This is a genomic window from Actinoplanes sp. 13 (assembly GCF_056134165.1).
On sequence record NZ_JBVYOQ010000027.1, the window covers coordinates 1 to 57,671 of the forward strand.

General features: G+C 69.0%; 42 protein-coding genes (1 of these 42 running past the window's edge). 23 read left to right on the forward strand and 19 right to left on the reverse strand.

Translation table 11 applies throughout. The features are described 5' to 3' along the window. The coding region (locus AC0NH5_RS34345) for a transposase (protein ID WP_474411173.1) at nt 1-280 on the forward strand (280 nt) is incomplete at its 5' end. Between the two features lie 5 nt (nt 281-285). Here AC0NH5_RS34345 and AC0NH5_RS34350 read toward each other — a convergent pair. Continuing rightward, a complete protein-coding gene (locus AC0NH5_RS34350; protein ID WP_474411175.1) occupies nt 286-789 on the reverse strand; it encodes a cupin domain-containing protein in 504 nt (167 codons plus the stop codon). A 124-nt stretch (nt 790-913) separates the two neighbouring features. On the opposite strand from AC0NH5_RS34350, the gene AC0NH5_RS34355 reads away from it, so the two are divergent. The 7 genes from AC0NH5_RS34355 (at nt 914) to AC0NH5_RS34385 (ending at nt 16,309) form a co-directional block, all read left to right on the forward strand. Further along, entirely contained in the window at nt 914-1,846 is a 933-nt protein-coding gene (locus tag AC0NH5_RS34355; protein ID WP_474411177.1) for a pentapeptide repeat-containing protein, read from the forward strand. A 161-nt stretch (nt 1,847-2,007) separates the two neighbouring features. Next, nucleotides 2,008-5,097: a DISARM system SNF2-like helicase DrmD gene (drmD, locus tag AC0NH5_RS34360; RefSeq protein WP_474411311.1), complete on the forward strand. Its 3,090-nt coding sequence runs from the start codon at nt 2,008-2,010 to the stop codon at nt 5,095-5,097. 491 nt (nt 5,098-5,588) lie between these two features. Next, nucleotides 5,589-9,218, forward strand: coding sequence for an Eco57I restriction-modification methylase domain-containing protein (locus tag AC0NH5_RS34365; RefSeq protein WP_474411178.1), 3,630 nt, complete (start codon nt 5,589-5,591; stop codon nt 9,216-9,218). Continuing rightward, nucleotides 9,205-12,885 (forward strand): DISARM system helicase DrmA, encoded by a 3,681-nt coding sequence (drmA, locus tag AC0NH5_RS34370; protein ID WP_474411180.1) that lies wholly within the window; start codon nt 9,205-9,207, stop codon nt 12,883-12,885. Before AC0NH5_RS34365 ends, drmA begins: the two co-directional genes overlap by 14 nt. A gap of 4 nt (nt 12,886-12,889) precedes the next feature. After that, the gene (gene drmB / locus AC0NH5_RS34375) at nt 12,890-14,893 is read left to right on the forward strand and encodes a DrmB family protein (protein ID WP_474411182.1); all 2,004 of its coding nucleotides are present in this window, start codon (nt 12,890-12,892) and stop codon (nt 14,891-14,893) included. Then, entirely contained in the window at nt 14,883-15,626 is a 744-nt protein-coding gene (gene drmC / locus AC0NH5_RS34380) for a DISARM system phospholipase D-like protein DrmC (RefSeq protein WP_474411184.1), read from the forward strand. The genes drmB and drmC overlap by 11 nt, the downstream gene beginning before the upstream one ends. An 11-nt stretch (nt 15,627-15,637) precedes the next feature. Further along, the gene (locus tag AC0NH5_RS34385; RefSeq protein ID WP_474411186.1) at nt 15,638-16,309 is read left to right on the forward strand and encodes a TY-Chap2 family putative peptide chaperone; all 672 of its coding nucleotides are present in this window, start codon (nt 15,638-15,640) and stop codon (nt 16,307-16,309) included. 4 nt (nt 16,310-16,313) lie between these two features. Here AC0NH5_RS34385 and AC0NH5_RS34390 read toward each other — a convergent pair whose 3' ends face one another. From AC0NH5_RS34390 to AC0NH5_RS34400, 3 genes are read right to left on the reverse strand one after another with little or no spacing between them, the layout of a single operon-like run. Further along, complete coding sequence (locus tag AC0NH5_RS34390; RefSeq protein ID WP_474411188.1) at nt 16,314-16,973, reverse strand: TY-Chap2 family putative peptide chaperone; 660 nt, start codon at nt 16,971-16,973, stop codon at nt 16,314-16,316. A gap of 1 nt (nt 16,974) precedes the next feature. Next, nucleotides 16,975-17,439 carry a 3'-5' exonuclease gene (locus AC0NH5_RS34395; RefSeq protein ID WP_474411190.1) on the reverse strand — a complete coding sequence of 155 codons (465 nt, stop codon included), beginning with the start codon at nt 17,437-17,439 and terminating at the stop codon, nt 16,975-16,977. Then, complete coding sequence (locus AC0NH5_RS34400) at nt 17,436-19,112, reverse strand: UvrD-helicase domain-containing protein (protein ID WP_474411191.1); 1,677 nt, start codon at nt 19,110-19,112, stop codon at nt 17,436-17,438. Before AC0NH5_RS34400 ends, AC0NH5_RS34395 begins: the two co-directional genes overlap by 4 nt. A 341-nt stretch (nt 19,113-19,453) precedes the next feature. Between AC0NH5_RS34400 and AC0NH5_RS34405 the strand changes: the two genes are divergently transcribed. Further along, nucleotides 19,454-20,947, forward strand: a complete 1,494-nt coding sequence (locus tag AC0NH5_RS34405) for an endo-1,4-beta-xylanase (RefSeq protein ID WP_474411193.1) — start codon at nt 19,454-19,456, stop codon at nt 20,945-20,947. A gap of 47 nt (nt 20,948-20,994) precedes the next feature. Here the strand turns inward: AC0NH5_RS34405 and AC0NH5_RS34410 are convergent, their stop codons facing one another. Beyond that, on the reverse strand, nt 20,995-23,775 hold the full coding sequence (locus tag AC0NH5_RS34410) for a glycosyl hydrolase family 95 catalytic domain-containing protein (RefSeq protein ID WP_474411195.1): 2,781 nt from the start codon (nt 23,773-23,775) through the stop codon (nt 20,995-20,997). 347 nt (nt 23,776-24,122) lie between these two features. Between AC0NH5_RS34410 and AC0NH5_RS34415 the strand changes: the two genes are divergently transcribed. Beyond that, a complete protein-coding gene (locus AC0NH5_RS34415) occupies nt 24,123-26,522 on the forward strand; it encodes a ricin-type beta-trefoil lectin domain protein (protein WP_474411197.1) in 2,400 nt (799 codons plus the stop codon). Next, nucleotides 26,507-29,239 carry a ricin-type beta-trefoil lectin domain protein gene (locus AC0NH5_RS34420; RefSeq protein ID WP_474411199.1) on the forward strand — a complete coding sequence of 911 codons (2,733 nt, stop codon included), beginning with the start codon at nt 26,507-26,509 and terminating at the stop codon, nt 29,237-29,239. Before AC0NH5_RS34415 ends, AC0NH5_RS34420 begins: the two co-directional genes overlap by 16 nt. 89 nt (nt 29,240-29,328) lie before the next feature. Here the strand turns inward: AC0NH5_RS34420 and AC0NH5_RS34425 are convergent, their stop codons facing one another. Next, complete coding sequence (locus tag AC0NH5_RS34425; RefSeq protein ID WP_474411201.1) at nt 29,329-30,429, reverse strand: ricin-type beta-trefoil lectin domain protein; 1,101 nt, start codon at nt 30,427-30,429, stop codon at nt 29,329-29,331. Nucleotides 30,430-30,912: 483 nt separating this feature from the next. On the opposite strand from AC0NH5_RS34425, the gene AC0NH5_RS34430 reads away from it, so the two are divergent. After that, on the forward strand, nt 30,913-32,196 hold the full coding sequence (locus AC0NH5_RS34430) for a serpin family protein (RefSeq protein ID WP_474411203.1): 1,284 nt from the start codon (nt 30,913-30,915) through the stop codon (nt 32,194-32,196). Nucleotides 32,197-32,208: 12 nt separating this feature from the next. Here the strand turns inward: AC0NH5_RS34430 and AC0NH5_RS34435 are convergent, their stop codons facing one another. Continuing rightward, nucleotides 32,209-33,597 carry an FG-GAP repeat domain-containing protein gene (locus AC0NH5_RS34435; protein WP_474411204.1) on the reverse strand — a complete coding sequence of 463 codons (1,389 nt, stop codon included), beginning with the start codon at nt 33,595-33,597 and terminating at the stop codon, nt 32,209-32,211. 472 nt (nt 33,598-34,069) lie between these two features. Further along, complete coding sequence (locus tag AC0NH5_RS34440) at nt 34,070-34,414, reverse strand: hypothetical protein (RefSeq protein ID WP_474411206.1); 345 nt, start codon at nt 34,412-34,414, stop codon at nt 34,070-34,072. Between the two features lie 103 nt (nt 34,415-34,517). Between AC0NH5_RS34440 and AC0NH5_RS34445 the strand changes: the two genes are divergently transcribed. From AC0NH5_RS34445 to AC0NH5_RS34465, 5 genes are all read left to right on the forward strand, one after another. Beyond that, on the forward strand, nt 34,518-36,038 hold the full coding sequence (locus AC0NH5_RS34445) for a DUF2334 domain-containing protein (protein ID WP_474411208.1): 1,521 nt from the start codon (nt 34,518-34,520) through the stop codon (nt 36,036-36,038). Next, the gene (locus tag AC0NH5_RS34450) at nt 36,035-37,102 is read left to right on the forward strand and encodes a glycoside hydrolase family 113 (protein WP_474411210.1); all 1,068 of its coding nucleotides are present in this window, start codon (nt 36,035-36,037) and stop codon (nt 37,100-37,102) included. The genes AC0NH5_RS34445 and AC0NH5_RS34450 overlap by 4 nt, the downstream gene beginning before the upstream one ends. A gap of 37 nt (nt 37,103-37,139) precedes the next feature. After that, nucleotides 37,140-38,492, forward strand: coding sequence for a glycosyltransferase family 2 protein (locus AC0NH5_RS34455; protein WP_474411212.1), 1,353 nt, complete (start codon nt 37,140-37,142; stop codon nt 38,490-38,492). 45 nt (nt 38,493-38,537) lie between these two features. After that, on the forward strand, nt 38,538-39,776 hold the full coding sequence (gene wecB, locus AC0NH5_RS34460; protein ID WP_474411214.1) for a non-hydrolyzing UDP-N-acetylglucosamine 2-epimerase: 1,239 nt from the start codon (nt 38,538-38,540) through the stop codon (nt 39,774-39,776). 103 nt (nt 39,777-39,879) lie between these two features. Next, nucleotides 39,880-40,896 (forward strand): phosphatidylinositol-specific phospholipase C, encoded by a 1,017-nt coding sequence (locus AC0NH5_RS34465; RefSeq protein WP_474411216.1) that lies wholly within the window; start codon nt 39,880-39,882, stop codon nt 40,894-40,896. 199 nt (nt 40,897-41,095) lie between these two features. Here AC0NH5_RS34465 and AC0NH5_RS34470 read toward each other — a convergent pair whose 3' ends face one another. Then, nucleotides 41,096-41,599 (reverse strand): pyridoxamine 5'-phosphate oxidase family protein, encoded by a 504-nt coding sequence (locus AC0NH5_RS34470; protein ID WP_474411217.1) that lies wholly within the window; start codon nt 41,597-41,599, stop codon nt 41,096-41,098. A gap of 79 nt (nt 41,600-41,678) precedes the next feature. On the opposite strand from AC0NH5_RS34470, the gene AC0NH5_RS34475 reads away from it, so the two are divergent. Next, entirely contained in the window at nt 41,679-42,131 is a 453-nt protein-coding gene (locus tag AC0NH5_RS34475; protein WP_474411219.1) for a winged helix-turn-helix transcriptional regulator, read from the forward strand. Nucleotides 42,132-42,134: 3 nt separating this feature from the next. On the opposite strand, the gene AC0NH5_RS34480 is transcribed toward AC0NH5_RS34475, so the two are convergent. The 4 genes from AC0NH5_RS34480 to AC0NH5_RS34495 all read right to left on the reverse strand — a co-directional run bounded on the left by AC0NH5_RS34480 (nt 42,135) and on the right by AC0NH5_RS34495 (nt 47,286). Further along, nucleotides 42,135-42,626 (reverse strand): MarR family winged helix-turn-helix transcriptional regulator, encoded by a 492-nt coding sequence (locus AC0NH5_RS34480; RefSeq protein WP_474411220.1) that lies wholly within the window; start codon nt 42,624-42,626, stop codon nt 42,135-42,137. A gap of 59 nt (nt 42,627-42,685) precedes the next feature. Further along, complete coding sequence (locus tag AC0NH5_RS34485) at nt 42,686-43,942, reverse strand: amidohydrolase family protein (RefSeq protein ID WP_474411222.1); 1,257 nt, start codon at nt 43,940-43,942, stop codon at nt 42,686-42,688. A 212-nt stretch (nt 43,943-44,154) separates the two neighbouring features. After that, on the reverse strand, nt 44,155-46,269 hold the full coding sequence (locus AC0NH5_RS34490) for a PQQ-dependent sugar dehydrogenase (protein ID WP_474411224.1): 2,115 nt from the start codon (nt 46,267-46,269) through the stop codon (nt 44,155-44,157). Between the two features lie 51 nt (nt 46,270-46,320). Further along, nucleotides 46,321-47,286 carry a sugar phosphate isomerase/epimerase family protein gene (locus tag AC0NH5_RS34495; RefSeq protein WP_474411226.1) on the reverse strand — a complete coding sequence of 322 codons (966 nt, stop codon included), beginning with the start codon at nt 47,284-47,286 and terminating at the stop codon, nt 46,321-46,323. A 355-nt stretch (nt 47,287-47,641) separates the two neighbouring features. Between AC0NH5_RS34495 and AC0NH5_RS34500 the strand changes: the two genes are divergently transcribed. Together AC0NH5_RS34500 and AC0NH5_RS34505 are read left to right on the forward strand one after the other, a co-directional pair. Further along, nucleotides 47,642-48,724 carry a Gfo/Idh/MocA family protein gene (locus AC0NH5_RS34500; RefSeq protein ID WP_474411227.1) on the forward strand — a complete coding sequence of 361 codons (1,083 nt, stop codon included), beginning with the start codon at nt 47,642-47,644 and terminating at the stop codon, nt 48,722-48,724. 58 nt (nt 48,725-48,782) lie between these two features. Next, entirely contained in the window at nt 48,783-50,102 is a 1,320-nt protein-coding gene (locus AC0NH5_RS34505) for a nucleoside permease (protein WP_474411228.1), read from the forward strand. A gap of 290 nt (nt 50,103-50,392) precedes the next feature. Here AC0NH5_RS34505 and AC0NH5_RS34510 read toward each other — a convergent pair whose 3' ends face one another. The 5 genes from AC0NH5_RS34510 to AC0NH5_RS34530 all read right to left on the reverse strand — a co-directional run bounded on the left by AC0NH5_RS34510 (nt 50,393) and on the right by AC0NH5_RS34530 (nt 55,453). Beyond that, the gene (locus AC0NH5_RS34510) at nt 50,393-50,914 is read right to left on the reverse strand and encodes a hypothetical protein (RefSeq protein ID WP_474411230.1); all 522 of its coding nucleotides are present in this window, start codon (nt 50,912-50,914) and stop codon (nt 50,393-50,395) included. Between the two features lie 89 nt (nt 50,915-51,003). After that, nucleotides 51,004-51,489 (reverse strand): hypothetical protein, encoded by a 486-nt coding sequence (locus AC0NH5_RS34515; RefSeq protein ID WP_474411232.1) that lies wholly within the window; start codon nt 51,487-51,489, stop codon nt 51,004-51,006. Nucleotides 51,490-51,816: 327 nt separating this feature from the next. Further along, on the reverse strand, nt 51,817-52,314 hold the full coding sequence (locus tag AC0NH5_RS34520; RefSeq protein WP_474411233.1) for an NUDIX domain-containing protein: 498 nt from the start codon (nt 52,312-52,314) through the stop codon (nt 51,817-51,819). Nucleotides 52,315-52,932: 618 nt separating this feature from the next. Then, nucleotides 52,933-54,897, reverse strand: coding sequence for a putative bifunctional diguanylate cyclase/phosphodiesterase (locus AC0NH5_RS34525; RefSeq protein ID WP_474411234.1), 1,965 nt, complete (start codon nt 54,895-54,897; stop codon nt 52,933-52,935). A 118-nt stretch (nt 54,898-55,015) separates the two neighbouring features. Then, the gene (locus AC0NH5_RS34530; protein ID WP_474411235.1) at nt 55,016-55,453 is read right to left on the reverse strand and encodes a chemotaxis protein CheW; all 438 of its coding nucleotides are present in this window, start codon (nt 55,451-55,453) and stop codon (nt 55,016-55,018) included. 151 nt (nt 55,454-55,604) lie between these two features. Here AC0NH5_RS34530 and AC0NH5_RS34535 point away from each other — a divergent pair, with 151 nt between their 5' ends. Continuing rightward, nucleotides 55,605-56,102, forward strand: coding sequence for a hypothetical protein (locus AC0NH5_RS34535; RefSeq protein ID WP_474411236.1), 498 nt, complete (start codon nt 55,605-55,607; stop codon nt 56,100-56,102). A 21-nt stretch (nt 56,103-56,123) separates the two neighbouring features. Here AC0NH5_RS34535 and AC0NH5_RS34540 read toward each other — a convergent pair whose 3' ends face one another. Further along, nucleotides 56,124-57,305, reverse strand: coding sequence for a Gfo/Idh/MocA family protein (locus AC0NH5_RS34540; RefSeq protein ID WP_474411237.1), 1,182 nt, complete (start codon nt 57,303-57,305; stop codon nt 56,124-56,126). On the opposite strand from AC0NH5_RS34540, the gene AC0NH5_RS34545 reads away from it, so the two are divergent. Together AC0NH5_RS34545 and AC0NH5_RS34550 are read left to right on the forward strand one after the other, a co-directional pair. Next, nucleotides 57,214-57,549 (forward strand): hypothetical protein, encoded by a 336-nt coding sequence (locus AC0NH5_RS34545; RefSeq protein WP_474411313.1) that lies wholly within the window; start codon nt 57,214-57,216, stop codon nt 57,547-57,549. The two genes, AC0NH5_RS34540 and AC0NH5_RS34545, sit on opposite strands and share 92 nt — an antisense overlap. A gap of 30 nt (nt 57,550-57,579) precedes the next feature. Further along, nucleotides 57,580-57,671, forward strand: partial view of a MarR family winged helix-turn-helix transcriptional regulator gene (locus AC0NH5_RS34550; RefSeq protein ID WP_474411238.1) — the 5' end (the start) only. It continues 490 nt past the right edge of the window; 92 of the gene's 582 nt are visible here — the first part of the coding sequence; it begins with the start codon at nt 57,580-57,582; the stop codon falls past the right edge of the window.

Genomic DNA, 57,671 nt, shown 5'->3' on the forward strand with positions numbered 1-57,671 from the left:
CCGCGCTCCGAAGGTCTACGCCGACCGCGGCTACGACCACGACAAGTACCGCATCCTGGTGCGCGAGTTAGGCATCACACCGGTCATCGCCCGCCGCGGCACCGAACATGGTTCCGGGCTGGGCAAGATGCGCTGGGTCGTGGAGCAAACATTCGCGCTGCTGCACTGGTTCCGGCGGCTACGCATCCGCTGGGAGATCCGTGACGACATCCACGAAGCCCTGCTCAAACTCGGTTGCGCCCTGATCTGCTGGCGCCGTCTCCACCACTCAAAGAGTTAGGAGTTCTAAGTGGTCAGCCCGAACCGTTCGACGATCCCCGGAAGCCACTCCGGCTCGCCGAACTGCAGGCCGTAGCGCTCCGCGAGGTCGCCGCCCTGCCCGGCCGCCGCCGGGCCGGCCGCGATCAGCTCCGCCACCTCGCGGAAGAAGTGCTCGAAGCCGGCCGGGCTGATGATCTCGATCATCCGGGCCGGAACCGCGCCGGCGTTCCACATCGCGTGCAGTTCACCGCGCGGCTTGGCGATGTAGCCGCCCGGCCCGAGCACCACCTCCCGGTCGCCCGAGTGAAAGCCGATCTCACCCTCGATGACGATCGAGTACTCGTCCTCCCGGGTGTGCATGTGCGGTGCCACGAGTGCGCCGACCGGGAACGGGTGCTCGACGATCGCCAGCGCACCCCCGGTGTCCTCGCCCCAGAGTTTGAAGTGCACGCCGATGTCGCCGAGTTCGCCCACGCGCCCGCCGCCCGGCTGCACCACGGTCAACCGCGGCGGCTCCGATGTCGTCATGCGACGTGCTTACCGCAGCCGGACGCCGCAGGCCAGCGAATTCGGGGTACGCGGCGCGCCGTTCCGCTTCTTGGCCTCCTACCGGATCAGGGAAGCAACGTATTCAATGGGTTGAATGGCACGCATGCGTAATCAGGTCAGATTGCCGGGCATCAACCGGCGCCGCCGTCCCGATGCGGCGAACTCGGGGCCGGACTACTGGGAGCTCGGCACCGCTATCGCCGGCATCCTGTCCGTCCTGCTCGTCGGGGTGGGTCTGATCCTCACCAACGACTTCAACCGGGATCAGCTCGCACTGCAGCAGAAAACCGACCAGGAGCAGCAGGACCTGGCGCTCAAGGGTCAGCGGGCCGACCGATTCGTGCAGGCGGTGGACCAGCTGGGCCAGGAGGACGCGGACAAACTGGGGGTACGGCTCGGCGGCATCTACGCCCTCGAGGCGCTGATGAAGGAGTTCCGGGCGGACGAGAACATGGTGATCGAGGTGCTGTGCGCTTTCGTCCGCTCGCACGCGCCCTGGAATGACAACGACGAGCCCATCCCGGCGGCCACTCCTGATGTGCGTGCCGCGATGACGGTGCTGGGCCGGCGGCCGGATCCGGACGCGCACATCGCCTTGGACCTCAGCAACACCATGCTGGGGTTGACGCGCTTCAACCTTCCGGGCGCCAGCTTCCGTGGGGTGGATCTCTCGGTCGCGAACTTCTCCGAGGCGGTGCTGTCCCGCGCGGACCTGCGCAACACCAATCTCAAGAATTCCTACTTCGACCAGGCCGATCTCCGGGGGGCCAACCTGGAGGGTGTCGTGCTGGACGGGACAGACCTGCAAGGAGCAAATCTGTCCGGCGCGAACCTGCGGAGCGTCGACTTCACCGAAGCCGACCTGAAGGGCGCGGATCTCACCGGCGCGGACCTGACCGACGCCCGGGCGAACAGCCTGACCACCGCTCAGCTCAGCTGCGCGAGGGTGGACGCCACCACCCGGCTGCCGGCGGGGGTGCAACCACCGGCAGCCGACGCCTGGCAGCAGAAGAAATGCGCCGTGGACGCTGATTAGTGCCTTGCGGCCACCACCTCATCGGGCCGCGATCGTCGCACTATAACGGCTTCTGCAAGGCCGAGGACGCACTCCGCCAATCCGCTGCCCGCCCTTCGCCGGTTGGTGATGATGGCTGCGGTTCGCAGTGCTTCGGGGGTGGGCTCATGGCCGTACAGACGATGTCCGCTGCTGTGTCGGCGGTTCCGGCTCCCGGTCAGATCGTCGAGGTACGCGGTTCGACATGGGCTGTTGCACATGTGGCAGAGCAGGGCCTGCCTCGCAGCCCGGCTGACGAGTCGGCCGCTGTGCTCGATCACGCTGTGACGTTGCAGGCCCTGGACGAGGACCGGCTCGGTGAGGAGCTGACCGTCATCTGGGAGCTGGAGGTCGGCCACACGATCACGCCGGCTCAGGGTCTGCCGACCAGCCTGCTCGAGGAGGCGTTCGACGATCCGCACGACTTGGCCGGGTTCGTCGATGCGATGCGCTGGGGTGCGGTCACCTCTGCCGACGACCGGTCGTTCCAGTCACCGTTTCGCAGCGGTGTCTCCGTCGAGGCGTACCAGCTGGAACCCCTGCGGCGGGCGTTGGCCGCGCCGCGCACGAACCTTCTGCTCGCCGACGACGTCGGTCTGGGCAAGACGGTGGAGGCCGGGCTGGTGGTGCAGGAGCTGCTGCTGCGGCACCGGGCCCGGACCGCGATCATCGTGTGCCCGCCGAGCCTGTCGGTGAAATGGCAGGACGAGATGCGTGACAAGTTCGGGCTGGAGTTCGTCATCGTCAACAGTGAGATGATGCGCGAGGTGCGCCGGGCGCACGGGCTGGCGGCGAACCCGTTCCGGATCTTCCCGCGAGTGATCGTGAGCATGGCGTGGTTGCCCCAGCTCCGTGCCCAGCGGCTGCTCCGGGACATGTACGCACCGGCGTCACGGGGCTCGGGCCATCGGTATGCGTTCGACATCCTGGTGGTCGACGAGGCGCACCATGTGGCGCCGTCGAGCCCGTCGGTCGCGACGGGGGAGCGTGGCTACGCGATCGACACACTGCGGACGACAGCAGTGCGCGCGCTGGCGGACCGCTGCGAGCACCGGCTGTTCCTCTCGGCGACGCCGCACAACGGGCATCCGGAGTCGTTCACCGCGCTGCTGGAGATGGTTGATCCGCGCCGATTCCAGCGTGGCGCGAAACTCGATCCGAAGGCACTCGACGAGGTCACCGTCCGCAGGCTGAAAAGTGATCTGCCGGAGATGGGGTTCCCGCCGAGAACGGTGGAGACCATCCGCTTCGCGCCGTCCGAGGACGAGCAGGCCCGATTCGCCGAGCTGGATGCCCTGCTGCGTGCCGAGAAGGACCGCAGTGGTGGTGGTGACATCACGGCGATGCTGCTGAAGAAGCGGTTCATGTCGAGCCCATGGGCGTTCGGGACGACGCTGCACGCCTACTTGCAGAATCGGGACGGTGACACCGCCGCGATGCTCGCCGCCTACGACGAGATCCTGGGCGCTGACGCCGACGACGAGGAGGAGGGGCTGCCGGAGCAGGACGAAGCCACCGCGCTGCGGCAGGGTTCCCCGCTGGGAGACACACAGGCTCTGGAACGCCTGGCGCACTGGGGCCTGGAGTACGAGAACCGCGCCGATTCCCGCCTCGACGCCCTGATCGCCCGGCTCGACGAGGTCTGCCGGCCGGGCGGCTCCTTCAACGAGGAGCGGGTGGTGGTTTTCACCGAGTACGCCGACACCGCCGACTGGCTGCACCGGATCCTGGAACAACACGGCTACGGCAAGGTCCTCGCGGTCATCCAGGGATCGACCCCCAGCGAGGAACGGGAGCTCATCCGGACGTGGTTCTCGGCCGACCCGTCCCGTCACCCGGTGCGTGTGCTGCTGGCCACCGACGCGGCCGGTGAGGGCATCGACCTGCAACGCCGTTGCCACCGACTGATCAACTTCGACATCCCGTTCAACCCGTCGCGGCTGGAACAGCGCATCGGCCGGGTGGACCGCTACGGGCAGAAGCATTCACCGCAGGTGTTCCACTTCGTCCCGGAGACCACCTCCACCACGTACGCGGCGGACATGAGCTTCATGGCGCGGGTCGCCGACAAGGTCGCCAAGGTGGCCCGGGACCTCGGCTCGGTGAACCAGGTCATCGGCGCGGAGATCCAACAGCACTACGGCGCCCGCCGGTCCATGCCGGCGCCGTCCACCGGAGTGGACGCCACCGAGGTTGTCAACCGGGTGCTCAAGGGCAGCCGGGAACTCAACGCGCAACTCACCGACCTGGCCCAGGGTTACGCCGACAGCAAGGCCGGCCTGCACCTCAAGCCCGCCAACCTGCGCCGGGTCGTCGACACCGCCCTGCGGATCAATCACCAGCCGCAGTTGTCCCCGGCCGGCGAGGAAGGCGTCTTCGAGATCGGCACGGTCAGCCCCGCCTGGCAGCAGACCCTGGTCGGCCTGGACACGAAGCTCGATCCGGGCCGGCCACGGCCGTTCACCTTCGACGACGAGCAGGCCAAGGGGCGCGACGACATCGTCTACGTGCACCTGGGGCATCCGCTGGTCGCCAAGGCGCAGCGGCTGCTGCGCCGGTCACTGTGGAGCGCGGAGTCGCCGCTCAACCGGGTCACCGTCGTGGTGGTCGAGGACCTGCCCGCGTCGGTGGTCGCCGCGGTGACCCGGATGGTGCTGGTCGGCCGTGGCGGCGTACGGCTGCATGAAGAGATCTTTCTGGCCGGAGTACGGCCGTACAGTGGGCGGGCGATGGCCGAGGGACGCACCGAGGCCGCCCTCGATCTCGCCCTGGACGCACCGCGGCTGACCCTTGCCCCGCAAGCCGTCCGGCAACGGCTGGCCGCGCAGTGGAACGAGCCGGACGCGCCGCTGCGCGCGAAACTGCTGGACACGATGACGAGACGGGCCCGGTCACGGCAGGGGCAGATCGCCGGCCGGCTCGCTCGGCGGCAGGAGTCGGACGCGGCGCGTGCCCGGCAGATCTTCGCGGCGTTCCGGCGAAACCTGGCCGATTCCTTGGAGGAGATGACCGCTCCTGATCGGCAGGCCCAGTTGTCGCTGATCCCTGAGGATCCCGATCGGCAGCGGCAGCGGCAGCGTGACATCGAGGCGATGCGACGCCGCCAGGCCGAGCTGTCCGACGAGGAGGCACGCGAGATCGCCGCGATCGAAGCCCGCTACACCGATATCAAGCCACACACCACGGCGGCGGCCCTCGTCTTCGCGCTGACCCCGGCGGATGCCGCAGGCTGAGGTTGCCGAACTCCCGGCCACCGCAACAAAAGTGAATTAACCTCGCGTATATGGTCGTTTCGGTAAGAGCCGCCCGGGCCAGGACCGCGAGCACCGCCGACTCCCACCGCGCCTGGCTCGAGCTCGTCGACACCGATGGACCGTTTCTCGCCGTCCCCCCGCTGGCCCGGGTCTGGCCGCACGGCATGCCCGCCCTCGACCCGGCTCGCCGCGACATCCTGCGAACCGCGAAAGCGGCGTTCGAGGAAATCTGGGAGAAGACCGATTCCGGGGTACGCCATGACGAGTCCACCGCCGTCGAGGCGTACCGCCGAGCCCGTGACAGCTGGGTCCGCACCGTCCTGGAGAAGGTGATCGGCTGGCAGCGCCATCTCGAATGGCCACCGGTCGTGACCGTGCCCGGTGCGCGGGCCAGCTCCCCGAACCACGCCGTCACCACGCTCCCGACCGCGCTGCTGCGCGGCCCCGACGGCATCGGTGCCCTGGTCAGCGTGGTCGACCGGGTCGACAGCCTGCACCAGGCCGGCACCGACGGCTGGGCCGCCACCCCGATCGACCGTCTCGAACAGATGCTGCGCGACAGCGGCGTACCCATCGGCGTCGTCACCGACGGCCGCTGGTGGGGGCTGGTCTGCGCCGCTCCCGGCACGCCCGTGGCCTCCGGCATCGTCGACTCCCAGACCTGGATCGAGGAAGGCCGTGCCCGCGACGCCTTCTTCACCCTCCTCGACCGCCAGTACCTGATCGGCGGCGACGTCGAGGAACGCCTCGCCAAGCTCTTCGCCGACTCCGTCGCCGAGGCCGAGGAGATCACCGAAGCGCTCGGCGCCCAGGTTCGCCGCGCGGTCGAAACCCTCGTCCAGGCCTTCTCCGAGACCGCCGCCGACGCCCGCCGCCGAGGCCGGCCGGATCCGCTGCCCGACGACCCGCACGAGGTCTACCGCAGCGCGGTGACGGTCATGATGCGGGTCGTCTTCCTCCTCTTCGCCGAGCAGCGCGGCCTGTTGCCCACGTCCGCTCTCTTCACCGAGGGGTACGGCATCAGTGGCGAGCTCGACCGTCTCGAACACCGTGCCCTGCACGAGCACGAGGAAGCCCTCGACTCCACCTATCTCACCTGGCATCGCCTCCTCGCCACCAGCCAGGCCCTGTTCGGCGGCGCCTCGTTCGAGAACATGCGCATGCCGGCGTACGGCGGGTCGCTGTTCGACCCCGGCCACACGCCCCTGCTGACAGAACTCGGGCCGCAAGGCACCCTCGCCCTCCCCATCTCCGACCGGGTCATGTTCGCGGTGCTGCGCGCCGTCCAGGTCGCCCGGCTCAAGGGACAGCCCGCGCGCCGGATCTCGTTCCGTGACGTCGACGTGGAACAGATCGGCTACATCTACGAGGGTCTGCTCGGTTACTCCTGCACCGTCGTCCGCGGTCAAGCCGTCCTCGGGTTGGTCGGCACGCCGGGCGAGGAGCCGGAGATCCCGCTCGGCGTCCTCGAACGCCTCGCCTCCGACCACCCCGAACCCAAAGATCTCGCCACCGCGGTCATCGCGTGGACCAAGGAGGACCAGCCGGGCTCGAAGACCAAGACCGCGGCGGCGCTGGTCAAACTGCTCACCGCGGGCCCCAGCGAGCAGGCCGACCGGATGCTGCGCACCGTCACCACCGACACGCGGCTGCGCGGCCGGATCCGCCGCTTCGCCGGCATCATCCGGGCGGACCTGCGCGAACGGCCCGTGGTCGTCCTCGACGGCGGCCTACTGGTCATCGAGACACCCTCACGGCGGCACTCCGGAGCTCACTACACCCCACGAGCCCTGGCCGAAGAGATCGTCCATCACGCGCTCGAACCGCTCTGCTACTCGCCGGGGCCGTACCAGACCAACGAGTCCAGCGAATGGCGATTGCGCTCCTCCGGCGACATCCTGGCGCTCAAAGTCGCCGACATCGCCTGCGGATCCGGCGCCTTCCTGGTCAGCGCCGCCCGGTACCTCGGCGCCCGCCTCGTCGAAGCCTGGGCCGCCGAACAGCCCGGCACGCAGAGTCGCCCGGACATCCTCCAGCACGCCATCCGGCAGGTCGTCGCCCGATGCCTCTACGGCGCCGACATCAACCCGATGGCCGTCGAGATGTGCAAACTCTCCCTGTGGCTCGTCTCCCTCGACCGCGACCTGCCGTTCTCCTTCGTCGACGACAAGATCCTCTGCGGGAACTCGCTGCTCGGGCTCACCAGCCTCGACCAACTCCGCCACCTGCACATCAACCCGCCGAAGCACCAGCAGGCCAGCCTGTTCGACCCCGGCATCGACGACATCGTCGCCGAGGTCACCGACCTGCGCCGCCGCCTGGCCACCGAAGTCGACGAACGCGACCCGCACCGCAACACCTCCGCCAAGCAGCGCCAGCTCGCCCGCATCAAAGACCTCACCGCCCAGCTGCGCCACGTCGCCGACGGCGTCATAGCCGCGGGCCTCGCCCTCGGCGGCAGACCCGGCCGAGCTCTCGATGATTCGTACCGCGCGTTTCAGCAGGCGGTACGACGCGGGTACCCGCCATTGGGCGAACGCGGGGACCAGAGGGAGCTCGACGACATCATTCTTGACGGGCTGGAGCCGACAGTCCAGAACGAGTACACGCTATGGCAGCCGTTGCATTGGGTTCTCGAACTTCCCGACGTGATACTCGATGGCGGCGGCTTCGACGCCGTCATCGGCAACCCGCCGTTCCTCGGAGGATTCAAACTCACCGGCGCCTTCGGGGTGAATATGCGTGACTGGTTCGTGCATGTCGCGGCCAAGGGGGCGCGGGGCAACGCCGACCTGGTTGCGTACTTCCTGTTGCGAGCGCACGACCTGCTGAAGGCCACCGGCAACCTCGGCATGATCGGGACGAACACCCTTGCGCAAGGAGATACCCGCAGCGTCGGACTGGATCAACTAGCCGAGTACGGCACCGAAATTTCCCGGTCGATTCGCAGCCGGAAGTGGCCGTCCTCCAACGTCAGCCTCGAATTCGCGGCGGTGTGGGCTACCCGCGCCCAGATGATCGATTCCGTGATCCGCGTATCGGACGACACGCCGGCCAGCCGGATATCGACGCTTCTGGAGCCGGTCGGACTAGTGAGCGGTTTGCCGTGGAAGCTGGCCGAGAACCGCGGGGTTTCCTTCGAGGGGTGCAAGGTCTATGGAACCGGATTCGTGATAGATCCGCAGGAAGCGCAGCGGTGGATTTCTCAGGACGCGCGCAACGCGGACGTCCTGTTCCCCTTTCTCGGAGGTGAAGACCTCAACGGTCGTCCGGACTGCTCGCCGACGCGGTGGGTGATCGACTTCTTCGATCGCACCGAGGAGGAGGCGGCCCGGTATCGCCTTCCCTTCGCACGTGTCAGGGATACCGTCCGGCCCGAGCGCATGACGCTGAACAGAAAGGCGCTGGCGACGAAATGGTGGCAGTACGGCGAGAAAAGACCAGCGCTGCGGGCAGCGATCGCCGATCTCGACGAGGTTCTGGTAATCGCCAAGGTGAGCAGCGTGGTCATGCCCGTGAGGGTGCCGACCGGCCAGATCTTCACCCATATGCTCGGGATATTCGCGACCGATTCCTGGGCGGACCAGGCGGTCCTGTCGTCAGATTTTCATCGATTCTGGGCCATGGCCTATGGGTCGACGCTGGAGACGAGGGTCCTCTATGCGCCGTCCGATGTCTTCGACACCTATCCGCGGCCGGCAGCGATTCGGCAGTTGCAGGACGCCGGGCAGCAGTTGGACGTCAGGCGACGAGAGATCATGCTCCAGCGAGAGCTGGGACTGACAAAGCTGTACAACCTGGTCAACGATCCCGGCGTCACCGGCACGATGGACGTGGATGTAGCCGAGATGCGGCGGCTTCAGGTGGACCTGAACCGATCGGTCGCCGCAGCATACGGCTGGAGTGACCTGGACATGTCGCACGGGTTTCACACCTATCGGCAGGTCCGGCGATGGTCGATGAGTCCGGCGACGCGGGTACAGATGCTGGACCGGCTGCTGGCGGAAAACCATCGGCGGGCGGGAATCGAGGCGCAGGCCGGTCCGAAACCGAAGACTGCTCGTCAGCCGCGGAAGACGAAGGGCCATGTCGATGCCTGAGAGCCCGGTTGCCGCATACACTCTTGCGCACGATCCCGACGGGACTGGTGCGACTGTCCGCGAGAATCTCTTCGACATTCTGGGGCGAGAACTCCTGGGTCCGCGCAACGGACCGGATGAGGTTCTGCTGGAGAGTCCGCGCCAGCTCTATCTGGTCGGGCACATCGCGCCGGTGAAGTTGGACGGCGTTCGGCTGGACGGTCAGGCCGAGGACGCGGTGCTCGCCGATGTGCACGACGAGGATGTGCACGCCCAGCGTGGTGTGCCGGCCGCGCCGCCGGACGAGAGGGAGGCCGAGACCGGCGACGATGCGGTCGACGATCGTGCGCCGAAGCAGGGTTTGATGGTGCCGGCGTCGATGGGGCTGCGGTTTCAAGTGCCGGAGGATCTCGCCGAGTTCACCGTCCTGTCGAGTTGGGGCGTCTATCGGAGCGAACCCCTGGAAGAGGACGGCGAGGAGCGGAAGGGCCGGCCACGCCAGCAGTACCGCCGCACCCCGCAGCAGCACACCACCACGATCACTGTGGCCGACCTGACTCCGGGCCGGACCGCGGAGTTCACCGTCGCGGATCAGGTGAAGTTACGGGTCGACCGGTTCGACGATCCCCGGTACGGCCGCCGCCTGGTGGAGATCGCGTTGTGCAACGACCGGGTGACGCCGGTGCGGATCCCGGTGAACGAGTGGCTGTTCCAGACCCGGCTGCGGGTGGAGGCGGGCGGTGCGGCGGTGTTCCTGCCGGTCCGCGACGTGCTGACCGACGACTGGCCGGAACACGACCCGGAGGTCCGGCGGCTGGACCTGCAATACCGGGACCGGCTGGAGTTCGCCGTCGGGCGTACCTGTTCGGTGGACTGGGCGGTCGAGCCGGGCGCGCGGCGGGCGACGGCGGTGTGGACGTCGTGGCTGCCGGCCGCCGAGACCCCGCAGGTGCACGCCCAGTCCGTGGAGGACGCCCTGCTCAGCATGGCCGGGCTGGCCGGCGCCGACGCCGCCGCGCTGACGGCGGGGCTGACCCCGCTGATCGACGGGTACGGCGCCTGGCTCGCCGATCAGCGAACCCGCGCCGGGGACCTGCCGTCGCATCTGCGAGACACCGCCGACGTGGTGCTGCACAACGCGACCCGTGCGCATCAGCGGCTCGCTGCCGGGCTCGCCTGCCTGACCGAGGATTCTGAGGCGCTGCGCTGCTTCCAGTTCATGAACCGGGTCATGCACGATCAGCGGCAGCACTCGCTGATCGCCGCCGCACGTAACGCCGACGAGACCTTGAGCATCGACGACGCGACCGCCCAGGTTCTCGGAAATCCGAAGGCGGCGCCGACATGGCGGCCGTTCCAGTTGGCGTTCATCCTCATGCAACTGCCCGCGTTGACCGACCCGGCCGCCCCGGCGCGCAGTGGCGAGCTCGCGCAGGTGGAGCTGCTGTTCTTCCCGACCGGCGGCGGCAAGACCGAGGCCTATCTCGGGCTGGCGGCGTTCACCTTCGCGATGCGCCGCCGGCAGGGCCGGGTCGCCGCGGCCGGCGGCGACCTCGACGGCTCCGACGGTGTGGCCGTGCTCATGCGCTACACGTTGCGGTTGCTGACCGCTCAGCAGTTCCAGCGCGCGACCGCGATGGTCTGCGCCGCGGAGCTGCTGCGACGTGCGGACGAACAGACCTGGGGTGGCACGCCGTTCCGGATCGGGTTGTGGGTCGGCACTGATGTCAGCCCGAAACGCTGGGACGAAGCGAAGATCGAACTCGACAAGGTGCACGAGCCCGGTCGTGGCCACCGGTTGACGGTGCTGCAGATTCAGCGCTGCCCGTGGTGCGGCACCCCGATCTCGCCGAAGCATGTCCAGGCACGCAAGGCGGACCGTCGCATCCTGGTGTTCTGCGGCGACGATCTGGCGCAGTGCCCGTTCGCCAAGGGCCGGAGTGCCGAAGGCCTGCCGGTGCTGACCGTCGACGAGGAGATCTACCGGCTGACGCCGGCGTTCGTGATCGCCACGGTCGACAAGTTCGCCCGGCTGGCCCGCGAGGGGGAGGCCGCCGCCCTGTTCGGCTACGTAGCCCGCAGATGCGGCCGGCACGGGTACGTGCACCCCGATTACGCGGGTTGCTCGATCAAGACCAAGCACAACGCTGAGGAGGGCCTGCCCGCGGCGACCGTGGCGCCCACCGTACGGCTGCGCCCACCAGATCTGATCATCCAGGACGAGCTGCACCTGATCACCGGCGCGCTGGGGACCGCTGTCGGCCTGTTCGAGGTGGTGGTCGAGACGGTGGCGACCTGGCAGCGGGCCGACGGCGCAACGGTCAAACCGCTGATCGTGGCGTCGACCGCGACCGTGCGGAACGCCGAAGAGCAGGTGCGCGGCCTGTACGGGCGCGGGGTCGAGATCTTTCCGCCACAGGTGCTCGACGTGGCCGACACCTTCTTCTCCCGCGAGATCGCACCGGACGCGAAGACACCGGGCCGGCGCTACATCGGTGTCTGCGCGCAAGGGGTGCGGCTGTCGAGCGCGGAGATCCGGGTCGCCGAGGTGCTCCTGCTGGCCGGCCAGACGTTGTTCGACCGGTGCGGCGCGCAGGCGGACCCGTACATGACGCTGGTCGGCTACTTCAACGCCACCCGGGAGCTGGCGGGAATGGCCCGGTACGTCGCGGACGACGTGCAGACCCGGGTCGGCCGACCGGCTCGTGGTTCCGGGTTCCCCCGGCGGGTCGGTGCCGCGTTCAGCCAGCTGCGCACCGGCGAACTGACGTCGCGGATCGCCTCCCGCGACATCGCGGAGACCCTCGATCAGCTCGCGGTACCGTTCGACCCGGATTATCTGAGCACGCAGGCCACGCTGGAGCGCATCGCGGCGGTCAAGGACGGCAAGAAACTGCCGCCCGCGCCCGCGGCGCCGTTCGACGTCGTGCTGGCCACCTCGATGCTCCAGGTCGGCGTTGACGTGCAGCGTCTCGGGCTGATGCTGGTGGTCGGCCAGCCGAAGAACACCGCTGAGTACATTCAGGCCTCCTCCCGGGTCGGCCGGGACCCGACGAATCGCCCGGGACTGGTGGTGTCGCTCGGCAACTGGGCCCGGCCCCGCGACCTGGCGCACTTCGAGCAGTTCCGGCACTACCACGAGACGTTCTACAAGCAGGTCGAGGCACTGTCGGTGACGCCCTTCTCGCCGACCTCCCTCGACCGGGGCATCGACGGGGTCCTCGTCGGCGCGGTGCGCGTCAGCCAGGCCCACCTGGCCGAAGGCCTGTCACCGGAGGCGAACGCGGGGCGCGTCGAGGCGCAGCAGGAAGCGATCCAGCACCTCATCGCCCGGCTGAACGAACGGATCCTGGCCGGCGCCAGGGACGAGGCCGTTGCCGGTGAAGCCGCCGATCGGCTGCACAACCGCCTGCAACGCTGGGCGAAACGGCACAAGCACGCGAACAAGATGACCATGTCGCTGGTGTACGAGAAGGGCAAGGAAGGCCAGACGTACCCGCTGATGACCAGTCCGGAGAAGGCCGCCGCCGAGCCGTGGAACGGTGAAAGCGAACCGTTTGTCGTCGCGCACTCGATGCGCGAGGTCCAACCCGAGATCAACCTCCTGGTCAGCCCGATGAAGGAGCGGATGTTCGCCGCCCCGCCCGACAACGCCCCGGCCTGGGTCTTCCCGATGGATCAGGAGTAGCGGCATGACCGACACCATGATCTTCCAGTCGGCGCCGCTGGACCCGCTCGCCGACGCCGAGCAGGCCAACGACAAGAACCGTGCCAAGGTGGGTTCCGCGCGGCCGTCGACGTTGCTCTACAGCTACGGTCCCGGCGCGATCATGGATCTGCCGCAGTTCTCCGTCATGCCCGCCGGGCTCGACGACTGGGACCGGATCTGGGCCCGCCGGGCCCACATCCCCACCATCATCGAGCCTCGCCTGCTGCGGGCGGTCCAGGTGCACCTGGGCCCGCAGGCGACGGAGCTGCGGCCGTATCCATGGCAGGCCACCTCGGGCCAGAGCAAAGCCGGCGACGATCTCGGCGTGCCCGCCCGGGTGTTCCCGCAGTGGATGCGCTGCACCGGCTGTGACCTGCTCGCGGCCCTGCCGCGTTTCCAGTACAGCAACACCAACCCGTACCGGCCGGACCTGGCTGAGTTCGGCCACACGAACTGCCCCGGCCGCAGCGGCAACAAACCGGTGCGCAAGGGCAGGAACACGCGCGTTGCGGTGCCGGCCCGCTATCTGCTGGGCTGCCCCGACGGCCACCTGGACGAGTTCCCGTACGACCGGTGGGTGCACAAAGGCGGCGCGTGCCCGTCCGGGATCGCGCATCCGACCCTGAAACTGCGGGACGCCAACGTGGGACAGGCCGTCAGCGCGACCATCTACTGTGAGCAGTGCAAGAGCAACCGCAGCATGAACGAGGCCCAGGGCGCCACCGGTGCCCGCAAGATACCTCAGTGCCGGGGCCGCCACCCCCATCTGGACGCCTTCGACTCCGGCTGCGGCCACCGGGCAAGACTGATCACCATGGGAGCCTCGAACCTCTGGTTCGCGGCCACCCAGTCGGTGATCGTGATGCCGCGCACCGAAGCCGACCAGCGCGACGCGATCATCGACGCGTTGCGGGCCTGCCGGGAAGACCTGGAAGACGCCTCTGACAGCCCGAAATGGCTTCGGAAGCTGGTGGTGAAGCAGAAGGTCGACGCCGGCGGCGTCACTGACGCCGCACTGCTGGCCGCAGCGCAGAAAGTGCTCAACCCGTCGGCCGACGACGACGCCGATCTGGAAGACGCACAGGACTGGGATCCGACCTCACTGCTCATCCCCGAATGGGCCTACCTGCAACAGCCCGCGCTGTTCCCGAAGCAGGAGAACTCCACCGGCCTCATGGTCACCACCGTCCATCCCGACCACCTGCCGGAGCCGGTCGAGCGGGTCGTGGAGGTCAACCGGATGAAGAAGGTCAACGCCTTCATCGGTTTCACCCGGATCGACGAGATGGAACGCGCCGGCGACCTGCCACACCGGCTGGTCGCCCTCACCCGCAACGGCAAGCCCCGATGGATCCCGGCCACCGAGGATCGAGGCGAGGGCGTCTTCCTGCAACTGCGCGAAGACCTCGTCGCGCCGTGGGAGGAACAGATCGAGAAGAGTAACCTGTGGGAGGCGCACCGCCAGGCGCACCGCCGCAACTTCCATCGCCGGTTCTCGCAGACCGCTCAGAGCATCAATCCCGACGAGCGATTCCGTCCGCCCCGCTACTGGCTGGTGCACACGCTGTCGCACGTGCTCATCCGGGAGATGGCCATGAGCTGCGGCTACGGCGCGGCCAGTCTCTCCGAGCGGATCTACGCGTGGAAGCCGGACAGCGACCGGCCGGCCGCCGCCGGGCTGCTGATCTGCACCACGGCCTCCGACAGCGAAGGCACGCTCGGCGGCCTGGTCGCCCTTGCCGGTCAGGTCGGCGACCTGGTGCGCTCCGCGTTGCGACGGGCGGCCCGCTGCTCATCCGACCCGATCTGTGCCATGCGCACCCCTTCCGACCCGGAGGACTTCCTGCACGGCGCGGCCTGTCACTGCTGCTGCTTCGCCTCCGAGACCTCGTGCGAGCGCGCGAACCGGTTCCTCGACCGCCGGCTGCTGTTGACCCTGCCGACCATCGGCGGCGAGCAGGTCACCGGGCTCTTCGATGCCGACTGACCCGTACGCCGCCCTCGGCGCCTTTCTCGACGGCAGCGAGGCGGGCCGGCTCGCCGCCGCGCTGCGCGAGGGCCGGCACACGTCCAAAGCCCTCGAAGAGATCGGCAGGTCGCGCCGGGACACCGCGACCACACTTGTGAAAGCCGCAGGCCTCGGCCACACGGACCCCGCGCTGAGCAGCGCCGTGCTGCAGGCCGTCGCCGGGGCGCGCGGACCACGCCCGGACGGCACGATAGGCCGGGCCACGGTCACCCCGGTCTGGACCATGCCGGGCGCCGGCGCGAAGACGGGACGGCTCACCAGCGAGGCCCGTCGCATGGTCGAGCGGGCCCGGACCTCGGTCGTCTGCTCCAGTTACAACTTCACCGGCAAGTCGGAGATGTGGGCGCTGCTCCGGGCGGCGAGCGAGCGGCCGGGAGTGGCCGTGCGGCTCTATCTCGACACCGTGACCGGTGAGCCCGCGAAGGCCGCAGCCGATCTGCCGCGGGTCACGGTGTGGGGCACCCAGCCGCGTCCCGGTGACGAGAAGCCCGTGACGAACCACGCCAAGTTCGTCATCGTCGACCATGCGCTGGTGCTGCTGACCAGCGCGAACTTCTCCTACAACGCCGAGCACCGCAACATCGAGCTCGGCCTGCTGGTCCACGACACCGCACTCGCCATGTCGATCGAGAACGAGTTGATCGCGCAGCACGGCAAGAGTTACGCCCTGGCGTGCGCCGGGAGACGATGACGATGCCACCCGTGCGATTTGTGATCATGCAGTCCTGGTGGCTGGCCGCCCGGTTGGTCCGCCGCCACCCCGAACTGAGATTGATCGAGACCCACCCCGGTGGCGGCCAGTACGACTGTCTCAGCCTGGTCCAGGGACAGAAGAGCCTGATCGACATCAACCGGGCCGGCAGCATCCACGTGTTCGGCGACCATGATCACCTGGCTGAGCCCATGCAGGCGATGTTCGAGCCCGAAGCAGCCGCCGAGCTCGTCCCGAGACTGGAACGGGCCGCCGGGCTGGCCCCGCCGTCACGAACGCCACCCTCGACACCGGCGGTTCTGGCCTTCCGCACCGTCGCCCACCTCCTGGCGATCACCCTCAACTCCGGGCGGACCTGGGATGTGCGCAGCGTCTTCCTCGACTCCAGCGGCGGCATGGGCTGCCAGATCAACACGCAGTACCTGGAGCCGTTCCCCATCGCGGCCGGGCGGGCCGAGCAGCGCCGCCCCGACGACTTGCACGGCGTGCCGCACTACCGCTACTGGACGGTTCTGCGCGACGAGAAACCCGTAGCCATCCTCGACTGCGACGGCTACGTGTACGTGGGCGACGAAGTGCGGCACCTGCCCACCCTTTACAGCGGTCACGGGCGTCGCCTGACGCCGGCGGTCACCGCGGCTCTGGCCCCCATCCTGCCGTGAGGGCTCACAACAGCCCGGCGAAGACCGACGCCGTCGTACGGTGCAGACTGCGCCCGTTGTCCGCGTACACCGTCGGCAGGTGGAAGAGCGCCGTGTCGGTGAAGACGTATCCGTCGGTGTCGAGGACGGCGACCGCCGAGCCCTCGTGGTCGAGCAGCGACCAGTACCGGCCCCCTTGCCGCACCGCCTCGTCGGCGCCGGGGTCGCGCTCCCGCACGAGCGGGAACTCGTCCAGGTCACCCGGCCGGCTCGACGTGTCGTGCGCGCTGAGATAGCGGGGCCGGTGCACAGTCGTCACGGCGATGTCCGCAGCGACACGGTAGACGAGGGTGCGGGGTGTCGACTGCGGCGCGTGCGCCGGGCTCGGCAGGCCGGCCGCCTCCTCCACGATCCGGACGAGTTCTGCCGGGTATTGCTGTACCAGCGCTTCGAAGGGCCATGCGGTACTCCGCCGATCCGCATCGACAGCGTGGATGCTGCCCTTCTTCACCCGGTTGACATAGATGTGGGTGGCGTCCGACGGCCGGGTCAGCTCCAGCATGTTGGCCATGACGAAATCGTCGTCGCGTTCCTGCACGAGCAGATCCGGGTGCCGCCGGGCGATCTCCGCGATCAGCCACCACGAGAGGGCGTATTTGAAGGGGTGCGCGAGACGGTCAGCCACCTCACACCCCCGCCGGGGTGCGGGCCTTCGCCGTCAGGCTTCGCGGAATCAAGGAGCTCGGGTAACCGGTCCAGCCCAGCCAGAGCGCATCGCGGGCGCGGGTCATCGCGACGAACAGCTGGCGCCGGACCTGGGCGAGATAGGCGTCACGGTTCTCCTTGTCACGGTGGTGGATCTGTTTGCCGGCCTGATCGAGGCAGGGCAGCAGGATCTGCTTGAACTCGAGGCCCTTGGCCCGCTGGTAGGTGCCGACCTTGATGCGGTCGTTGGGCCGGCCGTCGTAATCCTTCAACTGCTGGGTGGGCAGCCCTCGCTGAGCGAGGAGATGGCCGTACTCCTTGGCCATGGCGTTGGTCGGTACGAGGACCGCGATGTCTCCGCCGCCGACACCGGGCGCGGTGACGGCCTCTTCGGCGGCGTCGACCAGGGCGGTGTCGTGGTCCTGCCTGGTGCGGGCGGCGATCACCGTCGGCGCCGGTCCGGTACGCGTGATCCGGATGCCCCGGTCGCCCGGCTCGGGCCGGTCCGTGCCGTCGTCGAAGTGATGGTCGCGGACGACAGCTGCGCGGCGGCGAAAACCTCGTGGGTGTTGCGGTAGTTCTCGGTCAGGACGTGCGAGCGGCCGACGACGTTGATCCCCAGGGAGGCGAGGTTGAAGCCGCCCGGATAGATGGACTGCTGTCCGTCGCCGACCAGCAGCAGGCCGTTGGGCCGGTCACCGACGACGGCGTACAACAGGCGCAGCGCGGCATCCGTGAGGTCCTGAGCCTCGTCGACGATGACCGCGTCGTACTCGGGGGGACGGTTCTTCGCGATCTCGTACGCTCGCAGGAGAACGTCGGTGAAATCGGCCGTGCCGCGGGCGGCGAGCTCGCGCTCGTAAGCTTTGGTGAGTTTCCAGACCTCTTCCCGCAGTTCCCGGGAAAGCGGAGTGCCGCGACCGCTGCGCTCGACGGAAAGGTACGCGTCGAGGGTGGGCAGCGCCCGGCCCCGGACCACCCAGTCGACCTCCTCCTTGAGGAAGGGCGCCCACAGGCCCGCCTGGGCGAGCCTCGTCCCCTTGCCCGCGCATTGCTGGACGGCGGCGTTCCAGGCCTCGTCGGCAGTCGGGGGGTGCAAGGGAACCGGCGCGCGGTGGCGCCGGAGATAGCCGGCGGCCCAGCTGTGCACGCCGGCGAACTCGATCCGGGCCTGCTCGTCGGGCGCCCACCGGCCGAAGACCTCGTCATAGATGGCCGGCAGGTTCCGCACGTAAGTGGTGAACAGGATTCGTTTGTTCCCGGCGGCGAGCCGCCGGGCCCGGTGCAGGGCCACGACGGTCTTGCCGGTGCCGGCCGCGCCGCGGATGCGGGCCGGGCCGTTGTAGTCACGATCGACGAGGCCACGCTGGGCCGGGTCGAGGTAGACCATCCAGTCCTCGATCGGGCGGGTGAGAACGTCAGCGAGCCGGTCGGCGGGGACGTGGACGAACTCCGGGCTCGACGCGGGTGTCCGCAGCGCCTCGACGATCCGGGGATCCTCCGGTGCGGGTGGCTCCTGGGCCGGCTCGGCAAGGGCGTCGACGGCAGCGACGGTGCCGTCGGGGTTGCCGTACATGACGAGATTCATGGCCTTCTCCCACGCGGCCGGGCGCATCGTCGTCTCGATGGAGAGGAGGTCGTCATCGGTGTCCATGCGGCGCAGGACGGGGACCTCCTGCGGCTCGAAGCCCAGCTGCGCGAGATCGGCGTCGTTCCACGCCATGAACAGCCGGCCTTCCTCGGCCCGGCGGTCCTGGTAGGAGACCGGTTCGCCGCTGACCGGATCCTGGTCCATGACGTGCAGGATGTGCCGGGTGTCGTCGATCTCGATCTTGAGGCGTTCCGCGCGCCGGTAGACGGCGTCGTGTTCGCCGAAGAGCAACAGGACGATGACGTGACCGACACGACGCCAGATCAGGCGATGACCCTGGTTGGTGACGTACGACGTGAACGTGTCCTGCTGGGCGCCCTTCACCCGGTGCGACTGGAGCTGCGGGTTCTTGAACGGCTTCATCGCCAGCTGGGTCAGTGTCTGAGCGACCGCGGACATGATGTCCTGCCGGTTGAGATATCGCGAGAGACAGTCCTGGAAGAGCGGCGTGTAACGGTGGTCGTACATGCGTCCTCCTGCGCGGCGCAACCGTCTCTGACGTTACCGGCCCCGCGGCCGAGATTCCGCGAAACGCTGTCGCCGTGCGCGCTGCCGGCCGGCCGTCCGGCAGAAACGCTTCCGGAAGCTTCCCGAAATTTGCCATCGTCAGATTCGCCCGCCACCGGCCTGCGATCAATCGCCGATGGAAGAAACAGCTGTTCGTGGGCATCTCTCGTTTCCGGAAGTTTTCCGGAAGGTTGACATGCGGACTCACGTGTATCGATACTCCGGGCGGAACCATCACGTCGGGTCGGTCACCACTCGGCCGGCTGCACGTCGATGGACAACCGCTGATTGAAGGAGGTCGCGTGAGCCGGAGCCCGGACCAGCGAAAGACATGGACGAAGATGGCAGTGCCGGCGGCAGTGCTGCTGGCGGCCGGCGGCGTGGCGCTGGTCCAGCCGACCACGCCGGCCGCCGCGGCCGAGACCACGTTGCGGGCGGCCGCCGCCAAGGCCGGCCTCTTCTTCGGGGTCGCCGCGTCGCCCGGCCGGCTCAGTCCGATCGTGGCGCAGGAGTTCAGCCAGCTCACTCCCGAGAACGACATGAAGCCGTCCACGATCGCCACGTCGAGCGGCGGGCTGCAGAACACCGGTGCCGCGGACACTCTGGTGAACTACGCGCAGACCAACAACATGCTGGTCCGTGGCCACACGATGGTGTGGCACTCGCAGGCCGGCTCGTTGCAGGGCGCCGGCCAGGCGACGCTCAACACCTTCATCGGCAATGCCCTGACCAGGTGGGGTAACAAGATCGCGTATTGGGACGTGGTCAACGAGGCGCTGGACGACAACAACACCGGCGGCCGCCGCACGGTGTGGCCGCACAGCCTGAACCGCGACGCTAACGGCGACGGTGACTTCTTCGACGCGACCGACACCGACGTCATCCGGGACTCGTTCGCCCGGGCCGAGCAGGTCGTCGCGGCCAACGGCCTGACCACCAAGCTCTGCATCAACGACTATGACGTCGAGGGCCTCACGGTCCGGGGCGGCGCCGCCAACCGCAAGGCCGACGCGCTGTACGACATCGTCCGGAACTACCGGCAGTACATCGACTGCGTCGGGTTCCAGGCGCACTTCAACGACAACCCGAACAGCATCATCAGCGGCGACCTGCAGGCCAACATCCAGCGGTTCGCCGATCTCGGCGTCGAGGTGCACATCACCGAACTCGACATCGACGACGACCTGAGCAACAACGACATCGGCCAGGGCCAGGCGGAGAACTACCGCAAGGTCGTACGCGCTTGTCTGAATGTCGCGAAGTGCACCGGCATCACGGTGTGGGGCATCGCGGACAGCGAGTCGTGGCGTGCCTCCGAGCGGGGTCTGCTGTTCACCGGCGGCAACGGCAGCTATCAGAAGAAGGCTGCCTACACCGCGGTGCTGGACGAGCTGAACAAGGGCCGCCAGGACTCGCCGGCCAGCCCGCCGGTGTCGTCGAGCCCATCGGTCTCCCCGTCCGGCTCACCGTCGTCCTCCCCGTCGACCAGCACACCGCCGCTTCCCGCCGGCTGCTCGGCGTCGGTCTCGCTCAACTCGTGGAACGGCGGTTTCGTCGCCACGGTGCGGGTCACCGCCGGCTCCGCGCCGATCAACGGCTGGTCCGTCGGCGTGACGCTGCCGAGTGGTGCGGCCTTGTCCAACTGGTGGAACAGCACCGCCTCGGGCACCAGCGGCGCTGTGCGATTCGGCAACGTGAGCTACAACGGCCGCGTCGCCGCGGGACAGAGCACCGAGTTCGGCTTCCAGGGCACCGGCTCCGCCGGCAACCTCACTGCCGGCTGTACGGCTTCCTGATGCCCTCCGCGTGCGGGGCGGGCACTGCCCGCCCCGCACGCGGAGGGTCATCGAGTCGTACACGTGATGATCGCCGGCACGTTGTCGGCGCCGTTCGCGGCGGCGATGAGGCCGAAGCTGGTGGAACCGCGGGCGGGTAGCGCGCCGTTGTAAGCCGCGTTGGACACGGCCACGGTCGGCCCGCTCTGGGTGTACGAGCCGTTCCAGACCTGATTGATGACCTGACCGTTCGGGAACGCCCACGTCACGGTCCATCCGTTGATCGGCGTGGCTCCGGCCGTCACCGTCACCTCTGCCTGAAACCCGCCGGTCCACGAGCTGGTCACGGCGTACGTGGCCGTCGCACCCACCGACGGTCCGGTGCTCGAACTCGCCGATGCCGATGCCGATGCCGATGGCGATGGCGTTGCGCCGGGACGGGCCGCCCGGTACGAGTGGCCGGCCCGGACGGCGAGTTGGACGACGTCGCTCTCGGGCCGGGTGACCGCCGGCGTGCTGCCGTCGGTGAGGTCGACGACGGTGTGGTTGGTGGTGAACAGGCGGGCGCGGAGTTTCACGGTGCCGTCGCGGTCCGCCCGGATGACGAACTCGTCGGCCTGACCGGCGGTCCACGCCAGGGAGACGGTGTAGCCGCCGCGGCCCCGCAGGCCGGTGACCTGCCCGGTGGGCCAGGCCGCGGGCAGTGCGGGCAGCAGGTGCAGCTCGGCGTTGTGACTGTGCAGCAGCATCTCCGTGATCCCGGAGGTGGCGCCGAAGTTGCCGTCGATCTGGAACGGCGGGTGCAGATCGAACATGTTCGGAGCGAGCCGGTCCGTGCGAACGAGATCGCGGAGCAGCTTGTGAGCGCGCGCCCCGTCCTCCAGCCGCGCCCAGAAGTTGATTTTCCAGGCCAGCGACCAGCCGGTCCCGTCGTCGCCGCGCAGGTCCAGGGTCCGGCGCGCGGCCGCGTGCAACTGGGGTGTGCCGCGCCTGGTGATCTGGTTGCTGGGGTGCAGGCCGTACAGGTGGGAGACGTGCCGGTGGTTGCGTTCGGTCTCCACCCAGTCGGCCTGCCATTCCTGAATGTTGCCGCGGGAACCGATGCGCGTCGGCGCCAGCCGGTCGCGGGCGGCCCGAACCTGCGCACGCCATGCGGCATCCGTCGCCAGCACCTCGCCGGCGCGATCGCAGGCGGTGAACAGGTCGCGCAGGATCTGGTTGTCCATGGTGGGCCCGGCGCAGACACTGGCGTCGGCGTGATGCGCCAGCTCGGGCGAGTTCGACGGGTTGGTGACCAGATATCCGCGGGACGGATCGGTCACCAGGGTGTCGAGGAAGAACTGGGTGGCACCCCGCAACGCCGGATAGTGCTGCCGCAGGAAGCCCTGGTCGCCGGTGAACTGGAAGTGGTCCCAGATCATGGTGGCGAGCCAGGCGCCACCGGTCTGCCACATCCCCCAGAACGCTCCGTCGACGACGGAGGAGCCGCGCCACGCATCGGTGTTGTGGTGCGCGACCCAGCCGCCGGCGCCGTACTGGACCTGGGCGGTGCGGGCCCCGGTGACTGTCAGGTCCCGGATCATGTCGAAGACCGGTGCGTAGCACTCCGCGAGATTCGTCGTGTCGGCCGGCCAGTAGTTCATCGGCAGGTTGGCGTTGAGCGTGTACTTCGAGTCCCACTGGGGTGCCGTCTGGTCGTTCCAGATGCCCTGCAGGTTCGCCGGCTGTGTGCCGGGCCGGGAGGAGGAGATCAGCAGGTACCGGCCGTACTGGAAGAGCAGCGCCGCGAACTGGGGGTCGTCCTGGCCGGTGTGCTGCGCGATCCGCACATCGGTGGTCTGGTCGGCCGCCGCGGTGCGGCCCAGATCGATCGTGACCCGGCCGAACAACGCCTGGTGATCGGCCAGGTGCCGGCTGCGCAGCTGGTCGTGGGTGAGGGTCCGCGCGGCGCTGAGGCGGCTGCGGGCGATGCCCTGATGATCGCCGTTGACGGTCCGGTAGTCGACGTAGCTGGAGCCGATCGACACGAGGAGGGTCACGCTGGTGGCCCCGGTGATCCGCAGCGTCCCGCCGGAGCTGGTCACGGAACCGCCGGTGGTGACGGCATGGGCCAGGGCGTGGAACCGGACCTTGCCGGAGATGCCCTCCATCGTGCCCGAGACGCCGTCCAGCGCGATCGTGGCCCCGTCCGGGCTGGACACCGTGGTGCGCTGAGGACTGTCGAAGGTCGCCGTCACGCTGACGGCGGCGGCCCGGTCGGCCGTCAATCGCATCACGATGACCTGATCCGGCGCACTGGCGAACACCTCCCGCCGGTGGCGCACGCCGCCCGCCACATAAGTCACCGAAGCGGTCGCCGTGGTGAGATCGAGTGTCCGTTCGTACTGTGAGACCGCGCCGGACGGGAAGGCGAGACGCAGGTTGCCGACGGTCTGATAGGCCAGCTGCCCACCCGGGCTGCCCATCATCGTCTGGTTGATGAGGTTCTGCGCCTGGCTCCACTGGTCGGCGAACACCAGCCGCCGGATCTCGGCCAGCGCCGCCGCGCCGCGGGTGTTGCTGGAGTCGTACGGCCCGCCGGCCCAGACGGTGTCCTCGTTGAGCTGCACCAGCTCCGGTCCGGCGTTGCCGAACACCATGGCGCCGAGGCGGCCGTTGCCGATCGGCAGGGCGCGCAGCCAATCGGTGCCCGCACCCTCGTCGTACCGGAGCACCAGGTCGTTGACTGCCGCCGCGCTCGTGGCGGGCGATCCGGCTCCGGTGGCCTCGCCCATTCCGGCCGGCACCATCGCGGCGCCCACGCCGGCGGCTCCGGCGGCGAGGAGGTGCCGGCGCGTCACATGGCTCATGAGACCTCCTGGCTTCCGCGCCTTGATAAAGGCGACTGGCGATGCAAGGGAATGTTAACCATAATAAGCGAGTGATGTATTCACCGGGTTTTCCCGCTCGGTGAATGTTTTTGCGAACCTAAAAGTGTTACGCCGAGGCTCTGGCCGGTTGATCTCGCTCGCAGGCGCGTTTCACGTTCGCTTACCGAGCCTAATCAGATATAGGCGCTCACCGTTTGACGGCGGCCATTAGTTAACGCTAACTTCTCGATTGTGTAATACCCGGCGACGCCCACACACCACGTTGGCCGCGAGCGTGCCGGTCATCGCGGGCGCCGCGAGGTGTCCCCGGCGGAAGGAAACCGTTCATGACAACACGTGCCAACGGTTCGTGGCGATCACGCGGCTGGGCCGCGACAGCGGCCCTGCTCCTGGCCTCGGCCGGGGCGCTGGTGGTCTCCCCGGCGCCCGCACGGGCCGCGACGGCGATCACCATCAACGGCTCGTCCGCCGGCCGGGTGTTCGACGGTGTCGGGGCGATCAGTGGCGGCGGCGGCAACAGCCGTCTGCTGTTCGACTATCCGGAGCCGCAGCGCAGCGAGATCCTCGACTATCTGTTCAAGCCCGGTTACGGCGCGGCGATGCAGATCATGAAGGTGGAGATCGGCGGCGACACCAACTCCACCTCCGGCGCGGAACCCAGCCACCAGCACACCCGGGGCGCGGTGAACTGCAACCGCGGGTACGAGTGGTGGATGATGGCCCAGGCGAAGGCCCGCAATCCGAACATCAAGCTCGTCGGGTTGTCGTGGGGAGCTCCGGGATGGATCGGCAACGGCAACTTCTGGTCCAGCGACTCGATCGACTACCTGATCTCCTGGCTCGGATGCGCCGCCTCCCACGGTCTGACGATCGACTACCTCGGCGGCTGGAACGAACGTGGCCGCGACCTGAACTGGTACAAGAACCTGCGCTCGGCCCTGAACTCCCGCGGGTACGCCACCGTCAGGATCGTGGCGTCGGACGACTTCGGCTGGGGTTCCGCTGACGACGCGCTGCGCGACCCCGCTTTCGGAGCCGCTGTCTCGGTGTTCGGCAGCCACTACGTGTGCGGCTATCGCAGCGCGCAGACCACCTGCCCGAGTTCGGCGAACGCCGTGAACTCCGGCAAGACGCTGTGGGCCAGCGAGAACGGTTCCGACGACTACAACGCCGGTGCGCCGGCGCTGGCCCGCGGCATCAACCGCGACTACATCGACGGGAAGATGACCGCGTACCTGAACTGGCCGGTCATCGCCGCGGTCACCCCGAACGTCCCGTGGTCCACCACGGGGGTGGCCGTGGCGCCGCAACCCTGGTCCGGCTACTACTCGATCGGCCTCAGCACCTGGGTGATGGCCCACACGACCCAGTTCACCGCGCCCGGATGGCGTTATCTGGACAGCGCGACCGGCTACCTCGGCGGCAACCGCAACAACGGCAGCTACGTCTCGCTGAGGTCCCCGGCCGGCGGCGACTACAGCGCCGTCATCGAGACGGCCGACGCCGGATCCGCCCAGGATCTCCAGGTGACCGTCACTGGCGGGCTGTCGAACGGGACCGTCCGCGTGTGGTCCACGAACCTCCGGTCGGGCAATCCGGCCGACCACTTCGTCCGGCGCGCCGACATCGCCCTGTCGAACGGCTCGTTCCCGCTGACCGTCCAGCCCGGGCACGTCTACAGCATCACGACCACCACCGGGGCGGGCCGGGGCACCGCGACCAGCCCCGCCCAGGGCGTGCTGGCGCTGCCGTACGCCGACGACTTCGACGGCTACGGGACCGGGCGGCAGGCGAAGTACCTGTCGGACCACCAGGGATCGTTCGAGGTGACCCCGTGCGCGGCCGGCCGCACCGGTCAGTGCGTCCGGCAGATGTCGGAGCAGGCGCCGATCTACTGGACGTCGGGCCACGCCGAGCCGTTCACGCTGCTGGGCGACGTGAGCTGGCGCAACTACACCGTCTCCTCGGACGTCCTGCTGGAGAAGAGCGGCTACGCCGAGCTCGTCGGACGGGCCGGCAGCTACAACCACGACGCCCCGCACAACCTCAACGCCTACTACTTGCGGGTGGCCGACAACGGCGCGTGGTCCATCCGCAGCAACAGCACCAGCGGCACCCGGCGCACCCTGGCCGCCGGGACCACGGCGGCCCTGGGCATCGGCCGCTGGCACAAACTGTCGCTGACGCTCAACGGCAGCACCCTCACCGCGGCTGTCGACGGCGTCACCGTGGGCAGCGCCTCCGACTCCGCGTGGGTCGCCGGGCAGATCGGCTACGCCACCGGGCAGGGAGTGACCGCCCAGTTCGACAATCTGTCCGTCACCCCGCTCGGCACCGGTCCGGGTCCCACCGGCGAGATCCGCGGTGCGGGCTCCAACCGCTGCCTCGACGTCAACGCGCAGAGCCAGTCCGACGGGGCGGTCGTCCAGGTCTGGGACTGCAACGGCGGCGCCAACCAGAGGTGGACGGCGACCACCGGCAATCAGCTGACCGTCTACGGCACCAAGTGCCTCGACGCTCCCAGCGCCGCCACCGGCGCCCGGGTCCGGATCTGGTCCTGCACCGGCGGTGCCGATCAACAGTGGCGGCTCAACGCCGACGGCACTGTCACCGGCATCCGGTCCGGCCTGTGCCTGGACGTGACCGGCCAGGGAACGGCCAACGGCACCGCGGTCACCTTGTGGACCTGCAACGGCGGCAGCAACCAGCGATGGATCAGATCGTGATCGGCGAACGGGCCGCGGGGTGGCCGTCCGAGCGGGAGGAGACCCGGGTGAGAAACACCGTTGCGGTGCTGGCCGCGTTGGTCGTTGCGGTCGTACCGGCGGTCACCGCCGCGGCCGCGACGCCCGCCGCGGCCGCGGTCCAGGCGACCTACTACGTCGCGCCCGACGGGGACGACAGCAACGCGGGTTCGCTCACAGCGCCGTTGCGCACCCTGCAGCGCGCGCGGGACGTCGTCCGCTCCGCCACGCCCACCATGAGCGGCGACATCCACGTTCTCCTGCGTGGCGGCAGTTATCCGGTGAGCAGCACGATCGAGTTCGGGCCGGCCGACTCCGGTACGGGCGGTCACCGGGTGGTCTACGCCGCCTACCCGAACGAGACGCCGGTGCTCGACGGCGGGGTCCCGGTGACGGGCTGGACCCAGCACAGCGGCAACATCTGGAAGGCTCCGCTCAGCCGTGCCACCAAGCTGCGGGCGCTCTACGTCAACGGCAAACGGGCGGTCATGGCCTCGAAGACGATCGTCTCGGCCGGGTGCCACGGGACGTACGCCGTCACCGCGGGCCAGGCCGACTGGGCGTGGGAGTCGGGGTCGCAGTGCGCCGGCGCCCGGTACAGCGCCGCCGACTTCCCGGCGATCGCCGCCAACCACGACGACATCGAGATCGAGACGGCGACGACCTGGACCACGGCGGTCGTCGGCGTGCGCCAGGTGACCACCGAGGGCGGCAACCGGGTGGCGCTCTTCCAGCAGCCCGGGGCAGCGATCGCCCAGGGCGCCTTCAACGGCAACGCGCAGGTCGGCGGCACCCATCAGGTCAGGAACGCCTACGAGTTCCTGGACACCCCGGGTGAGTTCTTCTTCGACAGGGCCGGCCGGACGCTCTACTACTACAAGTCCGGTGCCGACGACATGCCGGCCGCCTCCGTCTTCGCGCCCACCACCGTGACCACCGTGCTGCGCGTCGCCGGCACATCGACGAGCAACCACGCCCGCAACATCACCTTCTCCGGCCTCACCGTGCGGCACTCCGACTGGAACCTCACGAACGTGGCCGGCTCGGTGTACAAGCAGGCGCAGCAGGGCAACCTCAGCGCGATCGCCTACGCCAGGCAGAACTTCCACGCCTATCACTACCGCAACGTCGACGTGACGCCCGGCATCGTCCACCTGCAGAACGCGGACGGGATCCTGCTGGAGCGCAACCGGATCCAGCACACCGGCGCCGACGGGATCAACATGATCAACGACGTGCAGAACAGCCGGCTGATCGGGAATCACACCAGCGACATCGCCGGATCAGCGATCACGGTCGGGCATCCCCAGCACGTCTACCTCGGTGACCACACGGCGGGCAACCGCGAGAAATATCCGGCCACCGTCGAGGGACTCTGCCGGAACATCGAGATCAAGAACAATTTTCTGTACGACAGCGCGGTGCTCTTCAACGGGCACAGCCCGATCTCGGCGTACTTCGCCGACACCCTGACCGTGCAGCACAACCGGATCGAGAAAGCGCCGTGGGCCGGCATCACGCTCGGCTGGGGATGGTGGAACTTCGACGGCTCGGCCGGGTCGATCGTGCCCGGCCGGCCGACCACCACGGCACGCAACAACACGATCAGTCACAACCAGATCATCGACACGGTGCAGCGTCTGAGCGACACCGCACCGATCTACACCCTCGGCAGCCAGCCGGGAACGACGATCACCGGCAACTATCTGCAGGGCGTTCCCGCCGGCCACAAATACGGGCTGCACCCGGACGAGGGCTCGGCGTTCCTGACCTTCCGCGACAACCTGCTCAGCGTCGACAAGAACGTCACCTGGCTCATCAACTCCGACGACTTCGGGCGCAAGCACGACCTGAGCATCACGCAGACGTACGGGCCGATCAACAAGGTCTCCAACAAGAACCTGCCCGGCAGCACGATCCAGGACATCCTCGTTTCGGCCGACTACGTGTGGCCGGCAGCCGCGTACCAGATCGCCGTCGACTCCGGGCTGCAGGACGCGTACCAAGACATCGTCCCACCGGTGAATCTGTCCCTGCCGGACCACGTCCTGCCGGCCAGCACGTTCACCGGCAGCGGGACATCGACGCTGCGGATCCGCAGCGCCGGGGACGCCGGCAAGAAGATCTGGCTCGCGCCCTCCGGCACGACCAACTTCGCCACCGGATCGACGATGACGACCGCCGGCGGCGCCGCCACCTCCATCGCGATCCCGTCGGCGACCGGTGACTACCGGCTCTTCGTCGTGGACGCCCAGGGCAACCGGTCGGCCGAGTCCCGGTCGATCGTCCGGCGCCAGGGCGGCGGTCAGCAGAGCGGGCAGCTCGTGGGTGGTCAATCGGGGCGGTGCGTCGACGTGCCCGGCGCCTCGACCGCGAACGGCACCCAGGTGCAGCTGTGGGACTGCGCCGGCAGCGTGCAGCAGCGATGGTCGTACACCGCGGGCAAGCAGTTGACGGTGTACGGCACCAAGTGCCTGGACGCCAACGGCAACGGTGCGGTGAACGGCACCGCGGTCATCATCTGGGACTGCCATGGCGGGCTCAATCAGCAATGGGACGTCAACGCGGCCGGGACCATCACGAGCGCCCGGTCCGGACTGTGCCTCGATGCCACCAACGCCGCCGTCGCGAACGGCACGAAGATGATTCTCTGGTCGTGCAACGGTGGCGCGAACCAGCGTTGGACATGGAGTAGTTGAGTCCGGGGGACCGCTGTCCCGGCCGGCGAGAGCCGACCGGGACAGCGGTTCTCACGGCCATCGGTTCTCATGGCCGCCGGAGACAGCGGTCACCGCCTCGACCAGAGCTGGTTGGGGGAACCCGCGCAGGTCCAGAAGATGGTGGCGGTGCCGTTGACGGTGGCCCCGCCGTTGACGTCCAGGCACAGGCCCGACTGCGCGTTGCGGATCGTGCCGCCGGAGGTGAACGCCCACCGCTGGTTGGCCCCGCCGCTGCAGTCCCACAGCTGCGCCTTGGTGCCGGCCGTGGCACCGGTGGGGGAGTCGAGGCACTTGCCTACCGAGCGGAGAGTCTGCCCGTCGTACGCCCACCGCTGGTTCGCGGCGCCGCTGCAGTCCCAGATGATCGGCTGAGTGCCGTTGGCGGTGCTGCCGTTCGGGACGTCCAGGCATCGCCCCGAGCCGGCGCCGACCAGCGCTGCGCCGGTGGCCGGGACCGGCTCGCCGATGGATCCCGGCACCGAGCGCAGCGCCGCGTACCAGACGGCGGCCATCTTGTCGTAGCCGCCGGCGGTCGGATGGATGCCGTCGATCAGGTCACCGGTGGTGAGCGCGGAGGACATGTCGACGAGGTGCACCCGCTTGCCCGCCGCCAGCCTGCTCTGCACGATGCCGGGGACGGCGGCGTTGAAGGTGCGGGCGGCAGCCGCCTGGCCGGCGTTGGCCAGCGGGATGATGGTGGCCACGAAGACGTCAGCCGACGGCGCCGCGCCGGTGATGCGGTCGATCAGGGCGGACAGCCGGCCCGGCGCACCGGCCACGTTGTAGTTCTGCAGGATGTCGTTCGTGCCGATGTGCAGCAGCACAGTGCGCGGAGTGGTGCCGCGCAGCCAGCCGCTGACGTTGGCGTCGATCTGGTCGATGCGCCATCCGGGGTGGCCCTGGTGGTCGTGGTCGCCGAGGGAGGCCGGCCCGTTGAACTGGGACCCGACGAAGTCCACCCGATATCCGGCGGTCGCCACCCGCTGCCACAGGCCGATCCGGTAGCCGCCGGGCACCTGCGTGCCCTCGGTGATGGAGTCGCCCAGCGGCATGACGCGGGTACCGCCGTTGGACTCCGCCGCGGCCGGGCCGGGCCGGCTCGTGACACCGATGGCGGTCAATGCGACCGTGAGGGCGACGGCGAGAAGCAATCGTCTTCGTCCGGGCATGGTGATGTCTCCTCCTTGACGTTGGGAGCGCTAACAAAGCTTGGCTCGGAGGTTGCCAGGGTCAGATGAAACATTCAAGAGGGTCTTCATGGCGCGGGCCGCGAACCGGTGATCCACCGATGAGTAACAGAAAGTTTTCTCCCTGGATCATTCCGCGAAGATGACGCTAAAACAGGGGGAAAACTGTAACGCGAGCGTACTTTCGTTAGTCGTCGTCGTTTCTGTGGAGCGGCAAGAATCGGTGCCTTGAAACGGCCGTAACCATCTGGCAATATCGGCTCCAGAATGTGAGCGCTCTCATTCTTTCGCGCGTCAGCTCTCGGTCAAGAGGGCTGATCCGTCGCCGGCCGAGGGACCGGCGACCGGCGCGCACCCCCGGCCCTGCGCCGGCCGGGGGTGCGTACGCCGCAATATATCGACTTGCTTCGATTTGTTTGGCCCGCACTCTGGCGTACCGGTGGACGGCCGTTCTACCGTCGCTGCATGGTGTCGCGTCGATCCCTCCTGCAAGCCGCACCGCTCGCCGCGGCCGCGCTCGCCGCTCCCGCCCACGCGCGCCGGCGAGCCGCCTCACCGAGTCACGAGCGCGTACCACCCGATCCGGCCTCGGCGTCGGGCGCCGCGGTCGCCGTCCGTGGTTTCACCGCCGACCTGTACCGCTCGCTCGCCGCAGCGTCCCGCGACAGCAACGTGGTGTGCGCCCCGTACTCGGTCGCGCTCGCGCTGGCCATGACGCGGGCCGGCGCCGGAAGCACCACGGCGGACGAGATGGACACGGTGCTGCACGCGCCGCAGCCGCGCCCCGCCGCGCTCGACAACGGGCTCAACACCGTTGATCAGCTGCTGGCGGGCCGGTACCAGGACGGCGACGGCATCAAGACGCCCAAGCTGACCACCGCCAACGCCCTGTGGACGCGACTCGACCTCGCCCTGCTGCCACCCTTCCAGAACGTTCTGGCGGGCTACTACGGTGCCGCGGCACACCCTGTCGACTTCCGCGGGGCGACGGAGGCCGCCCGTCAGGAGATCAACGCCTGGGCGTCGGAGCGGACCAACGCGAGGATTCCGGAGCTGCTGCAGTCCGGCTCGCTAAGTGCCGACACGACTCTGATCCTGACGAACACCATCTACTTGAAAGCGCCGTGGACGTACCCGTTCAGCGTCTCCGCGACCGCGACAGCGCCGTTCACCCGCGACGACGGCCGGGTCGTCGACGTGCCGCTGATGCGGGGGCCGTTCGACCGGATGGGCTATCTCCACGGAGACGGCTGGCGCGCCGTCGACGTGCCGTTCGCCGACGGCAGCCTCGCCATGGCGATCGTCATGCCGACCGGGCCGGGCCTCGCCGCGGTCGAGGCGCTGCTCGACGAGGCGTGGCTGGCCGCCCTGCTGCGCGGCTTCCGCACCCAGGACATCCGGTTGCGGCTGCCGAAGTGGACGTTCCGGCTGCCGGTCCAGCTCGGCGCCACGCTGAGCGGGCTCGGCATGCCGACCGCCTTCACGTCGCGGGCCGACCTGACCGGGATGAGCACCGAGCCGTCCTTGAAGATCGACGATGTGGTGCACGAGACGTTCATCGGGGTGGACGAGAAGGGCGCCGAGGCGGCCGCGGCGTCGGCCGTGATCGTCCGGCCGCCGTCGATCCCCAGCGGGCCCGACTTCTTCGTCGACCGGCCGTTCCTGTACGTCATCCACCACCGGCCGAGCGGCGTGCCGCTGTTCATCGGCCGCGTCCACGACCCCACGGTGACAAGCACTGCCGGCTGATCGGCGTGCGGGTCAGGCCGCACCGTCGAGGACGGCAGCCTCGGTGCGCCCGCTGGGAGTTCCGGACTTCTGCACCACCACGAGGTCCTGCATGCCGTCGCTGTTCCAGTCGGCGACCGCCACGTCGTACCGGTCGTCCATCAGCCCCATCACGGTCTTGGTTTGCAGCAGAGAGGTGCGCAGGCCGGACGCGCCGTCGAGGACCCGTACCTCAGTCCGCCCGCTCGCCGTCGCCGAGGTTTGCACCAGTGCGACGTCGGGGCGCCTGTCGTTGGTGAAGTCCGTGGTGAAAACCTCGTAGCGGCCACCGGCAGGGATCGAGGTGACCACGGGGGCCACGAGTTCTCGCTGGAACTGCGACGCGCCGTCGACGACACGCACCTCCACCTTCTTGCCGGCGGTGCCTGATGTCTGGGCCGCCACCAGATCGAGCCGTCCGTCGGCGTTCCAGTCCGCCAGCGTGAGACCTTCGGTGCCTTCAGCAGCGGGCAGTGCCGTGGTCGTCTTCAGGGCGATGTGGCGGAAGGTCGATGCCCCGTCGAGGATCTGAACCTCGGCGCGGCCACTGACCGTTCCCGACTTCTGCACCGCCACCAGATCCGGACGTCCGTCGGCGTTCCAGTCCGCCAGGGAGAACTCGAACCGGCCGTCGGTCGCGCCGAACGCTGTCACGGTATGCAGCTGCAACACCTGGAAGCGCGTCGCCCCGTCCATGATGCGCACCTCGGTCTTGCCGCTGACCGTGCCGGTTCCCTGCACCACCGCCAGGTCGGCGCGACCGTCGCCGTTCCAGTCCGTCATCGCCACGTGATGCCGATCGTCGGTGGCGGCCAGGCCGGTATAGGTGGTGGACAGCGAACGCTGGTAGGGGCCCTGCGGTTTCGGCGGTGCCGGTGACGCCGCCACGGTGGGTGCCGGTCTCGCGGGCGTCGCTGCACGGGCCGTCGCCCACAGTGCCGCGACGATCAGTTGGGCGTCGTGCACCTCCAGCGCGTAGGCGCCTGGAACCGCGGAGGTCTGCACCCGTTGGCAGATCTGCCCGATGTCGCCGCTCATCCAGGCGCCGCCCGGATGCTTACGGATCATGGCGTTGAGGAAGACGTCGGTGGCGTAGACCGGGTCCGTCACCTGCATCGGCCGGCCCCAGCCTTGAGACGGGCGCTGCTGGAACAGTCCCAGACTGTCGTGATCGGTCGCGACGAGGTGATTCAACAGGGTGCTCTCGACGATCGCGGTGGTCACCGCGACAACCGCCGCCCGCTGCGGCAGGCCACGAGCCTCGACCACCCGCACGATGGCGCGGGCACAGGCGATGCGCCCGCCGCTGACCGCCCGCCCCAGACGCCGGCCGTTCATCGACGGCCGCAGGCGGTCCGCGACAGCCCGGTCGGCCGCCGTCACCCCCGCGCTGTGGCACGCGGCGGCGGCCGCCGGTGCCCGTGTGGCGGAAGGCAGCAAGCCGCTCGCGTGAGCAGGGACAGTCGGCCACAACGATCCGGCGGCCAGCGTCAGAGCTATGGGCATCCCGAGCGCAGTGGTCCTGCCGGGTATCCGCATCCGTCGGAGGCCCACCCGATTCGCCGGCAACTGCATCGACCTCTTCCCCGTGAGTTTCGCGCTGGATCAATGTGCCATATCGGGTGTCCGCAGTGGAAGGTGGCGTGACGGCGGGCAGGCGGCGTGTCCCGGAGGTGTCACGGACAGGACCGGCCCGGCTCGAGAAGCCTTCGGCGTTCCCCTGACGGACCCGCGCGTTGATGCGCCGATGATCAGCAATAAAAGGATCACGCATCGCTCGAATCGCTATCTATTCACGTTCGCCTATGTGGCGTAGGCTTACGCCTCGTGTGTCAGCCGACAAAGATCAATTCTTTCATGACGCTGAAGTGGCTCGGGTCGCTGTGTCACGGCCGCCGTTCGGCAGTGCCGGCAGCAGCACCCGTCCCCGGCCAGGATCAGCCAATCCCAGGGGCCGGGGGACACCCCGAACAATGATCACCTCGACATCCGAAGACGGCTCATCCGGCCTGGTCAGCACACTGCTGGAAGTGCTCTGGTTCATCGCCGGCGCAGCCATGCTGCTGTTCACCACATTCGTGGCGGTCCTGATTGTGGCCGGCGTGGTGTTTCGCCTTCGCCGGTCGGCAAGATCACGCAATTCGGTCGTGGTGTTCTCCATTTCGTCAATTTTTGTTGTTATATCCGCAACAGTCGTCATCGTGTCCGGCTCCTTTCCGGACACGGACGACACGCGGCCGCCCGCGCCCATTGCGGCGCCCGCGCCGGGCGCCCCGGCGGAGCCGGCACGGATCTATCCGGCGATGTCCGGTTTGCCATTGCGATACGCCAAGAGCGGGGTCGACGGCGCGGGAGTGACGGCGTCGGCGAAGACCCGCGCGCTCGTGCTCTACGGCGGTGAACCGGGCACCGTCGGCGGCGCCGAGCTGAGCGCGACGAAACTCGTGAACCTGATCTCGCACTTCGGGCGCTGGACCGCCCGGCCGGTCAGCACGTACCGGACCGGCGAGATGGCGGCCTACGATGCGGTGTTCTTCGTGGACCGTCCGGCCGGTGCCGCGCCACCCGCGGCGTTCCTCGACGACGTGCTGCGCAACCGTCGCCCGGTGATGTGGATCGGAGGCGACGTCCGGCAGCTGCAAGCCCGCAGCGGCACCCAGTGGACCCGCCGGTACGGTTTCACCCCGCGGGGCCTGCAGCCCGGCCGGTTCACCCGGATGGAATACCGGGGTGCGTCGTTGCCGATGAACTGGGTCGCCGACGCCGGGCTCATGCGCGTCGAGGTCACCGACACCGCCCGGGCGGCGGTTCTGGGCACCGCGTGGCCCGAGAACGGTGGCTCCTTCCCGTGGGCCGTGCGGTCCGGCAACCTCATCCATGTCAGCGAGGACCCGTTGCCGTACATCGCCGAGGACAACGACCGTTACCTCGCCTTCGCCGACCTGCTCTTCGAGGTGCTGGCGCCGGGCACCGCGCAACGGCACCGTGCGCTGATCCGGCTCGAGGACGTCGGCCCGACCGCCGATCCCGCCAAGCTGCGCGCGGTGACGGATTACCTGCACAGCCAGGGTGTGCCGTTCAGCGTGGGGGTGTACCCGGTCCATCGCGACCCCCGCGGGATCGGCGGGAACGGCAAGGACGTGACCGTCCGGCTGGCCGAACGACCGGCCCTGGTGGAAGCGCTCCGCCACGCGACTGCACACGGTGGCACCGTGCTGATGCACGGCTACACGCACCAGTACGCGGATGTCGGCAACCCGGGCCACGGGCTCAGTGGCGAGGACGCCGAGTTCTACCGGTGTCACCTCGACGGTCCCCAATGCGTACTGGACGGCCCGGTGGCCGAGGACTCCCCGGAGTGGGCGCTGGGCCGCATCGACCTGGGCCTCGAAGAGCTGCGCCGCGCCGGCCTGCCCCGGCCGTCGATGTTCGAGTTCCCGCACTACATGGCGTCCCCGGGCGCCTACGCCGCGGCCGGCAAGCGGTTCGCCCACCGTTACGAGCGGTCCCTGTACTTCCCCGGCCTGCTCTCCGAACGGCCTATCCCCGACGCCGGGCGGGAGTGGCAGTTCTTCCCGTACGTCGTGCGGGACGTGTACGGCGCGACCGTCGTGCCGGAGAATCTCGACTACGTCACCAGCTCGGGCGACTCGATACCCGCCCTGCTCGCGGCCGCCCGCGCCAACCTGGTCGTCCGCGACGGCGTGGCCAGCTTCTTCTACCACCCGTTCCTCGGCGTCGGCGAGCTGCCGCGGGTGATCGACGGCCTCCGCGCGATGGGCTACACCTTCGTGTCCGCCACCGACCTCGTGGCCACGCCGTGAGGTGGCGCCCGGCCACCCTGGGCGGCCTCGCGGCGTCGATGGTGGCCGGCGGCGTGGCCGTCACGCTGCTGCTGGCACCGGGCGTCGCCCGCAACGGCACACCGCAGCGTCCCACCTCCGCCGCGACCGAACCACGTGGCGCCGAGCAGCAACGAGGCTTCGCCATGCCCACGTACACCGCGGAGGGCTACCAGAGCCCGCAAGCCGTGCGGTACCTGGACGAGATCGCGGCCACGGGCGCCACCTGGGTGCAGTTCAACCCGACCTGGTACCAGCACGGCAACCGTACCGCCACCATCGCCGCGTCGGCCGACACGCCGAGCGACTCCGCTCTCGCACACATCGTCTCGGCCGCGCACCGCGCCGGCCTCAAGGTGCTCCTCAAGCCGCTGCTCGACCTGGCCGGCGACGGCGGATACCGGGGCACCATCCGGCCGGCCGACCCGGTGGCGTGGTTCGGCTCCTACACCGCCTTCATCGCCCACTACGCCGGCCTGGCGGCGCGATGGAACGTGGCCCAGTTCGCCGTCGGCACCGAACTCGCCGGGGTCTCCGGCCACCGCGACGCCTGGCTGCGGGTGATCGAGACCGTCCGCGGGCACTACCGCGGCACCCTGCTGTACGCGGCCAACTTCGACGAGTATCGGCAGGTCGCCTTCTGGGACGCCGTGGACCTCATCGGCATCGACGCGTACTGGAAGCTCAGTGACCGCCCCACCACCCACGTGGACCAGCTGAGCCGGGCCTGGCAACCGATCGTGCGGGACCTGTCCGCGCTGGCGGTGCGCACCGCGCGGTCGGTTCTGTTCACCGAGGCCGGCTACACCAGCCGGCGCGGCAGCACCACCGCGCCCTGGGACTGGACTGTCGGCACCGAACCGGACCAGGCCGAGCAGGCGGCGGCATACCAGGCACTGCTCGCCGGCCTCAGCGACCAGCCCTGGTGGGCCGGAGTGTTCTGGTGGTGCTGGGACGTGCCACCGGCGCAACCGACCACCGACCCGCTCGGATACTCCCCGCACGGCAAGGCCGCCGAGGCCGTCGTCCGACGGTGGTGGACATGACCCGTGCCGACCCGGCTCCGGACAGAAGGCTCCCGCGATGACCTGGATGCTGCACTTCGCCACCCTCATCCCGTTCCTGCCCATCCTGTCGTTCCTGGTGTACGGCCTGGTGGCGCTGGCCGCCGAACGGCACCGCCGCAGGTCCGCCGGTCCACCGGCGGCCACCGCCGACGACTTCTCCTTCGTCTTCGTGGTGCCGTGCCTCAACGAGGAACTGGTGATCGCGGCCAGCCTGGACCGGCTGCTCGCCCTGCCCGGCCGCAACAACAGCATGCTGGTGATCGACGACGGCTCGGACGACGCCACCGCCGCCATCGTCACCCGCTACGCCGAACGGGACCGCCGGATCCACCTGCTGCGCCGGCGACCACCGAACGCCCGCAAGGGCAAGGGCGCCGCGCTGAACGCCGGCTACCGCCATCTGCGTTCCCTCGCGCCGGCCGCCGCAGCCGGCTACGACGACGACCATGTGGTGGTTGTCGTGGTCGACGCCGACGGGCGACTGCAGCCCGACGCCCTGGACACGGTGGCGCCGCTGTTCGGCGACCCTCGGATCGGCGCGGTGCAGGTCGGCGTACGGATGTACAACCGCGCCGACGGCTGGCTGGCCCGGATGCAGGACATGGAATTCCTCGTCTTCACCGAGATCTTCCAGCGTGCCCGGCAGCGGTACGGCAACGCCGGGCTCGGCGGCAACGGGCAGTTCGTCCGGCTCTCCGCACTGCAGTGCCTCGGGGACGACCCGTGGACCGACTTCCTCACCGAGGACCTCGACATGGGGCTGCGGCTGCAGGCCCGGGGCTGGCGCACCGGATTCACCCCGGCCACGTACGTCAGCCAGGAAGGGCTGGCCACCCTGGGCCCGCTGGCCCGCCAGCGGACCCGGTGGTACCAGGGCCATCTGCAGTGCTGGTACCGGATACCGGAGCTGCTCAGCTGCGGCCGCCTCTCCGCCGGGCGGACCGTCGACCTGATGATCTATCTGATCTCCCCGATCACGGTCCTGCTCATCACCCTGTCGCTCATCGCCTACCTGCCCCGGCAGGCCTACGTGCTGGTCACCCGCTGGGACGAGACCGTCGCCACGTTCCTTGCCGACAACGGCCTGCTGCTGTGGTGGTACCTGCTGGTGTTCAGCGTGATCCCGCTGATCGCCTACATCTACTGGCGCGCCTGCGAACGGTCCACGCGTGACGTGACCCTGCCGCAGTCGCTGCTCTACGCGGTGCTGTTCTCGATCTACGCCTACCTCTGGCTGCCCGTGGGCTGGCGGGCGACCGCGCGGCTCCTGCGCCGCGACGGCAGCTGGGCCAAGACCCTCCGGATCGCCGGCCGGCCGGCCGCCGGCGCATCCGCACCGGCCGACGGATCGCTGGCCGCACGCAACTGAAAGCCCGCGCCCTGCCAACCGGCGTCACCGCCGAAAGGACCCGACGTGCACAGAATCATGGTCGTGTACGGCACCAGGCCCGAAGCCATCAAGGTGGCCCCGGTCATCCGGGCACTGCGAGACGACTCCCGGTTCGACCTCGTAACCGTCGCCACCGCCCAGCACCGGCACATGCTCGACCAGGTGATCAAGCTGTTCGACATCGTGCCCGATGTGGACCTGGACATGCTGCGGCCCCGCCAGACCCTGCCCGGCATGACCCAGCACCTGCTCGCCGAGATCGGCCCGCTGCTGCGCCGTCACCGCCCCGACACGGTGCTGGTGCAGGGCGACACCACCACCGCGTTCACCACCGCCCTCGCCGCCTTCTACGAGCGCGTGCCGGTCGCCCACCTCGAAGCGGGCCTGCGCACCGGCAACATCTGGGCGCCGTACCCGGAGGAGGCCAATCGGCGGCTCATCTGCTCCCTCGCCGCGCTGCACCTGGCGCCTACACCCAGGGCGGCCGCGAATCTGCTGGCCGAAGATGTGCCGCCGGGCAACGTGGTGGTCACCGGCAACACCGTCATCGACGCGCTCCTGTGGGCGGTCACCCACAATCAGGGTTACGGCGACCCGGCTCTCGACGTTCTCGACCACGACGACGCGCCCGTGCTGGTCGTCACGGCACACCGGCGGGAATCGTGGGGACGGCCGCTGCAGCAGGTGGGCCAGGCACTGGCTCAGCTCGCGGTCGCCGAACCACGGCTGCGGGTCGTCATCCCGGCACACCGCAATCCCGCGGTACGCGAGGCGCTGCTGCCACCGCTGGCGGGCCGCTCCAACGTCATCGTCGTGGAGCCGCTGGACTACGCGGGATTCAGCCGGCTGATGAATCGCTGCGACGTCATCCTCACCGACTCCGGCGGTGTCCAGGAGGAGGGACCCAGCCTCGGCAAACCGGTCCTGGTGATGCGGGTGACCACCGAGCGCCCGGAAGGGCTCGACGCGGGTACCGCCCGGCTGGTCGGCACCGACCCGGCGACCATCGTCACGCAGGTGCGAACGCTGCTGCACGACGACGCGGCGTACCGGCGCATGGCGAACGCCGTCAATCCGTACGGCGACGGCCGCGCCGCCGGCCGGGCTGTCGCGGCCCTCGCCCACTTCTTCGGCTCCGGCCCGGCCCCGGAGCCGTTCGCCCCGGACGTCGCGACGGCCGGGCCACGGCAGGCCGGCATCGTGGCGCCGCGCACGTACCGGGCCACAGGCGCGTCCGCCTCGTCCGGTGCCGACGATCGGTGACTGGCCGGACGCCGAACGGATCGACTGCCGTGGGCCGAGGCGACATCGAGCGGACGTCGCCGATTAACCTGCCATCTCGGCTCGCGACGATACATTCGAGTTCGTGAATCGTTTTCGAGTTGCTGTCACGGCGCTGGCCGTCGTCGTCACTCTGTTCCTCGTGCCGCAGCAGCCGGCGCTGGCCGCCGACGCGTCGTACCGGACGCTCGGCGCTGCCGACAACCGGGGCTGGATGAGCCCGCTGGCGGACGCGACAAGCCTGGCCGCTCTGTCCATACCCGGCACGCACCAGAGCATGTCGATCCACGGCGGCAGCCTCACCCAGACGCAGGAGAACTTCGGCGACAGCGGTGGCACGCTGGCCCGGCAGTTGATCGCCGGGATTCGGGCGATCGACATCCGGGTGCGGGTGAACACCGGGAACACTTTCACCATCCACCACGGCGCGAGTTACCAGAACGCCAACTTCGACGACGTGCTGATCAAATTGGGTACGTTCCTCGCCGACCATCCGCGGGAGGCCGTGGTGATGCGGCTGAAGCAGGAATGCCACGGTGGGCTCGGCTCGTGCACGGACGTGGCCGGGCAGCGGAGCTTCGCCGACATCTTCGACGCGTACGTGGCCCGGTATCCGAACCTGTTCTGGCAGCCGTCGGTGGATCGTACGGCCGGGGCGTCGATGCCGTCGCTCGGGGCGATCCGCGGGAAGGTCGTGCTGAGCGTGCTGCACGGCCGGGGTGGCGGGCCGGTCGAGCGGTACGGGCTTGCACAGTCTGCGGCCTGGGGCAGCGGGTCATCGACCTATGTGCAGGACGCGTACGACGTGCCGAACGTGGGCGCCATCGCCACGAAACGCGACCGGGTGCGGCGGTTCCTCGATGCGACGAGCGCGGGTGACCGGTCGGCCGTGTACGTCAACTTCACCAGCGGGTCGAGTGTGTTCGCGCATCCGCAGCACGTGGCCGGGGGAGTGCTGGGGGTGCAGGGGGTGAATCCGTTCCTGCTCACGTACCTGAACGAGGGGCCGGAGGTGCACGCGCCCGTGATGCGGACGGGGGTGCTGATGATGGACTTCCCGGGCAGCGCGCTGATCAGCGAGATCATCTCACGCAACGGCTGAAGCGTTCCGGTCGGCGGGAGGCGCCGCTGCACTGCCGCGCCTCCCGCGCCACTCCGCGTTGCCGCCGGCCGTTCGGCCCGTTTCGCCGGCGTTGCGGGGTCGGGTCCGTACCCGGATCGCTTCTGGCGTTTTCGTTGGTTGCGCGCCGCGTCCCGATGAGGGCTGCGGCAGCCGGCCGAGGAGCGCACCGGCGTACGGTTCAGGTCTGCGTCAGCACTCCGCCCAGAGGGGACGGCAGGCGGGTCGTGAAGTCCACCAGGCCCACCCAGGCCGGGGTGACGACGATCCGGGCCTGCCGTGACCCGGGCTGGTCGGCGTTCGCGATCACCTCGTCCGCCGCGTCGCCGAGGTAGCGGCGGGCCGCGGCGACGTACTCGGGAGCGAGGCCGTCCACCTCGTCGATCCGCGCCGTGCCACGGATGGTCAGCATGGCCGGCGGGGAGGCCTCCGTGTCGATGGTGAGCGCGACGGCCGGGTTGCGCCGCAGGGCCGCCAGGCGGGCGGCGGGGTGGCGGATGTGCGGGCCGGCCGTGTAGGCGGCCATCACCACCTCGGAGCCGTTCCAGTGGAACCAGGTGGGCACGACTCGCGGCGTACCGTCCGGCCAGACGAACGCAAGTCGCGCCGGGATGCGGGACGCGAGCAGCTCGCGCGCGGCGGGAAGGTCGAGCAGCCGGACGTCACCCTGGGGCAGAGCGGTCATGAGATTCTCCTCGGTCAGTTCCTTGAGGAGACCGTAGCAATGTAAGTCTCCTCAGGGAACCCATGCGTAGGCTGGCTTCATGCACCGCACCGACTTCGCCGGGATGGCCTGCTCGATCGCCCGCACCCTGGACGTCATCGGCGATCCCTGGTCGCCGCTGATCCTGCGCGACGTCTGGGTCGGCATCCGGCGCTTCGACGAGATCCAGGCCGACCTCGGCATCTCCCGCAAGGTGCTGACCGACCGGCTGAAGTGGCTGGTCGAGGCCGATGTGCTGGCCCGGCGTGAATACTCGCGGCGGCCACCGCGCAGCGAGTACGTCCTCACTCCCCGCGGCGCCGAGCTGTGCGACCTGCTGATCGTCATGGCCACCTGGGGTGACCGGTGGCGCACCGGCGAGGCCGGCCCGCCGGCGCTGCACCGGCACCGCACCTGCGGCGCCGTCAGCCGCGCCGAGCTGCGTTGCACGCACTGCGGCGAGCCGATGCACATGGACACGATCGACGTGCTGCCCGGCCCGGGCGCGGCCTGAGACTCACTCGGTTTTCCGCCCGGGTGAGTCTCTGCTCGCCGCGACGGCGGAGTCGGCATATTTGATGATCAAGCGCGCCAGCTCACGCCGTTCCGAGTCGGTCCAGTCACGAGTGATGTACTCGAAGGCCTGACGTTGTTGCGAGCGGAAACGATCGCGCAGACTGAGGCCGGCCTCGGTCAGCTGCAGGACCGCGCGCCGTGCATCCGTTTGCGCCGGTGCGCGGACGAGGTATCCCTGGGAGATGCAGTCGGAGACCATTCTGCTGGCCACCGAGGGATCGATGGCCAAGGCGTCGGCGACGCCGCCGACACTCATCTCGTTCTCTGCCTCGTCGATGACGTTGAGCACGAGGTTGCGGTTGATGTCCTTCGGCTCGACCGGTGGGGAGACCGGGACCTGTGTCGTCCGCCTGCGGAGCCGGGCGAACGCGGGGCCCACCTCATCCAGCAGGTCCGCGTCGGGGCTCTGGCGAGGGTGCTCCTGAGTCGTCACGGGACAAGTCTACGGCTCTATGTGCTTGGAACATATGCTTGGTGCCATACATGGGTTAGCTACCGTACGGCCGCATCCGCGAGCCGGTTGCCGCGCCGCCAGACCGCACGGGTGTTGAGTGTGTCGCCGATGGCCTTGGTGGGATCACCGTGGACGAGGAGCAGGTCGGCCCGCTGTCCCGGGGCGATGCGGCCCCGGTCGGCCAGCCCGAACCGGCGGGCCGGTGTGCTGGTCGCCGCGCGCAGCGCCTCGATCGGGGTCAGCCCGGCCTCGACGAGGTACTGCAGCTCGTGATGGACACTGGCGCCGTGCGCGACGCCGCCCAGGAACGGGAGGGCGACCGACGCATCCGTGCCGACCAGGATGTCGACACCGGCGTCGTGCAACGCCTTGACCGAGGCGAGCACGTGCCGGATGTCGCCCTGGGGGTAGTGACCGAAACTGGACCGCAGGGTTTCCATCCATTGGTCGTCCAGGCGTGACGACACCCGTGAGTCGTCCGCGAGCGCGGCCCCGGTGATGCCCATCATCGACGCGTTCAGGACCACGCACGGCACTACGAAGGCGCCCGAGCGGGCGAGGAGATCGACGATCTCCTCGGTGTGGGCTTGATCCATGAACAGGTGCGCCAGGCCCCCGATCCCGGCTTCGATCGACATCCGGGTGGCATCGACGGTCAATGCGTGCGCGACGGTGAGCATGCCGCGACGCCGGGCCTCGTGCACGCCGGCGGTCAGAGTTGCCTGGTCCAGCGCGGGCAGGCCGGGGTGGCCCTCCACGCTCCCGTCGTCGACCATGAATTTGATGTAGTCCGAGCCGGTCTCGATGAGCTTCGGGATGAACGCCACCGCCTCCTCCGCGGTGGTGGAGAACGGCATCACCGGTGCCGGCCCGGACGGGGCGCGCCCGCCTGCCGGCGGTTGCGCGCCGGGAGGAGGCCCCGGCCGGAAATCCTTCGGGAACAGCTCGCTCGGATGCCCGCCGGGCGGGGTGATGCCGAAGCCGGACGAGCGGACGTCGGCGACCGAGTCGTCGTCGCTGATGTGCGCCCGGTTGTATCGCGTGTTCGTACCCTGCATCTCCAGCTCGGTGGTCACTCCGAACCGCAGGGCGAGCGCCAGGCTCTGCGGGTTCGTGTGCACATGGGAGTCGATCAGCCCGGGAAGCAATGTTGCTCCGGTGGCATCGACGATCTCGGCGTCTGCGGGTGGCTCGCCTCCTACTGCGGTGATATCGGTGCCGCTGATGACAACAGTGGAAACGTCGAGAACACCGTGGCCGTCGAAGACGCGTGCGTTGATGATCGCGGTCGTCATGTTCACCTCTCGTGCTGCAGCCCGGACCCGAGCTCGCGGAACTTGCGTTATGCATGTGCATGCAGTCTTGCATATATCTGCCGTTGCGGGCGGCTTCCGCGATGTGGCCGAGCCCACTGCGGTCTCCGCGACCGCGTTTTCTCCGTCGACTGAAAGCTGGACATAGGAGGGCGCCGCCCCGCACTGCGGGACGGCGCCCTCCTATCAGGTGATCATGGAGTGGTCGGAGTGAGTACCACCTCGTCGTCTGCGGTCAGAGGCGGCACGTCCGGGTCGGCCGGGGCGTCGGTGTAGGACGCCACGAACACGGCCCTCAGGTTTCCTGCCCCGGCGTGACCGGAGTCCACGAAGGTCTGGATCGACCCGCTGCACCCGGCAGTGGAGTTGAGCGGGTGACCGTGCTCGTCATGACCGAGGATGTAGGCCACCGAGACGGTCGAGCAGTCCACGGGGGTGTCGTCGGTGACCGTCACCGTGAAGGTCACAGTCTGGCCGAACGCGAACGGCTCACCGGGCGCCGGTGAGGTGGTCAGCTCGACCACCGGCGCGACGTTCCCGACGATGATCGCCACTGACGCCGCCGCGGTGCGACCGGTGCGGTCGGTCACCCGCAGCGTCGCGTCGAAGACGCCGTTCTCGGTGTACGTGTACGTCGGGTTCTGTTCGGTGGAGTCGACCACGCCGTCCGCGTTGAAGTCCCACGCGTAGGCGATCGGGTCGCCGTCCGGGTCCGCCGTCCCCGCGCTGGAGAAGGTGACGGTCACCGGTGCCAGGCCCTGGGTGACGTCGGCCGTGACCACCGGGACCGGCGTGTAGTTGCCGCGGACGAAGTCGATCCGCGCCAGCTGCGCCTCCGGGTTCTCGGCGAAGAAGCCGTCGCCGTACTCGAGCACGTAGAGCGCGCCGTCGGGGCCGAACTCCATGTCCATCGGGTTGTCCACGGGCACCGGCACGTGCCGGATGTCCTCCAGCGTCCTCCCGTTCGGCCGGTTCAGCCGGAACTCCTTGATGTAGTCCCGGGACCACTCGTAGAACAGCGGCACGCCGTGGTAGTACTGCGGCCACTTCATCCGGGACGGGCTGCGACGGTCGAACTGGTACGCCGGGCCGGCCATCGGCGCGATGCCGTCACCGCCCATGTTCCGGAAGAGCTCCGGGAACAGCCCCGCGTCCGCGTCGGGGTAGCTGTACCAGACCTCCGGCTGCACCACCGCCGGCAGCACTCGGCGCCCGGTGTTCAGCCGCGAGTCGTTCACCGGCGCCCGGCAGTTGAACGGCTCCCCGGACCCTCCGGTCTCGAAGTCGTAGTCGATGTACGGCATGTCGGGGGTGACGCAGAACGGCCAGCCGTAGTTGCCGGGCCGGCGAATGATCATCCACCGGCCGTGGCCGGCCGGTCCGCGCGCCGGGTTCGCCTCAGGGGAGTCGGGCGAGTAGTCGGCCATGTACACGTCGCCGTTGGTGCGGTTGACCGCGAACCGGAACGGGTTGCGCAGCCCCATCGCGTAGATCTCCGGCCTGGTCCGCGGGGTGCCGCGGCGGAACATGTTGCCGCCCGGCACGGTGTAACCGCCGTCTTCGCCGACCCGGATCCGCAGCAGCTTGCCGCGCAGGTCATTGGTGTTCGCGGCGCTGCGCCGGGCATCGAACGCCGGGTTGCGCCCGGGCCGGTCGTCCAGCGGCACGTACCCGTCGGAGAAGAACGGGTTGGTGTCGTCGCCCGTGGACAGGAACAGGTTGCCCCGGCCGTCGAAGTCGATCTGCCCGCCGACGTGGCAGCAGATGCCGCGATCCACCGGCACGTCGATGATCTGCTGCTCGGTGCCGAGGTCGAGCTCGTCGCCGACCAGCTTGAACCGGGAGAGCCGCAGGACCCCGCGGAACCGCTCCCAGTCCGCCTGGGTGCCCTCCGCCGGCGCGTCGCCCTCGTTGACCTCGGGCGTCGCCGGGTTGTCCTCCGGCGTGTCCAGCTCCGGCGAGTAGTACAGGTACACCCAGCGGTTGCGGGAGAAGTCGGGGTCGATCGCGATCCCCTGCAGGCCCTCCTCGTCGTGCTGGTAGACGGGCACCTCGGCGGCGAGCGTGTTCAGGCCGGTGCGGGGATTGTGGATGCGTACCTCGCCGGTTCGCGCGGTGTGCAGCACCCGCAGGTCCGGCAGTACGGCGAGGCTCATCGGCTCGCCGGGCCGGTCATTGAGTACGACCTTCTGGAATCGGGATTCGGGCGGTGGCTCGGCTTCGGTGGCCGGGGCCGCGGCGGCGGGTGCCGCCCCGAGCCCGGTTGCCGCCAGAAGCCCGCACACCAACAGGGACATGGTCCTTCTCATGACGAATCTCCTCGGCGAGACGTCAGAACGTGCGGGGTCAGGAGCGGGAGGTCAGAAACGGACCGCGCGCAGGAACTGGTAGCCGATGCGGGCGGTGACGAGCGCGTCCTGGGGGGTACGGGGCGGGCTGCCGGCGTCATCCCGCTCGACGATGTACTCCTCGGCCTGATGGGTGCGGAAGATCCGCGGGAAGTCGAGCAGACCCTGTCCCGGGTCCTCGAAGCTGCCGGCCTGGTTCATGTCCTTGACGTGGTACTGGCGCACCCGGCCACGCAGCCGCCGCAGCAGGTCCACCGGGTCACGGGCGCCCCGGGTCACCCAGAAGAGGTCCACCTCGAAATGGACCAGGCGCGGGTCGGTCTCCTCGATCAGCACGTCGAACGCGGTCCGCGACGGGTCGTCCGTCAGCCGGAAGAACTCCCAGTTGTGGTTGTGGTAGCCGAGCCGTAGCCCGGCTGCTCGAGCCATCCGGCCGGCCTCGTTGAGGTCGCGCGCGAACGCGGCCCAGGTCGCCCGGTCGCGGACCACCACGCCGGTGCCGAAGTCGATCCCGAACGCGGGGTGCACGACGTAGCGCGATTCGAGCACTCGGGCATTCGCCAGGGAGGTGCTCCAGGCGGCGGCGTCGAACGGCTGCGGGATGCCCACGTGGTTCGAGCTCGCCCAGATGCCTACCGCGTCCAGCGCCGCCTTGAACTCGGTGGCGGTGCGGCCGGCGAGACCGGCGGTCTCCACCCGGCGATAGCCGATCTCGGCGAGAGCGGCCAGGGTGCCTTCGAAATCGACTGCCAGCTGGTTGCGCAGCGTGTAGAGCTGAATGCTGATCCGCTCCGGCGGGACCCTGTGGTGGCCGGACTCGCCGGACGGGGCGTCGGCCGCGACCGCATCGGTCGAGAGCAGGCCGGTCGCGCCGGCGGCCACGATCCCGGCTGTGGCGGTACGCAGGAAGCCGCGCCGCCCGAGCAGAGGCGCCACCTCCTCATGCGATGCGGTGACGTCACCACTACCTTGACACATGTCGATCTCCTTTGATCGCACTGAGGGCACGGAGACTTGACCGACTCCGGGCCGGAGCAGGTAAGCGACAAGAGAGACGCGGAGCTCAGAGGCGGCGAGACGGTCCGCTCGCGCGGTGTGGCCGCCACCGCATCAGGTAGCCCAGCCTTCCCTGAATGCGACCGTACTTGCTTATGCCGGCATTCAAAAGAGTCGATTATTTTCGCTGATCAAATAGGGACCTCGTGGGTCCGTTTGCGTGATCCACAATGACGCCCTTGGATCTTCGACAATTGGAGATCAATAATGCGCTCTGCGTCGAGAGGGTGTTATATCGAGTGTGACGCCGATCACTTGATCCGGAGGGGGTTCTCCCATGGCAGATCGTCCTCGATCCGGCATCATCGGCGCCGGGTTCATCGGCGGGGTCCACGCACGGGCGGTGCGGGCGGCCGGCGGTGTGCTCGCCGCTGTTGCCGACCGCGACGCGGGATCGGCGGCGGCCGCGGCCACCCGGCTGCTGGCGGAACGGGCGGCGTCGTCGGCGGAGGAGCTGATCGAGGCTCCGGACATCGACGTCGTCCATATCTGTACCCCCAACCACCTGCATGCCCCGCTGGCCGAGCGGGCGATGGCCGCCGGGAAGCACGTGATCTGCGAGAAGCCGCTCTCCACGGACGTGGACAACGCCCGGAGACTCGCCGGCCTGGCGGGCGCGGCCCCGGTCGTCACGGCGGTGCCGTTCGTGTACCGGTTCTATCCCGCGGTCCGCGACGCCCGCGGACGCGTACGCCGCGGCGACGTGGGGGCTCTGCGCCTGGTGCACGGGTCGTACCTGCAGGACTGGCTGTCCCGCCCCGAGGATCACAACTGGCGGGTCGACGCGTCGCTCGGCGGTGGCTCACGCGCCTTCGGTGACATCGGCGTGCACTGGTGCGACGTCGTCGAGTTCACCACCGGGCACCGCATCACCCGCCTGGTCGCGCGCCTGACGACCGTCCCGCGCAGCCCCGATCGGCCCCAGCCGGACACCGAGGATGCCGCGACGGTCCTGTTCGAGACCGATCAGGGCGCGATCGGCTCGCTCGTGGTCAGCCAGGTCTCGCCCGGACGCAAGAACCGGCTGTGGTTCTCCCTCGACGGCGCGCAGGCGTCCCTGCAGTTCGACCAGGAACTGCCCGACTCGCTGTGGGTGGGTGGGCGCGAGCAGAACGCTGTGATACACCGCGGCGCCGCGTCCTCCACCGGCGACGCCGCCCGTTACAACATCGTGCCGGTCGGCCACCCGCAGGGCTACCTCGACTGCTTCACTGCCTTCGTCGCCGACGTCTATGCCGCTGCCGCGGGCGACCACCCCGACGGTCTTCCCTCGTTCGACGACGGCCTGCGGGCCGCCGTCGCCACCGATGCCGTCCTGAGGTCCGCCGCCGGCGGCGGCTGGGTGGAGGTAGCCGCATGAAGCTCGGATTCTTGGCAAGCGCCCACGGGGGACGACATCTCGCTGAGGGAGGCACCACATGACCGCTTCGACCGCTCAGCCCCAGGGGCCGATCGGCACCGCCACGCGCCTGAAGCTCTCCTTGATGATGTTCCTCCAGTTCTTCGTCTGGGGTGCCTGGTTCGTCACCATGGGCACGTTCCTCGCCGCCAGCCTGGACGCCTCCGCAAGCCAGATCAGCCTTGCCTACCTGACCCAGTCCCTGGGCGCCATCGCCGCGCCGTTCATCATCGGGCTCATCGCCGATCAGTTCTTCTCCGCCCAGAAAGTGCTGGGCATTCTGCACCTCGCCGGTGCCGCGCTGCTGTTCTGGGCGTCCACACTCGACACCTTCAGTGCATTCTTCCCGGTGATCCTGGCCTACATGATTTTGTACATGCCGACGCTGGCGCTGGTGAACTCGGTGTCGTTCCGCCAGATGGCCGATCCGGAGAAGCAGTTCCCGGCGGTCCGGGTGCTCGGCACCATCGGATGGATCGTCGCCGGCGTGACCATCGGATGGCTGGCCTGGGAACAGAACAACCAGCTCACCCTGACGTTCCGGATGGCCGCCATCGCGTCGCTGATCCTCGGCGTGTTCAGCTTCGTGCTTCCCGCCACGCCCCCGGTCCGGCGTGGTGAGAAGGCGACCGTCCGCGACATTCTCGGACTCGATGCGCTCGGCCTCCTGAAGAACCGCTCCTACCTGGTGTTCTTCCTCTCCTCCATCGCGATCTGCATCCCGCTCGCCTTCTACTACAACTTCACCAACCTCTTCCTCAACGAGGCCGGCGTGCGCTCGGCGGCGGCGGTGCAGTCGCTGGGGCAGGCGTCCGAGGTGCTGTTCCTGCTGCTCATGCCGTTCCTCATGGTGCGACTCGGGGTGAAGTACACGCTGGCGATCGGCATGGCGGCTTGGGCGTTGCGCTATGTCTTCTTCGCCTACGGCGACGCCGGAAGCCTGTACTGGATGCTCCTGCTCGGCATCCTCCTGCACGGAATCTGCTACGACTTCTTCTTCGTCGCCGGGCAGATCTACACCGACAGGTTCGCGGGCGAACGGTTCCGCAGCGCGGCCCAGGGAATGATCACGCTGGCCACCTACGGCGTGGGCATCCTGGTCGGTTCCCTCCTGGCCGGCCCGATCGTCGACCGCTTCACCACCGCCGACGGTCGCGACTGGACCCAGATCTGGATCATCCCGGCCGCGATCGCCGCCGTGGTGATGGTCCTGTTCCTGATCCTCTTCAAGGACCGGCGCGTAGAACACGTGACGACGCTGGACGCATCGACGACGACATTGGAGGCGCCTGGAGCGCCGGTTCCGCGGGAGGATCGGCCGCGTTCCGGCACCCCATGACCGCGACGACGGCCCGGGAACGTCCTCCAGCGGTCGCCGGGCGCCGGTGCCGGCGTGGCCGCAGCCACGCCGGGACGGCTCGCCGCCCGGGGCGGCGGCGCGAAATGGTGGTCGTGGTAGCGCGACCCGCAACCGTGGCCGGTCGACGACGACCTCTGGGCCCGGATCGAGCCGCTGATTCCACAACAGCGGCCACGCTCGGGCCCGGCCACCCGTGGTTCCAGGCCGTCGGCCTCTGACCGCGAAACGGGCCTGACCAGCCGGTCAGGCCCGTTCGCGGAGCTACTGTCCTATGTGTTGGGACCATTCTCGTCGGTGAGCAGGTGCCACGCCGAGGCGGCGCACCGCTGCCAGAACGACGGATAGCCGGGCTTGTTCAGGTCGACACAACCGACAGTCCGCCCGTACGTCGCCTGGGTGCCGACGATGGTGTGGAGGGTGCCGGAGCTCCCGAACCCGGTGGCCTCGGCCTCGAGTACCGCTTCGGTGCAACCCGCTGCGACACCGCCGGGGCCCCACGGCGACGCACCGCTGGCGGACATCGAGAGCTCGATCCGCATGGTGACCTTGCACAGGCTGTCCCCGGCGGTGAACCCGTCGCCGATCTCGACCAGCGACGAGAGCCGCACGCCGCGGCTGATGCCGTCACGGTTGTAGACGAGGCCGTCGCTGAGGCACAACTCCACCTGCGAGCCGGGGTTGCCCCCGAGGGTGAAGCACCTGGTGGTCCGCGCCTCGGCGGGCGTGGGGGCGACCAGCGCCACCCCGAGCACCACGACGAGCGCCGCCACCATCCGGTTGATGATGCGCAATGAAATACCTCCGCTCTGATCAACGGTAACCGCGAGATACCGGCGGCCCGCTTTCTCACCCCATGTGAGGAAGAAATTCATCAGATGACTCAGGTCAGGTAGTAATCCAACTCGTGCCAGGCGGTGGCGAAGCACTTCTGGAAATAGTTGGCCTGGCCGGTGACATAAAGGTCGACGCACCCGACGACCCTGATGGATCGGGCCGAGGTGCCGGTGGTCAGATGGTGGTACTCCTGCAGGAAGTCGCGATTGTTCAGCGAGGCGTTGCAGCTTTTCGCGGCGCCCCCGGTGCCCCACTGCGACCCCGCGTTGTAGAGCTCGGCCCGCAGGGTCACCCGGCAGTTGATGTTCGAGGCGTGCGAGGTGGCAGCGGTACCGATCGCCACCTCGGACCTGAGGTGGAAGCCGGGACCGGCGATGGAACCGTAGCTCCGGAAGTCGACGTCGTGCAGGCACAGTTCGATGGCGGTGAAAGAGAGAGGAGTCTCCGACACCACGCGGCAGTCGCGCAGATCCGCATAGGAGGGCGACGGCGCGACAAGGACGGCGCCGATCAGCACGACGATGGACGCCACGATACGACCAACAATATTCACGAATTCCCCCGTCATTGCATCTCACCCCGTATGACCGCGATGATCATAACTATTTATGGAAACGAATGGCGATCCATATCGAAGTGTTGGATCTGCCGACACCTCCGGTTCAGCTGCCGGGTCAGCGGCGGACACCGGCCGCCCGGGGGCGGAGCAGCCCGACGCCGGCGGCGGCAACCGCGGTGGCGGCAACAGGGCCGCCCGGAGGCTTGCGACGGTGGCCGGCGCACTGATCAGGGCCGGACGGCGAAGCTGCCCCGGACAAGCCACTGTGGAGATCCGGGCGACCGTCGCCCGACGATGCTCTTAAGAGCTGATCCCCTGCACAGGGCGGCCGTCCTCCAAATAGCGCACCCGTTTTGTCTTCCAGGCGGCGCGTACCCGACGTCGGACCGGTCCGCTGAGCAAGGGCAGCGCCGTGTCGATCGGCAGGATCCGGCTTTCGGCGATCTCGATCGGCTGGATGACCACCGTGTCCAAGACGGCGTCGTCGAACACGCCGCAGTCGAAGAGGAAGCGCATACCACCCGGACGGCCGGGCCGTGGGCGGAGGAAGTCCACGCACGCAAGCCGCCCCGTAGTGACGTCGAGGCCACACTCCTCCTTGGTCTCGCGGCGACACGCCTCCCACGGTGACTCGCCGATCTCGACAACGCCACCCGGGATCGTCCAGCCGCCCTTGTACGTCGGCTTCAGGACGAGCAATCGGCCCTTGCGGCCACGTACCAGAGCTCCGGCGGAGGCCGGGATGGCCGGGAGTGCGAACGTCAACTCGGGTAGCTCACCGGCGTTGACGTCGCTCATGGAAATCATGCTAGATCTGGTGCGACCGATCGGCCATCCGTCGGATCGCTTGTCTTGCCGGGAGCAGTCAGCGGAGGATCCGCAGGTTGCGCTCCCGCCACAGCACCACGGCCCCGGCGATCGCCGGCAGGCCGAGCAGCAGGCCCGTCGCCGGGACCGACCACCATCCGAGGCCGGCGACGCCGCGCCGGGCGTCCGTACTGGGCGCGTTTCCTAGCCACCGTGCGCGGGTCCGTACGTGCGCTGCTCGGCAGAATCGAGCGTCGAGGGCCGGCCCAACGTTGCGATCGGCGGCTGCGTGAATGACGTAGCTTCTCTGCGTCGAGCTCGGCCAACGCCACCGCCGACGGCGCCAAGCCACCAGCGGAGCTGTCGGGGTCATGCACCGATCGCCGGCGCCCACCCACCAGCCATTACGACTGGGGCCGTCAGTCCGCTGACAGCCTCAAGCGGCAGCCGATCTCACCGATGCGGCCACCCCGCCGGCCCGTGTTCACGACACTCTGCTGCGCGCTGCGGGTTCGACGACGACGTGTCCGGCGGTTGGGCCCAGCCTTCCTTGGGGCGTCGCCGCCGGTGTCGCGGTGGGGTGCGCCGGTGAGGTGCCGGTAGGCGGGATCAGCCGGTGAGTGTCGCCGGTGTGTGTGGTCCTGCGTGGTTGTCGTGTTGTTCGAGCCATTGCAGGAACTGTTCGGCGGTCATGGGCCTGGAGACGTAGTAGCCCTGGATGGCGTCGCAGCCGATCGCCTGCAGTTGTTGCCAGGTGGCGGCGTCCTCGACGCCTTCGGCGACGATTCGCAGCCCTAGGTGGTGGCCCAGTTCGGCGGTGGAGCGCACGATGATGGCGTCGCGGTCGTCGCTGGTCATGGAAGCGACGAACGTGCGGTCGATCTTGAGTTCCTGCACGGGCAGGGTTTTGAGGTAGGCCATCGAGGAATAGCCGGTGCCGAAGTCGTCGATCGACAGGTGGACTCCCAGGACGTGTAGTCGCTGCACGACGTGCAGGGCCCGGTCCGGGTCGGTCATGATGGCGCTTTCGGTGATCTCGATGGTCAGCAGGTGGGCCGGTATCTGCCAGTGCGCGAGCCGGTCGGCGACCTCGGCGGGGAAGTCGAGGTCGAGCAGCCGGTGGGTGGAGACGTTGACGGCCACGCTGAGTTCGTGGCCGGCGTTGAGCCAGGTACGGCATTGCTGTAGCGCGGTGTCGAGCACGAACCGGGTCAGCGGGGTGATCAGGCCGGTGTGCTCGGCCAGGGTGATGAACTCGCCGGGCGGGATCAGGCCGTGCTGGGGGTGCTGCCAGCGGACCAGGGCTTCGGCGCCGAGCACGGTCGCGGTCCGGGTGTCGACCTTGGGCTGGTAGTGCAGGACGAGCTGGCCTCGGTCGATGCCGCGGCGCAGGTCGCTGGCCAGGGTGAGCTTTTGGGGGTCGGCGTTGTCCTGGCCTGCGGCGAACAGCATGTAGCCGGTGCGCCGAGTTTTGGCGGTGTACATGGCGATGTCGGCGTGTTGCAGCAGTTCGTCGGCGGTGGCGCCGTGGTCGGGATAGACCGCTGCGCCGATGCTGCCGGCGACGGTGAGGCACAGTCCGCCGAGTTCGAACGGTTGCTGCAACGCGTCGTGCAGGCGGGCGGCGACCGCGGTGACGTCGTGGGCGTCCACGATGCCCGGCAGCACCACGGCGAACTCGTCGCCGCCGAGGCGGGCCACCGTCTCGCCGGCGCGCAGCGACTGCCGCATCCGCTCGGCGGTCTGGATCAGCAGCTGATCGCCGTAGTGGTGCCCGAGGGTGTCGTTGATCTCTTTGAACCGGTCGAGATCGATCAGCAGCAGTCCTGTCCCGGTCTGCTCCTGCTGGGCGCGGGCGATCGCCGCGGCGGTGTGTTCGCGCAACAGCACCCGGTTCGGCAGGCCGGTCAGCGCATCATGCGAGGCCTGGTGAGCGGCACGCCGGAAGGCGCGTGCCCGGATCCGGTGCGATTGCCAGGTGAGCGCGACGATGATGCCGCCCGACAGCGCCAGGACCAGCAGCGTGCCGGTGCGGGCCCGGTCGGCGGTCCGGTCGGCGGCGTCTCGGTAGTGCCGGTCGGCGTCGTCGAGTGCGGTGATCAGATCGGCGAACGCCGGGGCGGACCGCGATGCGTCGGCCTGCTCGGCGGCCTGGGGTTGGCCCTGTTCGAGCAGGTCGAACTCCTTGTCGACGGCCGTGTCGTATGCCAGGTATGCCGCCTGTACGGCCTCGGCCGGGCCGTGTTCCGGGTCGCGGAGCGTGAACCGGCCGCCGATGGCGTCCACGGTCCTGTCGACCTGGTCGCGGGTCTGCGCCAGCGCAGGGGACAGCCCTGCGGCCAGGATCGCCTGTGAGCGCAGCGCGTCCTGCTGCCACGCGGCGACTCTCAACTGCGTCAGCAACATCCGCAGCTCGCTGTGCCGTTGCACGTCCTGCTGCAACCGGGTGATCACCACTGCGCTGCCCGCGAGCACGGTCATCGCGGCTGCTACCAGCAACCACACCAGCATCCGCTGACCGGCCATGAGGCCGCGCGTCGGCTTCGAAGTCAATGCCCGCATGGTCGTACTCATCGGCTTCAGCACAGCACATGTGAGGAGCGATGGCGTCGGCCTTGAACGCTGAGGCGATCTGGCCGCAGTCCTTGCTTCTGGACTTTCGCAGCGTTACCGAGGTCCGTGGACATGACAGCTAGGACGTGACGCGGGCGGTGTTCACGCACTCGGCGACGTCCAGCACCAGCAACAGCCGGCCTTCGGTCTTGTACGCACCTGTGACCAGCGCCCGTGACGGGCCGGTCAGTGTTGCCGGTGGCTCCTCGAACAACTGCGCGTCGAGGTCGGCGACCTGACCGATGCGGTCCACCAACAGGCTCACCGGCTCACCGGCGTACCGCACGATCACGTTCATCACCAGGCCGGACATGTCCCGGCGCGGCAACCCGAACTGCACACGCAGGTCCACTGCTGCGATCACCTGCCCGCGCAGATTGAACAGTCCACCGACCGCGTTCGGTGCCATCGGTACCGGCGTGTACTCGCTGTACGACAGCACCTCTTGCACAGCGTCCACGTCCACGCCGAAGAACTGGTTGGCGACCTCGAAGGTGACGAACTGACGACTGGACATGGGTGACTCCCAGGGGTGATGACCGCCGGGGACATGCCGTGACGGATTGCCAGGAGTATCGGAAGACCGAGTACCGAACCAAGGAATCCGGCGTGATCAATCGGACTTCGGCCGGGTCGCCACGGCACGCCTGGCCGGGGCAGAGGTAACCGTGCTGATGGCCGTCCGCGACACCGCGAAGGGCAAGCGGGTCCGCGCGCAGATGCGCGGAGGCATCGAGGTGCATCCGGTCGACCTCACCGACCCGGCCTCGATCCGCGCGTTCGCGCAGTCGCTGGGCAACCGCGGGATTGGCGAGGTGAGCGCGGCCGAACGAGACCAGGTCCGCTCCCTGGGCCAGCCGGCGCTGGGCGTCGTCCCGGGCCGACGGGACGGGACTGTTCGCCGTCGACGGGTTGACGATGAGCGTGCCGGGCCATGCGCGGCGCAGCCCGAGCAGGACTTCGTCGTCGGTGCCGGCCAGGTGCAGGTAAGCCGACGATCGGCCGTTGACGGGTTCTCGTCGTTCATCGTTCCTCTCTTTCCGCCGCGCCGCCGGCGCGGTCGGCTCTGCCTGCCGGGGGCCGAGAACGGCGGAGCCACCGCTCCATGCGTAGTCCGCGATATGGAGCCCGATCTCCATGATGTGATCCCCCTTCTTTTGCAGTGATTGCTTGTCGTGTTCGCTGCCTTACTGCCGGATCCCGGTGCGGGCAGCCTGTTCGACTCGTGCGATGAGCCGGCTGTTGTGGGCGGCGTGGTGGAAGCCCGGGGTGTGGTGGGTCCCGTTCGTGATGTCGCGTGCCAGGCTGGCGTAGACCTCGCCCACGTTGATGGATGCTCCGGTCCAGATGGCGGCGGCGGTGGGGCCGGTGCCGGTGGCGACGGGGCGATCGGGCGCGTCGAAGTCCACGCTGGACGACAGCGTCAGGTCGCCGACCTGAACGCCCGCGGGGTGGTTGCCGGTCAGGGTCAGCCAGCCGTCCGATCCGCGGACTTCGAGGCTGAAGCGGGCCTCGGGTACCGGGACGCCGCCCAGGATCTGCACCCCTACGGGAGCGCCCGAGGTGGTCTTGACGATGGCGTCGAGGTGATCCGGGACCTCCCGGACGGAGGTCTCTCCGGTGTCGGCCAGCCTCACTCGGGGCCAGAGGATTTCCGTGCGGGCATCGATGTCGGCGATGTCACCGAGGATCGCTTCGACTACGTCCAGGACGTGGGCCGCGGCGATCGGCAGCAAGCCGGCTCCGGCCGCCGCCTTGTCGAAGTACTCGTATGCGCTGATCGACTCCGGGCCGTTGCCGAAGGTCGTCGCGGCGACCCGTGCCGACAGCACCCGTCCGAGCCGGCCCCCTGCGATGATCTCTGCTGCGCGGCGCACCGACGGGTTCAGCCGGCCCTGCAGGCCGATCGCGGTGTGCAGCGGGCCTGTCGCGGCGGCCATTTCCTCTGTCTGCGCGACGGTCGCGCCGAGCGGGGATTCTGAATAGACGGCCTTGTTCGCGGCGAGGGCCGCGAGAACGAGGTCGCGGTGGGCCGGGACCTTGACGGCCACGGTGACGAGGTCGATCGACGGGTCGCGGATGAGCTCCAGGGGATCGGCGAACCAGCGTTCGGCGCCGAAGGCTTCGGCCGCGCTGCGGGCGCTGTCCTCGTGGCGGGTCGCCACGGCGGCCAAGGTGTACTGCGGCTGTGCCGCCAGCGCGGGGATGTGTGATGCCCCGGCCCAGCTTGCCTTGGTGTCCGCCCCGATGATGCCTACGCGAATCACTGTGCCTGACATGACATTGAGCTCCGTTCGTCCTCTTGCGGTTCGCGGCACGGCCTTTCCGCGCCGCTCGGTTGATGCACGGCGGGGTAACCCGCCCCGCATCGGCTGTGTCAGTGGCGATCACGGCCATGTCGGCCTCGGCGTGGCGATCGCCGGATGCCGGGGCCAGGTGGTCCAGACGGGCGATCTGGCCGGCGGTGAGCCGGATGCCGTCGGCGGCGGTGTTCTCCTCGAGCCGGTCGGCGCCGCGATCTGCGGTGGTGAGGGGTGGCGGGCGGCCGATGCGCATCACGCTGTGCCGACATTTGAACTTGATGCGTCAACATCGAAGCACACCTTAACTTGATGCGTCAACAACGTGCGGTATGGTTCTCGCATGGCCGAGACCACAGCGAACGGCAGGCGTGCCCACCCGGGGCCGGGTGCCACCAGCGAGGCGTCAGCGACGCAGAGGACCACCAGCGAGCC

Bases quoted from the DNA above. Each gene is read 5' to 3' on its own strand.
- AC0NH5_RS34415 (WP_474411197.1), top strand. From the start codon at position 24,123: ATGACAACACGTGCCAACGGTTCGTGGCGATCACGCGGCTGGGCCGCG.
- AC0NH5_RS34475 (WP_474411219.1), top strand. From the start codon at position 41,679: ATGCACCGCACCGACTTCGCCGGGATGGCCTGCTCGATCGCCCGCACC.
- drmD (WP_474411311.1), top strand. From the start codon at position 2,008: ATGTCCGCTGCTGTGTCGGCGGTTCCGGCTCCCGGTCAGATCGTCGAG.
- AC0NH5_RS34400 (WP_474411191.1), bottom strand. From the start codon at position 19,112: ATGTACGACCACCGTTACACGCCGCTCTTCCAGGACTGTCTCTCGCGA.
- AC0NH5_RS34490 (WP_474411224.1), bottom strand. From the start codon at position 46,269: ATGAGAAGGACCATGTCCCTGTTGGTGTGCGGGCTTCTGGCGGCAACC.
- drmB (WP_474411182.1), top strand. From the start codon at position 12,890: ATGACCGACACCATGATCTTCCAGTCGGCGCCGCTGGACCCGCTCGCC.
- AC0NH5_RS34425 (WP_474411201.1), bottom strand. From the start codon at position 30,429: ATGCCCGGACGAAGACGATTGCTTCTCGCCGTCGCCCTCACGGTCGCA.
- AC0NH5_RS34445 (WP_474411208.1), top strand. From the start codon at position 34,518: ATGTCCGGTTTGCCATTGCGATACGCCAAGAGCGGGGTCGACGGCGCG.
- AC0NH5_RS34470 (WP_474411217.1), bottom strand. From the start codon at position 41,599: ATGACCGCTCTGCCCCAGGGTGACGTCCGGCTGCTCGACCTTCCCGCC.
- AC0NH5_RS34485 (WP_474411222.1), bottom strand. From the start codon at position 43,942: ATGACGACCGCGATCATCAACGCACGCGTCTTCGACGGCCACGGTGTT.
- AC0NH5_RS34500 (WP_474411227.1), top strand. From the start codon at position 47,642: ATGGCAGATCGTCCTCGATCCGGCATCATCGGCGCCGGGTTCATCGGC.
- AC0NH5_RS34495 (WP_474411226.1), bottom strand. From the start codon at position 47,286: ATGTGTCAAGGTAGTGGTGACGTCACCGCATCGCATGAGGAGGTGGCG.
- AC0NH5_RS34350 (WP_474411175.1), bottom strand. From the start codon at position 789: ATGACGACATCGGAGCCGCCGCGGTTGACCGTGGTGCAGCCGGGCGGC.
- AC0NH5_RS34355 (WP_474411177.1), top strand. From the start codon at position 914: ATGCGTAATCAGGTCAGATTGCCGGGCATCAACCGGCGCCGCCGTCCC.
- AC0NH5_RS34540 (WP_474411237.1), bottom strand. From the start codon at position 57,305: ATGCGGGGCGGGTTACCCCGCCGTGCATCAACCGAGCGGCGCGGAAAG.
- AC0NH5_RS34430 (WP_474411203.1), top strand. From the start codon at position 30,913: ATGGTGTCGCGTCGATCCCTCCTGCAAGCCGCACCGCTCGCCGCGGCC.
- drmA (WP_474411180.1), top strand. From the start codon at position 9,205: ATGTCGATGCCTGAGAGCCCGGTTGCCGCATACACTCTTGCGCACGAT.
- AC0NH5_RS34440 (WP_474411206.1), bottom strand. From the start codon at position 34,414: ATGACGACTGTTGCGGATATAACAACAAAAATTGACGAAATGGAGAAC.
- AC0NH5_RS34520 (WP_474411233.1), bottom strand. From the start codon at position 52,314: ATGAGCGACGTCAACGCCGGTGAGCTACCCGAGTTGACGTTCGCACTC.
- AC0NH5_RS34530 (WP_474411235.1), bottom strand. From the start codon at position 55,453: ATGTCCAGTCGTCAGTTCGTCACCTTCGAGGTCGCCAACCAGTTCTTC.
- AC0NH5_RS34455 (WP_474411212.1), top strand. From the start codon at position 37,140: ATGACCTGGATGCTGCACTTCGCCACCCTCATCCCGTTCCTGCCCATC.
- AC0NH5_RS34545 (WP_474411313.1), top strand. From the start codon at position 57,214: ATGACATTGAGCTCCGTTCGTCCTCTTGCGGTTCGCGGCACGGCCTTT.
- AC0NH5_RS34410 (WP_474411195.1), bottom strand. From the start codon at position 23,775: ATGAGCCATGTGACGCGCCGGCACCTCCTCGCCGCCGGAGCCGCCGGC.
- AC0NH5_RS34505 (WP_474411228.1), top strand. From the start codon at position 48,783: ATGACCGCTTCGACCGCTCAGCCCCAGGGGCCGATCGGCACCGCCACG.
- AC0NH5_RS34525 (WP_474411234.1), bottom strand. From the start codon at position 54,897: ATGAGTACGACCATGCGGGCATTGACTTCGAAGCCGACGCGCGGCCTC.
- drmC (WP_474411184.1), top strand. From the start codon at position 14,883: ATGCCGACTGACCCGTACGCCGCCCTCGGCGCCTTTCTCGACGGCAGC.
- AC0NH5_RS34420 (WP_474411199.1), top strand. From the start codon at position 26,507: ATGGATCAGATCGTGATCGGCGAACGGGCCGCGGGGTGGCCGTCCGAG.